The sequence below is a fragment of the Vibrio sp. 10N.286.51.C3 genome (assembly GCF_003050065.1).
Classification (GTDB): Bacteria; Pseudomonadota; Gammaproteobacteria; order Enterobacterales; family Vibrionaceae; genus Vibrio; species Vibrio crassostreae.
The window spans coordinates 1-51636 of record NZ_PIGC01000027.1; the positions used below are offsets into that span (position 1 = coordinate 1).

55 protein-coding genes, 1 tRNA gene and 1 rRNA gene are annotated in these 51636 nt (G+C 44.7%); 10 read left to right on the forward strand and 47 right to left on the reverse strand.

Annotated elements, in window-relative coordinates; genetic code table 11:
* From CWO27_RS21755 to dusA, 8 genes are all read right to left on the reverse strand, one after another.
* Window positions 1-527 (reverse strand): 16S ribosomal RNA (locus CWO27_RS21755); the annotation flags it as partial.
* 663 nt (window positions 528-1190) lie between these two features.
* Window positions 1191-1967, reverse strand: a complete 777-nt coding sequence (locus tag CWO27_RS21765; protein WP_102433533.1) for a phosphoadenylyl-sulfate reductase — start codon at window positions 1965-1967, stop codon at window positions 1191-1193.
* A complete protein-coding gene (gene cysI / locus CWO27_RS21770) occupies window positions 1960-3687 on the reverse strand; it encodes an assimilatory sulfite reductase (NADPH) hemoprotein subunit (RefSeq protein WP_050621048.1) in 1728 nt (575 codons plus the stop codon). The genes CWO27_RS21765 and cysI overlap by 8 nt, the downstream gene beginning before the upstream one ends.
* Entirely contained in the window at window positions 3687-5552 is a 1866-nt protein-coding gene (locus tag CWO27_RS21775) for an assimilatory sulfite reductase (NADPH) flavoprotein subunit (RefSeq protein ID WP_107899493.1), read from the reverse strand. The genes cysI and CWO27_RS21775 overlap by 1 nt, the downstream gene beginning before the upstream one ends.
* Before the next feature lie 123 nt (window positions 5553-5675).
* Window positions 5676-5906, reverse strand: coding sequence for a hypothetical protein (locus CWO27_RS21780; RefSeq protein ID WP_004735813.1), 231 nt, complete (start codon window positions 5904-5906; stop codon window positions 5676-5678).
* A 202-nt stretch (window positions 5907-6108) separates the two neighbouring features.
* Entirely contained in the window at window positions 6109-6774 is a 666-nt protein-coding gene (locus tag CWO27_RS21785) for a TIGR04219 family outer membrane beta-barrel protein (RefSeq protein ID WP_107899494.1), read from the reverse strand.
* A gap of 135 nt (window positions 6775-6909) precedes the next feature.
* Window positions 6910-7131, reverse strand: a complete 222-nt coding sequence (pspG, locus tag CWO27_RS21790) for an envelope stress response protein PspG (RefSeq protein WP_017059950.1) — start codon at window positions 7129-7131, stop codon at window positions 6910-6912.
* Window positions 7132-7337: 206 nt separating this feature from the next.
* Window positions 7338-8339: a tRNA dihydrouridine(20/20a) synthase DusA gene (gene dusA, locus CWO27_RS21795; protein ID WP_107899495.1), complete on the reverse strand. Its 1002-nt coding sequence runs from the start codon at window positions 8337-8339 to the stop codon at window positions 7338-7340.
* A gap of 110 nt (window positions 8340-8449) precedes the next feature.
* Here dusA and CWO27_RS21800 point away from each other — a divergent pair, with 110 nt between their 5' ends.
* Window positions 8450-9523 (forward strand): site-specific integrase, encoded by a 1074-nt coding sequence (locus CWO27_RS21800; protein ID WP_102279191.1) that lies wholly within the window; start codon window positions 8450-8452, stop codon window positions 9521-9523.
* Window positions 9524-10408: 885 nt separating this feature from the next.
* On the opposite strand, the gene CWO27_RS23655 is transcribed toward CWO27_RS21800, so the two are convergent.
* The 19 genes from CWO27_RS23655 to CWO27_RS21880 form a co-directional block, all read right to left on the reverse strand.
* Window positions 10409-10564: a hypothetical protein gene (locus CWO27_RS23655; protein WP_170960830.1), complete on the reverse strand. Its 156-nt coding sequence runs from the start codon at window positions 10562-10564 to the stop codon at window positions 10409-10411.
* On the reverse strand, window positions 10564-10782 hold the full coding sequence (locus CWO27_RS21805) for a hypothetical protein (RefSeq protein ID WP_102279189.1): 219 nt from the start codon (window positions 10780-10782) through the stop codon (window positions 10564-10566). The genes CWO27_RS23655 and CWO27_RS21805 overlap by 1 nt, the downstream gene beginning before the upstream one ends.
* Before the next feature lie 36 nt (window positions 10783-10818).
* Entirely contained in the window at window positions 10819-11247 is a 429-nt protein-coding gene (locus CWO27_RS21810; RefSeq protein ID WP_102279208.1) for a M15 family metallopeptidase, read from the reverse strand.
* A 73-nt stretch (window positions 11248-11320) separates the two neighbouring features.
* Window positions 11321-12004: a hypothetical protein gene (locus CWO27_RS21815; protein WP_102279188.1), complete on the reverse strand. Its 684-nt coding sequence runs from the start codon at window positions 12002-12004 to the stop codon at window positions 11321-11323.
* Window positions 12004-12654, reverse strand: coding sequence for a hypothetical protein (locus tag CWO27_RS21820; protein WP_102279186.1), 651 nt, complete (start codon window positions 12652-12654; stop codon window positions 12004-12006). The genes CWO27_RS21815 and CWO27_RS21820 overlap by 1 nt, the downstream gene beginning before the upstream one ends.
* On the reverse strand, window positions 12651-13574 hold the full coding sequence (locus CWO27_RS21825; protein ID WP_102279185.1) for a hypothetical protein: 924 nt from the start codon (window positions 13572-13574) through the stop codon (window positions 12651-12653). Before CWO27_RS21825 ends, CWO27_RS21820 begins: the two co-directional genes overlap by 4 nt.
* Window positions 13555-13761, reverse strand: a complete 207-nt coding sequence (locus tag CWO27_RS21830; RefSeq protein ID WP_004735824.1) for a hypothetical protein — start codon at window positions 13759-13761, stop codon at window positions 13555-13557. The genes CWO27_RS21825 and CWO27_RS21830 overlap by 20 nt, the downstream gene beginning before the upstream one ends.
* Complete coding sequence (locus CWO27_RS23660; RefSeq protein ID WP_170960258.1) at window positions 13761-13907, reverse strand: hypothetical protein; 147 nt, start codon at window positions 13905-13907, stop codon at window positions 13761-13763. The genes CWO27_RS21830 and CWO27_RS23660 overlap by 1 nt, the downstream gene beginning before the upstream one ends.
* A 2-nt stretch (window positions 13908-13909) precedes the next feature.
* On the reverse strand, window positions 13910-14182 hold the full coding sequence (locus CWO27_RS21835) for a hypothetical protein (protein WP_102279183.1): 273 nt from the start codon (window positions 14180-14182) through the stop codon (window positions 13910-13912).
* A 9-nt stretch (window positions 14183-14191) separates the two neighbouring features.
* Window positions 14192-15007 carry a major capsid protein P2 gene (locus CWO27_RS21840; protein ID WP_050621038.1) on the reverse strand — a complete coding sequence of 272 codons (816 nt, stop codon included), beginning with the start codon at window positions 15005-15007 and terminating at the stop codon, window positions 14192-14194.
* Between the two features lie 12 nt (window positions 15008-15019).
* A complete protein-coding gene (locus CWO27_RS23835; protein WP_258185233.1) occupies window positions 15020-15148 on the reverse strand; it encodes a hypothetical protein in 129 nt (42 codons plus the stop codon).
* A 131-nt stretch (window positions 15149-15279) separates the two neighbouring features.
* Window positions 15280-16044, reverse strand: a complete 765-nt coding sequence (locus CWO27_RS21845; RefSeq protein WP_102279182.1) for a hypothetical protein — start codon at window positions 16042-16044, stop codon at window positions 15280-15282.
* The gene (locus CWO27_RS21850; RefSeq protein ID WP_102279180.1) at window positions 16004-16471 is read right to left on the reverse strand and encodes a hypothetical protein; all 468 of its coding nucleotides are present in this window, start codon (window positions 16469-16471) and stop codon (window positions 16004-16006) included. Before CWO27_RS21850 ends, CWO27_RS21845 begins: the two co-directional genes overlap by 41 nt.
* The gene (locus tag CWO27_RS21855; protein ID WP_102279179.1) at window positions 16458-16997 is read right to left on the reverse strand and encodes a hypothetical protein; all 540 of its coding nucleotides are present in this window, start codon (window positions 16995-16997) and stop codon (window positions 16458-16460) included. The genes CWO27_RS21850 and CWO27_RS21855 overlap by 14 nt, the downstream gene beginning before the upstream one ends.
* The gene (locus CWO27_RS21860; RefSeq protein WP_086774729.1) at window positions 16990-17307 is read right to left on the reverse strand and encodes a hypothetical protein; all 318 of its coding nucleotides are present in this window, start codon (window positions 17305-17307) and stop codon (window positions 16990-16992) included. Before CWO27_RS21860 ends, CWO27_RS21855 begins: the two co-directional genes overlap by 8 nt.
* Window positions 17308-17371: 64 nt before the next feature.
* Window positions 17372-19201, reverse strand: a complete 1830-nt coding sequence (locus tag CWO27_RS21865; protein WP_102279177.1) for a replication endonuclease — start codon at window positions 19199-19201, stop codon at window positions 17372-17374.
* Entirely contained in the window at window positions 19201-19395 is a 195-nt protein-coding gene (locus CWO27_RS23840; protein WP_048662771.1) for a hypothetical protein, read from the reverse strand. Before CWO27_RS23840 ends, CWO27_RS21865 begins: the two co-directional genes overlap by 1 nt.
* A 2-nt stretch (window positions 19396-19397) precedes the next feature.
* Window positions 19398-19592: a hypothetical protein gene (locus tag CWO27_RS21875; RefSeq protein ID WP_102279176.1), complete on the reverse strand. Its 195-nt coding sequence runs from the start codon at window positions 19590-19592 to the stop codon at window positions 19398-19400.
* A gap of 11 nt (window positions 19593-19603) precedes the next feature.
* Complete coding sequence (locus CWO27_RS21880) at window positions 19604-19858, reverse strand: pyocin activator PrtN family protein (protein ID WP_017108645.1); 255 nt, start codon at window positions 19856-19858, stop codon at window positions 19604-19606.
* 134 nt (window positions 19859-19992) lie between these two features.
* Here CWO27_RS21880 and CWO27_RS21885 point away from each other — a divergent pair, with 134 nt between their 5' ends.
* The 4 genes from CWO27_RS21885 to CWO27_RS21900 all read left to right on the forward strand — a co-directional run bounded on the left by CWO27_RS21885 (window position 19993) and on the right by CWO27_RS21900 (window position 22556).
* Complete coding sequence (locus tag CWO27_RS21885) at window positions 19993-20598, forward strand: LexA family transcriptional regulator (RefSeq protein WP_102279174.1); 606 nt, start codon at window positions 19993-19995, stop codon at window positions 20596-20598.
* Window positions 20599-21204: a hypothetical protein gene (locus CWO27_RS21890; protein WP_102279173.1), complete on the forward strand. Its 606-nt coding sequence runs from the start codon at window positions 20599-20601 to the stop codon at window positions 21202-21204.
* A 414-nt stretch (window positions 21205-21618) separates the two neighbouring features.
* Window positions 21619-22077, forward strand: a complete 459-nt coding sequence (gene zur, locus CWO27_RS21895) for a zinc uptake transcriptional repressor Zur (RefSeq protein WP_017059941.1) — start codon at window positions 21619-21621, stop codon at window positions 22075-22077.
* 17 nt (window positions 22078-22094) lie between these two features.
* Window positions 22095-22556 (forward strand): chemotaxis protein CheX, encoded by a 462-nt coding sequence (locus tag CWO27_RS21900; RefSeq protein WP_017059940.1) that lies wholly within the window; start codon window positions 22095-22097, stop codon window positions 22554-22556.
* A 148-nt stretch (window positions 22557-22704) separates the two neighbouring features.
* On the opposite strand, the gene pgi is transcribed toward CWO27_RS21900, so the two are convergent.
* Complete coding sequence (pgi, locus tag CWO27_RS21905; RefSeq protein WP_102478972.1) at window positions 22705-24357, reverse strand: glucose-6-phosphate isomerase; 1653 nt, start codon at window positions 24355-24357, stop codon at window positions 22705-22707.
* 326 nt (window positions 24358-24683) lie between these two features.
* Between pgi and CWO27_RS21910 the strand changes: the two genes are divergently transcribed.
* Entirely contained in the window at window positions 24684-25103 is a 420-nt protein-coding gene (locus CWO27_RS21910) for a secondary thiamine-phosphate synthase enzyme YjbQ (RefSeq protein ID WP_048661605.1), read from the forward strand.
* A 117-nt stretch (window positions 25104-25220) separates the two neighbouring features.
* Here CWO27_RS21910 and CWO27_RS21915 read toward each other — a convergent pair whose 3' ends face one another.
* Genes CWO27_RS21915 through CWO27_RS21925 form a run of 3 tightly spaced genes read right to left on the reverse strand, consistent with a single transcriptional unit; the run spans window position 25221 to window position 28933 of the window.
* Window positions 25221-26426, reverse strand: coding sequence for a BamA/TamA family outer membrane protein (locus CWO27_RS21915; RefSeq protein WP_107899500.1), 1206 nt, complete (start codon window positions 26424-26426; stop codon window positions 25221-25223).
* Window positions 26427-26449: 23 nt separating this feature from the next.
* Entirely contained in the window at window positions 26450-27535 is a 1086-nt protein-coding gene (gene alr, locus CWO27_RS21920) for an alanine racemase (RefSeq protein ID WP_107899496.1), read from the reverse strand.
* Window positions 27536-27541: 6 nt separating this feature from the next.
* The gene (locus CWO27_RS21925; protein ID WP_016767560.1) at window positions 27542-28933 is read right to left on the reverse strand and encodes a replicative DNA helicase; all 1392 of its coding nucleotides are present in this window, start codon (window positions 28931-28933) and stop codon (window positions 27542-27544) included.
* A gap of 176 nt (window positions 28934-29109) precedes the next feature.
* Between CWO27_RS21925 and CWO27_RS21930 the strand changes: the two genes are divergently transcribed.
* Entirely contained in the window at window positions 29110-29994 is an 885-nt protein-coding gene (locus CWO27_RS21930) for a DUF481 domain-containing protein (RefSeq protein WP_102433514.1), read from the forward strand.
* A gap of 181 nt (window positions 29995-30175) precedes the next feature.
* On the opposite strand, the gene rplI is transcribed toward CWO27_RS21930, so the two are convergent.
* The 5 genes from rplI to rnr form a co-directional block, all read right to left on the reverse strand.
* Window positions 30176-30628, reverse strand: coding sequence for a 50S ribosomal protein L9 (rplI, locus tag CWO27_RS21935; protein WP_010434182.1), 453 nt, complete (start codon window positions 30626-30628; stop codon window positions 30176-30178).
* Between the two features lie 38 nt (window positions 30629-30666).
* Complete coding sequence (rpsR, locus tag CWO27_RS21940; RefSeq protein ID WP_000090472.1) at window positions 30667-30894, reverse strand: 30S ribosomal protein S18; 228 nt, start codon at window positions 30892-30894, stop codon at window positions 30667-30669.
* A 112-nt stretch (window positions 30895-31006) separates the two neighbouring features.
* Window positions 31007-31396: a 30S ribosomal protein S6 gene (rpsF, locus tag CWO27_RS21945; protein ID WP_004741278.1), complete on the reverse strand. Its 390-nt coding sequence runs from the start codon at window positions 31394-31396 to the stop codon at window positions 31007-31009.
* Window positions 31397-31954: 558 nt separating this feature from the next.
* Window positions 31955-32695 (reverse strand): 23S rRNA (guanosine(2251)-2'-O)-methyltransferase RlmB, encoded by a 741-nt coding sequence (gene rlmB, locus CWO27_RS21955; protein ID WP_017063180.1) that lies wholly within the window; start codon window positions 32693-32695, stop codon window positions 31955-31957.
* Window positions 32696-32867: 172 nt separating this feature from the next.
* Complete coding sequence (rnr, locus tag CWO27_RS21960; RefSeq protein WP_107899497.1) at window positions 32868-35369, reverse strand: ribonuclease R; 2502 nt, start codon at window positions 35367-35369, stop codon at window positions 32868-32870.
* A gap of 247 nt (window positions 35370-35616) precedes the next feature.
* Between rnr and CWO27_RS21965 the strand changes: the two genes are divergently transcribed.
* The gene (locus tag CWO27_RS21965) at window positions 35617-37026 is read left to right on the forward strand and encodes an amidohydrolase (RefSeq protein WP_107899498.1); all 1410 of its coding nucleotides are present in this window, start codon (window positions 35617-35619) and stop codon (window positions 37024-37026) included.
* Window positions 37027-37154: 128 nt separating this feature from the next.
* On the opposite strand, the gene motX is transcribed toward CWO27_RS21965, so the two are convergent.
* Together motX and CWO27_RS21975 are read right to left on the reverse strand one after the other, a co-directional pair.
* Complete coding sequence (gene motX / locus CWO27_RS21970) at window positions 37155-37790, reverse strand: flagellar protein MotX (RefSeq protein WP_048661600.1); 636 nt, start codon at window positions 37788-37790, stop codon at window positions 37155-37157.
* Between the two features lie 315 nt (window positions 37791-38105).
* A complete protein-coding gene (locus CWO27_RS21975) occupies window positions 38106-39422 on the reverse strand; it encodes an adenylosuccinate synthase (RefSeq protein ID WP_010434108.1) in 1317 nt (438 codons plus the stop codon).
* 172 nt (window positions 39423-39594) lie between these two features.
* On the opposite strand from CWO27_RS21975, the gene CWO27_RS21980 reads away from it, so the two are divergent.
* The gene (locus CWO27_RS21980) at window positions 39595-39783 is read left to right on the forward strand and encodes a DUF2065 domain-containing protein (RefSeq protein ID WP_010434105.1); all 189 of its coding nucleotides are present in this window, start codon (window positions 39595-39597) and stop codon (window positions 39781-39783) included.
* 158 nt (window positions 39784-39941) lie between these two features.
* On the opposite strand, the gene hflC is transcribed toward CWO27_RS21980, so the two are convergent.
* The 8 genes from hflC to tsaE form a co-directional block, all read right to left on the reverse strand.
* Complete coding sequence (gene hflC, locus CWO27_RS21985; RefSeq protein ID WP_102478974.1) at window positions 39942-40919, reverse strand: protease modulator HflC; 978 nt, start codon at window positions 40917-40919, stop codon at window positions 39942-39944.
* A 2-nt stretch (window positions 40920-40921) separates the two neighbouring features.
* A complete protein-coding gene (hflK, locus tag CWO27_RS21990) occupies window positions 40922-42124 on the reverse strand; it encodes an FtsH protease activity modulator HflK (protein WP_048661598.1) in 1203 nt (400 codons plus the stop codon).
* Between the two features lie 27 nt (window positions 42125-42151).
* Window positions 42152-43459: a ribosome rescue GTPase HflX gene (gene hflX / locus CWO27_RS21995; RefSeq protein WP_017059928.1), complete on the reverse strand. Its 1308-nt coding sequence runs from the start codon at window positions 43457-43459 to the stop codon at window positions 42152-42154.
* Between the two features lie 44 nt (window positions 43460-43503).
* Window positions 43504-43767 carry an RNA chaperone Hfq gene (gene hfq / locus CWO27_RS22000; protein ID WP_017059927.1) on the reverse strand — a complete coding sequence of 88 codons (264 nt, stop codon included), beginning with the start codon at window positions 43765-43767 and terminating at the stop codon, window positions 43504-43506.
* A 193-nt stretch (window positions 43768-43960) separates the two neighbouring features.
* The gene (miaA, locus tag CWO27_RS22005; RefSeq protein ID WP_048661597.1) at window positions 43961-44893 is read right to left on the reverse strand and encodes a tRNA (adenosine(37)-N6)-dimethylallyltransferase MiaA; all 933 of its coding nucleotides are present in this window, start codon (window positions 44891-44893) and stop codon (window positions 43961-43963) included.
* 97 nt (window positions 44894-44990) lie between these two features.
* Window positions 44991-47213 (reverse strand): DNA mismatch repair endonuclease MutL, encoded by a 2223-nt coding sequence (mutL, locus tag CWO27_RS22010; protein ID WP_107899499.1) that lies wholly within the window; start codon window positions 47211-47213, stop codon window positions 44991-44993.
* Window positions 47214-47264: 51 nt separating this feature from the next.
* Window positions 47265-48980: an N-acetylmuramoyl-L-alanine amidase gene (locus CWO27_RS22015; RefSeq protein ID WP_102478976.1), complete on the reverse strand. Its 1716-nt coding sequence runs from the start codon at window positions 48978-48980 to the stop codon at window positions 47265-47267.
* Complete coding sequence (tsaE, locus tag CWO27_RS22020; RefSeq protein WP_004735870.1) at window positions 48974-49438, reverse strand: tRNA (adenosine(37)-N6)-threonylcarbamoyltransferase complex ATPase subunit type 1 TsaE; 465 nt, start codon at window positions 49436-49438, stop codon at window positions 48974-48976. The genes CWO27_RS22015 and tsaE overlap by 7 nt, the downstream gene beginning before the upstream one ends.
* 240 nt (window positions 49439-49678) lie before the next feature.
* On the opposite strand from tsaE, the gene queG reads away from it, so the two are divergent.
* Window positions 49679-50839 carry a tRNA epoxyqueuosine(34) reductase QueG gene (gene queG / locus CWO27_RS22025; RefSeq protein ID WP_048661594.1) on the forward strand — a complete coding sequence of 387 codons (1161 nt, stop codon included), beginning with the start codon at window positions 49679-49681 and terminating at the stop codon, window positions 50837-50839.
* Between the two features lie 632 nt (window positions 50840-51471).
* On the opposite strand, the gene CWO27_RS22030 is transcribed toward queG, so the two are convergent.
* A tRNA-Gly gene (locus CWO27_RS22030) sits at window positions 51472-51547 on the reverse strand.
* Between the last annotated feature and the right edge of the window lie 89 nt (window positions 51548-51636).

The following is a 51636-nucleotide window of genomic DNA, read 5'->3' on the forward strand; positions in this document are numbered from 1 at the left end:
CACGGAGTTAGCCGGTGCTTCTTCTGTTGCTAACGTCAAAAGATAGCGCTATTAACGCTACCCCCTTCCTCACAACTGAAAGTACTTTACAACCCGAAGGCCTTCTTCATACACGCGGCATGGCTGCATCAGGCTTTCGCCCATTGTGCAATATTCCCCACTGCTGCCTCCCGTAGGAGTCTGGACCGTGTCTCAGTTCCAGTGTGGCTGATCATCCTCTCAGACCAGCTAGGGATCGTCGCCTTGGTGAGCCATTACCTCACCAACTAGCTAATCCCACCTAGGCATATCTTGACGCGAGAGGCCCGAAGGTCCCCCTCTTTGGCCCGTAGGCATTATGCGGTATTAGCCATCGTTTCCAATGGTTATCCCCCACATCAAGGCAATTTCCTAGGCATTACTCACCCGTCCGCCGCTCGACGCCCATTAACGCACCCGAAGGATTGTTAGTGTCGTTTCCGCTCGACTTGCATGTGTTAGGCCTGCCGCCAGCGTTCAATCTGAGCCATGATCAAACTCTTCAATTTAAGATTTTGTCGGCTCAATGAATACTGACTTCAAAACTACAAAAAGTAATTCTAAAGCTATTATCTTTCCAACAGAAAGATAATGAATTGACTGTGCCAAATACCTTCTTTCTACAAGAGAAAGTAGTTATTTGTATTGGTCACTCAGTTCATTGAAACCAAAGTTGATTCCGAAGAATCTGTTTTATCTAACGATAAAACGTTTTGATATTCATCAACGAGTGCCCACACAGATTGATAGGTTTAAATTGTTAAAGAGCTTCTCTTCGTTGTGACTTACATCACTTCGGAAGAGGCGGCCATTCTAGCGATTTAATTCTCAGTGTCAAACACTTTTGAAAATTAATTTCTACTTTCTAAAAGTAGGAGCGAATAATCGCTTAAAGCTAGTTGCCTAACTAACATTCTGCGCTGAAGCCTTGTGGCGTCTGCCGTGTCAGTGAGGCGGCATTATAGAGATGTTCATCACATTGGCAAGTGTTTATTAAAGAAAAATGCAAAAATAACGATTACATGACGAATAAACACTCAAAGCCTTATTTATGCAACTTTAACTACAAAGTAACTACACAATAACCACAGACTTATCCACAATCGCTTTAATTTTATCCCCTAGAAACTAAAAAAAGCTGCCTTATGGCAGCTTTTTAAATAGCAATGAGTCTAAATCCCAGAACCATATTGCTCTCCATCATCTTCATGGAGACCACATTCGCGTTTCAGCCCATTAAAACGAGTTTCTTCTTCAGTCATACCCGGTTCCCACTTCTTAGTTGTATGTGTATCTCCAACAGAAAGGTAACCCTGCTCTCGAAGCGGGTGATAACCGAGACCATGCTCTTCTAGGTAATAGTGAACATCTTTATTCGTCCAATCGATTACCGGCAAAAATTTAAACACACCATTTTGAATAGATAAGATTGGCAAGTTTGCACGCGATTGAGATTGCTCTCTTCTTAAACCGGAAAACCATGTCCCAGCCTCGAGCTCATCTAGCGCTCTTCTCATCGGTTCAACTTTATTAAGCTTGTTGTACTTCTCTATCCCTTCTATACCTTGCTCCCAAAGTTTTCCATATTGCGCTTCTTGCCAATTAGGGCTCTGTTGGGCACGAAAGACTTGAAGGTTTAGAGTCAACTTCTTACTTAACTCATCGATAAAGCGATATGTTTCAGGAAATAGATACCCTGTGTCCGTCAGAATAACCGGAATATCTGGTTTTGCTTGAGTCACTAAGTGCAGCATTAACGCGGCTTGAATGCCGAAACTTGAAGACACAACATGTGATCCTTCCAAGTTTTCTAATGCCCATTTAACTCTTTCTAATGCTGTTAGCTGTTCTAACTCAGCATTAATTTGCCCAAGACGAAGTATTTGCTCCGTCTTAGTCAATGCGAGTAGCTCTGCTAACTTCAATTTTGAAGCGACAGAATTATGCATGCAGATCCCTCTTGGAAATGATCACCTCTTCGATGATGCCAGCTCGGATTGTAAAATCACCGAACCCTTCATTGTCGTTGCGTTCTGTAGCCCAACGTCCCACCAGCGCATCAATCTCTTCTAAGATCTGAGCTGATGTGATGTTCTCTTTATACATCTTAGGGATACGAGTTCCGGCCTTGTTGCCACCTAAGTGCATGTTGTAACGCCCCGGAGCCTTACCCACTAAACCAAGTTCAGCCAACATTGCACGACCACAACCGTTTGGACAACCTGTGATTCGAAGGATGATGTTATCTTCTTCTGGTAATCCATGTTTTTTCAGAATGTCTTCAACATCCGTTACAAACTCAGGAAGAAAACGCTCAGCTTCTGCCATTGCTAAAGGACATGTTGGGAAAGCCACACACGCCATTGAGTTTTTACGTTGCTCTGAAACAGCATCGTCCATCAAGCCATATTGACGCGCCAGTTTTTCAATCTTGGCCTTTTGACTCGTCGACACACCCGCAACAATTAGGTTTTGGTTTGCAGTCATGCGGAAGTCACCTTTGTGGATCTTCGCTATTTCAGCAACACCTGTTTTCAGAGCTTTACCTGGAAAATCAAGTAAACGACCATTCTCGATGAATAACGCCAAGTGGTGCTTACCATCAATGCCTTCCGCCCAACCAATGCGATCACCACGGCCAGTAAACTCATAAGGTCGGCTTTCAGAAAACTCTACGCCTGCACGCTTTTCTACTTCTGCTTTGAATACATCAATACCAACACGGTCTAGCGTGTATTTGGTTTTTGCATTCTTACGGTTTGAACGGTTACCCCAGTCACGCTGAGTCGTTACCACCGCCGCTGCTACATCTAACGTTTTATCTAATGGCACAAAACCAAAGTCGTCAGCTTTACGTGCATAAGTAGAGGTATCACCATGTGTCATAGCAAGACCGCCACCGACTAACACGTTAAAGCCCACCAACTTTCCGTCTTCAGCAATAGCAACAAAGTTAAGATCGTTAGCATGGACGTCCACATCATTTTGCGGAGGAATGACAACCGTCGTCTTGAACTTACGCGGTAGGTAGTTGCTACCAAGGATAGGTTCTTCATCCGTTGTTTCTAGTTTTTCACCATCTAACCAGATTTCTGCATAAGCACGAGTCTTCGGTAATAGATGTTCACTGATCTTTTTCGCCCACTCATAAGCTTCTTGGTGAAGCTCAGACTCAACCGGGTTTGTCGTACACAGAACATTTCGGTTTACATCACCCGCTGTCGCAATTGAATCAATGCCAATGTTATTTAGCGTTTGGTGCATCAACTTAATGTTCGGCTTCAAGACACCGTGGAACTGAAACGTTTGACGAGTTGTTAGACGAATTGAACCGTAAGAGGTACTTTCGTCTGCGAACTTATCAATCGCCAACCACTGCTTAGGGGTAATGATGCCACCAGGCATACGAGCACGCAGCATTACGTTATGTAACGGTTCGAGCTTTTGCTTGGTACGTTCGTTGCGAATATCACGGTCGTCTTGTTGATACATACCGTGGAAACGAATCAACTGAAAGTTATCAGCAGTAAAGCCACCAGTTATTCGATCTTGGAGATCTTGTTCAATCGTACCGCGTAGGTTATTACTTTCACGCTTAAGACGTTCATTGTCAGCCAAAGGTCCAAGTACTTGACCTAGCACTTCTTGCTCTATTACTTGCTTGCTCATTAGTAGACATCCCTTTGGTAACGTTTCGCTTTACGTAAATCATTAATATATTGTTCAGCTTGTTCGCGGCTCTGATTGCCATGTTTTTCCGCAATAGTAACTAACGCTTCATGGACATCTTTCGCCATTCGAGTCGCATCGCCACAAACATAAAGGTACGCGCCCTCTTGGAGCCATTGCCAAACCTGCTCTGCTTGTTCGATTAAACGATCCTGAACATAAACCTTTTCTTTTTGGTCACGGCTAAAGGCAACATCTAGCTTAGTTAGCGCGCCAGACTTAAGGTACTTCTGCCATTCAACTTGGTATAAGAAATCTTGAGTAAAGGTACGGTCACCGAAGAACAACCAGCTTTTGCCTTCAGCATCATTGTTTTCACGCTCTTGAACGAAACTGCGGAAAGGAGCGATACCTGTACCCGGGCCGACCATGATGATTGGTGTATTGTCGTCTTGTGGTAGCTTGAAGTTATTGTTGTTCTCTACAAACACCTTCACTTCGCCACCTTCTTCAAGGCGCTGAGCCAAGAAGCTTGATGCTCCACCTAAACGAGACTCTTCACCTTTTTGGTATTCAACCAGACCAACCGTTAAGTGAACTTCTTCATCCACTTCCGCTTGGCTTGATGCAATAGAATAGAGGCGCGGAGTCAGCTTACGTAACAGGCCAATTAACTCATCAGCCGATAGCTTGGTTTTCTTCTCTGCTAGTACGTCAACGATCTGAGTATTGCCCGCGTATTCACGAAGCTTGTCTTTATCTTCCACCAACTTGATTAACTTCTTGCTGCCAGATAACTCAGCAAACTTGGTCACAAGCTGAGGGTTTGAAGTGGTAATCTCAAATTTACTCACTAGCGCACTATGGATAGATAGATTGTCACCATCGACATCGACACTTTCGATGCCAGATAACCCAACCTTAGAAAGGATCTGATTCGCGAGTTCTGAACTGTTTTCATACCACACACCCAGTGCATCACCCGGTTGGTAAGTAATACCCGACTCATCAAGATCAATCTCGATATGACGAACATCTTTACCCGAGTCACGACCCGTGATCTTTTGGCTGGTTAATAGTGTCGCTGTGTATGGGTTTTGTTTGGTGTATTGCGAATGACCAGCAGCCGCTTGACCTACAGGTAATTGAACCACATCGGCTTCAGTGCCTGTCGATAGCGTCTCTTTTACTTGCTCTAATGCTTTAGCGCGCCATTCCGTTGCTGACTCTTCGTAATCAACATCACAATCAAGGCGATCGACAAACGATTTAGCACCAAGCTTAGCGAGGAAGTTATCGAAGTCTTTAGCCGTTTTGCAGAAGAACTCATAGCTAGAGTCACCTAAACCAATCACACCGTATTGTAGGTTTGATAATTTTGGCGCTTTCTTCGATTGAAGGAATTCATGCAACTCAATAGCATTGTCAGGGGCTTCGCCCTCACCATTGGTTGAAGCGACGAAAATGACGTGCGTCTCTTTGGCTAAGTTCTTACCTTTATAATCACTCGCATCGAAAAGCTCGACCGCGATTCCTAAGGCCTTGGCTTCTGCCTCGAGCGATTCAGCGACGCCTTTAGCATTACCGGTTTGAGAAGCGAAGATAATGCTGAGCTTGCCCGCTGGCTTAGCCGCTACTGCAGCGGCCGCTTGAACGATTGGCGCAGCAGCACCGACAGGTTGAGCTTGGCTCACTCCCCAAAGGTAACCACTGACCCATGCCAGTTGCTGTGAAGACAGTTCAGAAACAGTTTGCTGAAGATGACCCAATTGTTGGTCATTAAGTGGTGCTGCTAGCCCAGGTAACTCATTAGCCCCAGACTGTGCATTATTGTTTTGTGAAGACTCTTTCTTATTTAAAGACATGGTCACGACATCCCTAATCATTGCGTGACGATAGATTAACCACTCCTTTTAATAACAAGAAAGAATAGAAAAGTATGTTTTATAACTTTTTGGAAGTAAAAACCGATTGAAACGTAAATGGCCTTACTGGTTTTCAATGCGTACTTGCTGAAAGCCAACCGCCATTGCCGACTTAGATGCTAGGTCTAAATCCGCGTAATGACACTCTTCGCCATGAACATCAGTAAGCAGAACAAAGCCACCACCCATATGACGAAACTCCACAACCCAAGACCCTTCTTGAATTGAGGGCTCTATGATGGCTTCAACTAACAGGTTTTCTCTATATAAATTTCGTAATTCATTGAGTGTCATATTCCATCCCTTGCTTTGACCTCACTACATAGACCTTATAAGAATAGACGCTAATTAGCTCTTTGTATTAAGGATGGTCGAAAGTGATGAATGTGCTAACTAATTCCAGAAAGATATATACTCAAGTAACCAATAGATATAAAAAAACGCCACTTAATAAAGTGGCGTTCTTAAAATTCGTTCTAAATTTGCTTTATATGGCCTAGAAGCACACTTCAGCACCAGCAAACCAACCATCGACCATGACAAAGCTCTTACCTAGTTCCGAGCTAAAGAACTCATCCGAATCTAGGTCGATAACACGGTAACCACCACGCAGGGCAATTTCAGATTCTGATACTGGAATTCGGTACTGAACACCCGCCATCAAGTCAGTGCTCTTAATGCCACTGCTATCACCGAACTCCATCGTACCGATGATATCGAAGTTGGTGTCAGGAACATTTATCTCTGCGTTACCGTAGAAGCTCCACGTAAATTCATCAAAGGTTGCTTGAGTACTCGTTTTAGGCTCAATGTAGTTAGAGTTTGAGTACTGAGTGAACGTCACACCTGCATCAAAGTTCATCAGCTTGTGATCTAACAATGTGTAATAGAAGGTGTAGTCGTACTTATCGAAGGCCAATGAATCCGCATCGACAGAAGTATAGCGAAAACTAGCGTTTGGTAGCATCGGGGCATTATGCTCAAATGCGAAATACAACGAAGGAGAGTTAGAATCGTCATCTTGTCTAACTTCGTTTAACTTTGTACTTCCCCACCACATATCAGCACCGACTTTAGCCGTGTAAGAAAACTCTTCAGCAGCAGACACTGCTGAACTTAAAGATAGCATTCCCACTAAAGCAATTAATGGCATTTTATTCATTTGAGATAGCTCCAATTCCATATCGTAGTGCTAATTGTATGCACATTCATAGATTATTGGGGAAAATTCTACCACACATCTTAAATTCTAAAACGATAAACCGCTGACGAGTAAAGATTTGACGGCACTATGACCTTAGTAACGTCTCTGGTTAGAACTGTGTACAAAGTTTTTGAAAAACCACACACCGATTGCAATCACGATCAACCAAGGCAGTAACTTAAACACAACGCCCATCATACCTAAGACCAACATGACTAATAACGCTACTCCGGTTGCGGCCAATACCGTCATAAACGTGATACCTGTGACAAGCAGAGTTGCAACGAAAATAAGAACAAAGATTAATTCAAACATAATGGTCTCCCTAATGAGTTAATGACCTATCTTTCCTACTTTCTAACATTGCAGCTTCCATACCAAGTATGCCAACCCAAGAAAATCCTTATTTATCAGATAAATAAAAAGCCACACATCTTCATGTGTGGCTTTTCGGAAACTTGTAGTGGTAAATTTAGCCTCTAATGGCGAATTTAACCTTAAGTTTTTAACTTAGAGGGAGGTTAAACATTTAGCTCTTTAGGGATCTTAGCCAATGCTGTTTGCATCACTTCGATACCTGCACCTTTCTTATGTGCGTTTTCACTGATGTAGCGACGCCATTGTCTTGCACCCGGCATGCTTTGGAACAAACCAAGCATATGACGAGAGATATGTCCTAAGCTTGCGCCATTTGAAAGTTCACGTTCGATGTACGGGTACATTTCTTCAACCACTTGTGAGCGCTTCTTGATTGGCGAGTCTAAACCAAAGATCTGCTGATCGACTTCAGCCAAGATAAATGGGCTATGGTAAGCCTCACGACCAATCATCACGCCATCAAGGTGCTGCAAGTGCTCTTTAGTTTGCTCAAGAGTAGTAATGCCACCATTCACAGCAATCACAAGATCAGAGAAATCTTTCTTGATTTGGTATGCACGATCGTAATCTAGAGGTGGGATTTCACGGTTTTCTTTCGGGCTAAGGCCACTCAGCCATGCTTTACGCGCATGGATAGTAAATTGCTCACAACCGCCTTTTTCAGAAACCGTCGAAATAAACTTAGTTAGAAACTCATAAGAGTCTTGGTCATCGATACCGATACGCGTTTTCACGGTAATTGGAATATCAGTCACTTCTTTCATTGCTGACACACAATCTGCCACCAGCTCTGGCTCAGCCATTAAACACGCACCAAAGCGACCGTTTTGAACTCGGTCTGAAGGGCAACCTACGTTAAGGTTCACTTCATCATAACCGCGCTCACCAGCCAGTTTTGCACAAGCAGCCAGATCAACCGGATTAGAACCGCCGAGTTGAAGAGCAAGAGGATGCTCTTGCTCGTTATATTCTAGAAAGTCGCCCTTACCATGTAAGATCGCGCCCGTTGTTACCATTTCCGTGTACAGAAGAGTCTGCTGAGAAAGCAAACGGTGAAAGTAACGACAGTGGCGGTCAGTCCAATCGAGCATGGGTGCAACGGATAAGCGGTTAGCCGCGTATTTACTAGTATTGTCAGGTTTCATAAGGTGTTACTCGAAATCTATATACTGTATATATATACAGCAATTTGCTAGAGTTGCCCCAAACTCACCCTTTCAGTACGCATATAGTACGTATCGATGGAGTAGGACGAATGGCATCATTTAGCATTAAAAAAAGAACACTAAAAAGCGGTGAATCACGCTTCACAGTGGACATTGTAGTCAAAAAGAATTCGGCGATTATACACAGGGAATCGAAAACATTCAGGAAAAAAGAACTCGCTAGAACCTATGCAAACAAGCGGGTTCTTGAGCTAGAAAACCCTGACGAATCCGGACAGAAATCCGTACCGTTGTACGTACTTCTGGACAAGTTTATGGAAGAGCCTGATTTATGGGATAAAACAGGACGAACGAAGCAATACGTAATTAAGCTTCTTCGTGACTGCGACATATCCAAGATTGAAAGCGACAAGCTAAGAACTAGCGACTTAATCCAACACTGTAAAAACAGAAAAGGTGGAGGAGCTGGCGGTGCAACGGTCTATCACGATGTTGCTTACCTCCGTTCTGTGATGAAAAAAGCAAAGCCTGTGTTCAATATCGCGGCCAACTTTCAGATATTTGATGAAGCAATTCCGGTTCTCATTGATATGGCACTAATAGGTAAAAGCCAGAAACGAACACGCCGCCCAACTTCCGAAGAACTAAAACGCTTAAAGCTTGGATTAGAACAACGTGAGTCTTTCCGGCCAAACGGCAAAACTCGAATCCCGTTCACCGACATTCTTGAGTTTAGCATTCTCACTTGCATGCGAATTGGCGAAGTCTGCAAACTTCGTTGGGAAGACCTCAACCAAGAACATAAAACAATTCTTGTCAGAGACAGAAAAGACCCAAGGAAGAAAGAAGGTAATCACATGATTGTACCGTTACTGGGCGAGTCATTTGAGATCGCGCTAAATCAACCAAACAAAGGTGAACTTATTTTTCCATACAACTCACGAAGTGTTAGCGCAGGATTTCAAAGAGTTCGAAATGAGTTATGCATAGAAGACTTAAGGTATCATGACTTACGTAGAGAGGGAGCGAGTCGGTTATTTGAAAAGGGTTACTCAATTGAAGAAGTAGCCCAAGTCACAGGCCACAGAAATTTGAATATTTTATGGCAGGTTTACACGCAGTTGTTTCCGAAGAATTTACATAAAAAGCAGAACCTTAAATAGATTTTGTCTACTAAGTTTAGGCCATTATGGACACTAAATTTTTTATTGTAGATCTTCTGGTCAACTCTGGGGAGAGCACTTAAAAGCTAACTACTTCATGGCAGTTTGTGGCGCGCTCTCTAAATTATCTTCAATACTTGCGGACAGTAAGTCTTCACCCCTTTTAGCACAGTGACTCATTAAGGTTGGTTTATCATAAAACCTCCAAAAATTTAGCTACTTATGTGTAATTCCGACCAAAAAATAGGGTTATGTGTTTTAGTCAAAGATCAAGGGAATTTTTTTTATGAATGCGTAAAAATAAAGCATCCTTAAAATGCAATATTTATACAATCAAGTGGTATCTATTACCATCAGTTAGTGGTCACTTACAGTTTTTTTTCAATTCACCACTTATCCACAAGCAACCCAATTTCTTTACCTTGAAAAAGTTCAATTGTAGCACTATCTTGTAAGCCTTCAGGGAAGCACACACATGATGTAGTGTTTATTTTATTCACAACATAAGAAAGGAGTTATACAGAAAACGTTGATTATTTAACCAGAAACGAAGAACCCCACCAAAAGGCAGGGTTCGAATTCGAAGCCAAGTCTAGAGTAACGCCAATCACTCAAAAAGTGGCCACTAGATATCTAAATCTCAATATCTGACACCGAGACTATAGATCGTGGGTACAGGCTTGGCAACCAAATTAACACAACCATATAGGTGTGATTATGTTGCCAAAAAGCGTCAAAGCTATACTGCGTAAGGTGTTCGACACAGGTTTTACTATTTTCAGATTACGACCTGATTTCTTTGTCAAAGGGCTAATTTACTGTATCAATACAGTCGCAGATTTGATTAAAGAGTAACTTAAATAGACAGTCGAAAGGCTGTCTATTTTACCCATTACCACTTTCAAGCCTTGTAATACGCTCATCCATTTTCTCCATCATCAAGCGCAACCACTTAACATCCGTTTTGAGTGTGATACCTACCCCCACTCCGCTAGACAAAGCACTGACAACAGCGACAATTATTGTTTGATACTCTGCCATTACTTGAACTCATTGCGTAGGGTTTCCCATAGGCCAAATACTATTGGAGCACTTACGCCAATAATGCCACCGAATTGAACACCGTCTGCCGATACGCTAGCGGTGATAAGTTCAGGGTGACCAGCTACCAAAGCAGCTCCCGCGCCAAGTAACGCTAAACCCTTTTTCGTGGATGGTTGGTCAAGGTCGATTCCGATTTTTTCTAATAAGCTTTTCATAGTAATTTGCTCTTCCTTAAATACTTGATGGTGTAACTATGAGTAATAGGCTCTATCGAGCTCGATATGAGGACCATCTTTAAAGCTGACCCAATCACCGCCCCATACAATCGGAATACCTAACTCATCCGCTGCCTGTTTGAATGCCCAACTCACTTGTTCGTAATAACTAAAGCCCCACGTCACTTTGCCGTTTTCGTCGTACACCACAAAATCAACCGCGCAGCCTGATTGGTGACGGCTTGTTTTGTTGTATCCGTCTAACTGGCTTGCTCCTTGTTTGAATAGAGCGTTCTGTTCCTCTGCGGTACGCTTACCTGACGTAATGCCAAAATCAAACGGGGTTAGCTCAATAGCACGGCGAACGACTCGCTTTAAATCACCGCGTACGCCCACCATGCGCATCTCACTTCTAGCTGATAAAGCAAAGCCACTCACTATTTTGATTATCTTGTCTTTTTTCATTAGGTACCCCACAAACAGGATCAGGAAAAGCAGTACTAGCAAATACTTAATATTCATTACCACCAACCCCTTGTTAATCAGGCACCGGATAAACAGCTTCCTCAGCAATCCACGTCTTTTTGACATGAATAAGCCCAAACAAGTTTTCTAACGTTGCAGGTGCCTCTTCCAAGTAAACCATCACATCATTAGTTATATCTTCCACATCGAATGAAATTTGAAGTTCTGATTCAGCAATACTGGCTACATCGCCCGCTTGAACATTAAGAACAACATCAGACGAGCCACCGAAGACCAATGACGAATCACTCGAAGAGTACGCAGCTGTCACACTGCAATACGCGCCTCTATATGATGGGGCGGCTTGAGTCTTAATTCCGATTACGCAAGAAATAGGAGTATCTAACGCGCTCACCTTCGCAGCCGTTGACGCATCAAGATTTATCTTCCCTTTGAGCGTGACCGACATCATTAACGATACAGAATCATAAGGCTCCGCTTTCGTTATCAAATCGACTGCTGACTTTAATTGCATTCTTCGACCCCACTCACCATTAATGCTTTCATTTCGATGATACAGAGCCGCGTTATGACTACGCTCAGGATCGTCATAAAGGTTATTTAAGATGGTCACGAAACCGGACGCACTCCCGCCATCTTGAGCACTTAGAGGAATACAGGCCAAGACATTAGCCCCGACTTCCCCAACTGAGCCCGAACTCGAAGAAGCTTGGGGTGGGTTTGAAAGTTGGAACATTAGATAAACTCCCCTACTTTCACGCTATCGCCTATGGCACCTTGCAGTGTCACGATGGCATCCGTTTGAATTAATGTATGACCGCCAGCTGTAAGATCAATTAAGCCTTGCACCAACACGGGACTGGCATTGTCGGTAGAAGCCTGAATAAAGAGCCCTTTACGCCCAGCTTTCCCATCAATAATTTGCTCATCGCTTGTTAAGTCCAATAACCCACTGCCGACCTTTTGCAAGGTGTACAAATCAGCAAGCTTTTCCACCTTGAGGACGTCATTTTGAATGCGTGTTTTTACCTCGGTTTGGACTTCGCCCACCTTTATCGGGGATAGAACTTTATCAACGGTAATTGGCGTTAAAATCTCGCTAATCGCTACCGAATTACTAATATCAATTTTTTGCGCTTTGGTGATGATTGGAACATCTGCGATTTGATATTCAATCGTCACGGCATCCGCTTTGTGATTAAAAAGTTCAAGCTCGTCAAAACGAGTGATATCAACCGTGTCACCGCGTTCAATCTCTACAGGTCGCAGAGCATCACCGCGCAGCATGACGGTATTACTGGCCTCACGCATGATGAGGTACTTACCAGCCTGACCTGCGTTAAATTTAATGGCTTCGCCAGTATTTAAGGTATGCAGTTGCTTCATTGCTTACGCCCCGCGAACATATAAGCCATCGTTAATACCGAGACGAGAATCCCGACCATAAGAGACACATTTTTCAGTAACTCGTTATTGCTTTCGTTCTCACCCGTTTGCTCTCGCGCTTTTGCTGCTCCTGCTATGGCAAGTGCTGCTTTGGTCGTTTCCGTTTGTTGGCCTGCCATGGATTTAATGGAATCTATCGCGTGCTCGCTAAGATTTGCATTTGCATCCAATGCGCCCTCACCAAAACTGAACGCTCCGTCTAACGCTTTCTCACCAAAGCCCAAAGAGGCATCAACGGTGTCCGCTGAAAAATCTAATGCGTCAGTTCCGAATTTAAACGCTTCTTCTGCCGTTCGACCTGCAACCGCCATTGCGCCATGGTCAGTCATGCTTAAATTAATGTCAGAGTTTTCTATCCCTGACAGCGCAAAGCCATTGTTATCGCCACCGATACCTTGGCTATTGCTTTTGTTTGTGGTTGTAGTGACGGTTTTCGCATCACTCTTTGAGCTACTTTTCCCGCCCATATCATCAAACCTTATCTGTAATACATGCTCATTCTTGTGAGTTTCAATCTCTAGAACAGGCAATCGTAATTTACGCTGAATATAGCGATGGGCTCCGCGTTTGCTAAAGTGGGCGCGAATGGAGTCAAACCCATTCGCTTTACCGTGATTAATGGCACTGAGCGTACCCGCGGCCATATCACCCGCTAACGCAACAACCACCAACTCCTTAGAGCCTGATTGTGATTGCTCACCGCGCAGTAACATGTAGGTATCTTCCACTCGATAAAGGGACTCTCGCCCCTCTTGAACTTCAATTTCTGCTTGTTTGAGGTAATCACCAAGGGCTTTACATAGCCTCGGCTTGGCGTTGCCCCAAGTTTCAGGAATTAAGTTACTTTCGAGTGAGAACATACAGCGCAATCAGAGCAACAAGCGCAATTCCCCACCACGGTATGCCGTTGTTGCTGCCAAAATTCATTGCGCCAGCAGTAAAGCCACTGTTATTTGTGGTGTTAGACGTGTTACCTGATTTTGCTGGACCCGAAGACCCGCCCGTCAAGCCACCGCCACCCGTTAAAGACGTTAATGAACCTAGCATTAGCGAAACACTCCCGATTTGTAGGCAAGGTATAACAAGGCAATCAACGCGGTAGCAGTCAGAGCCTTATTGATGCCCTGACTCACACCAAACCCAAGCGCAGAACCAAGACCAAGACCACCTAAACCAATGAAAAGTAATGGCATAACTATTTACCTTTCAGCATGACAACAAGCAGAACCAGCACTAACAGCACAGCAATACCACCACCGATATAAAGCAGGGTGTTATCTTTCGCTACAAGTGAGCCTTGAGGGGTTGTAACAGCGTTGCCGTTATTATCAACAACGGGTGCGTTAGGTTGCTGGGTAGTGTTTGGGTTAGATGAATTGTCATCATCACCAAACAGCCAATCGGCATTTTCACCCACGCTATCAAGCGCACCGCCCCCAAACTCTAAGAGGTCATCAAAAAAGCTCATATCGGCTCCTTAGCTTCGACCCGCGAGCATTTCAGGGCGAACCACTTTCACCGATTCAACCAAAATAGGGATTGAGCCTGCTACGTCACTCGTTGTTACTGAGAACTTCAAGTTAGAGCTGTGCTGTGTTGGAAATAGCTCATCGATAGAAAAACCACGCACAATAGGATCGAAGTGAAAGTAACCCGCTTGAGGTGTACGTTCGTTACGCTTGGCGTTCGCTTCATTGATAAACTTATTGGCTTCGTACTCTTTAACAAAGTCGCGCTCAACTTCGAGTTTAGTGATACCCGTGTGCATGAAGTGCGCACGACGTAAACTAATCAACGGGCTTGATACTAGGCTTGTGAATTCGTTCACCCCTGCCGCGTTCGCTGGCATGGTTTCACGCTTAACCATTGGCACGATGATTCGTGCAGGTTGTGCATTAGTCACCCACGCATGAACTTGAATCGATAGCGGGTCGCCACTGGCTTTCGCTTTGAACTGGATATCTAAGTGAATGTTGTCACCCGCTTCCGTCACCAACCCCGTGTAACGAACACCATTTTTAGTACGTGCGGAAATATCACTAAATGGGATCACGTAGTGGCCTGTTGTATGAGCACGTTGTTTGTAACGCTCAAGCATCAAAATCTCACTGCCCGTTAAGACATAGATTTCTTCTGCATTAAGCGTGATAGACAAACGCTCAATATCGGCTGCTTCGGCATTGGTCTCTAATACCAACTCTTGATAAGTAGGACCAACAGGGATAGGTAACGTACCTTTTTGTCCCCAAGCAGCACCGACCATGGAATTAAGTTTGATTGGTTTTACTGACATGTTTATATCTCCTTAAAACCAGCCACGCTTGCCGTTAATGAGTTCTTTGATTGCTTCTAGCGTTGATACGTTATTGATGATGGCAATCACCAGTAAGGTCAGTGCTACAGCAATCAACATGTTTTTATGTTGAGCTTTCATGAGTTCCCCTGTCTCTCGACGTTGGATTGTGAATAATCAAATTGAGCGTTTATCAAATAGGAGTGAGGAAAAAAAAGGAAGGGAAAGTAACCTATAGGTTGAACGGGTAACCTATAGGTTAAAAAGGTCGATTAACGGTAGTTTAAATTGAGCTTAGAGCCTGACTGACAGTTAAACGCTTTGTGCTCGATGTTGCCGATACCATCACCAATCAATAAGTATTCGGCTATCGGTTTACCAATGCGTTCTTTATTGACCTTGGCAGACTTTAGCCCCGCCACGATATTCACATCCAACCCGCGTTTATCCGCTATCCAGTGAGCATCACTCATTGAGTTAACCGCGCCTACCCACCAAACACTTGATTGTTCAGTCACGGTTTTTGGTACTTCTTGCCCTCGTTGAAACACCGTATGCACCACCAGACCGTATTGACGACCTCCGCGCAAAAGCTCACCCGCACGACCTCGAAGCTTGCCCGAGGTTTCTACACATGACGCCAATTCTTCGATAACGGTATAGAGCTGGCTAGCCCGACCGTTACCCACCGACCACACCACCGACGCAAAGAACTCTAATTCGTCGGCCGTTGCCCCATTTGCTGGAATGTAGGCCAGCTTAAACGAGCCACCGCGACGACGCGCCATAATGAGCGTTTTGACAAAGGTTAAGCGTGATGAAGTGCCGTGGCACATTTGGCCTTGAAATTTACTCCCTGCGTAGTTGGTGTAGGGGTCAAAAAAGACCGCTTGAGCCGTTTTAGGGACTAGCCCCAAATGCTTGACGGCTGAGGTTTTACCTCCTCCTGTTCCTGCCACATAAATGGTGTGCTCGGCATCATGTGACGGGGTCGAGTTAACGGGGTTCGGTAGGGCTAGGGGCTTCGGTTTTTTCACCGTCCACCTCCTTTGATTGTTGCAACATGAGCAATTGCTTTTTAGAGGCATAAATCAAACCAAGAACCGCAAGCAATAAGGTGGCCTCTTCGATGTAATCCCCAAACACGCCCATAAGCGCACTACCGTGTTTTGCAAAGACAGGCTCAGCCGCATCCATCACCGCTTGCTTACCTTTACCGTCAAACTCAAATTCAACTCCCGAAATGATGGAGGTCGCTTGCTCGCTTAAGGCAAACAAAATATTCAGCAAGCCCGCCATAGCTTCCGTTTTATCTTCGGTTACCGTCTCGGTTGGCTCGGTTAAGCCAACTACATCGCTCTCGGTTTTTTCTTGTTCTTCAAGCTGATGAATAACGGAGCCAAAATCCCCCCAATCATCCAGTTCAACTTGTTCACCTGGTAAGGTTTCGTTAACTTGCTCCATGCTCCCCCCCTTGCGGTTGTTCGGCTGAGGCCTTCGGTAGCAGTTGAGACACCGCCCAAACAATAAAGATAACCGATGCTAACCCCGTGATTACTCGTTTAAAGGGGAATTTGCTTGGGGTCTTTTCTGTTTTTTCATCATCGACCGTATCGGTTATCTCTCGGTTGGAAACCTCGTCTTTACTGGCTTCATCCACTTGCACCGATTCGGTTAACTCAATTGCATCGATAAGGTTAGGCTCGGTTATCAAATCCGACTCAATAACCGAACCTTTCTCGGTTAGGTTCGGTTTAAGTTCGGTTAACTCAGCAACGGAATTAGCTTTGATGAACTCCGTAACCTTTTTGCTATTCGAACTATTGCCGCACTCAGGGCAACGGTAATACATCAATCCAATGTTACGGCTGTTTTTTGGTGGCTCACCAGACGCGATCAATTGCCCCTCACCCACTTGGTGAGTGGTGGCGGCAGACTGGCAAACAGGACAAGCAATATACCCACGAACAGGGTTTTCATATTTAGCCATGTTTCACCTCGACGCTTTCCACATCTCCAAGTTGCTCTTGGTTGGCCACGACGACAGCGCGGTATTTATTGCGCGCCACCCCATTAAGTTTTTCGAGTTGCTCTAATTGCTCAAATAGATTGACGGGAAGCCCTAGAGCCTCCAGTGATAAGTTGCCACCCATCAACATTCCCATGGCTTTTTTCATGAGCTTGCTGGTATCCATTTCTTTGAAGCGGTCGATTTCTACTTTCATGTTGCTGGTTAGTTTGTCAGCCGCGTCCAAAGCGGCTAAATCTCGCTGGCATTCTTCAAGCGATAGTATTTTCATTTCAATCCTCTGTCTCACGACGTTGTTTAGTGTTTAGCCCCTGATTCACATCGTTGGCAATGGTTTAATACACAATCAGACGGTTGTTTCTAAAACTGATACTCGTGTATTTATCAATTTGAACTTTGGCTCCCCGCATCAGCGGTGAGATTAAGCATTGGACTCCCTCTACGCTCCATCCGGTCACGCGTTGAAGATGTTCAACTAAGGGAGAGTTACAGTTATTTTCAGTGCTCCAAGGTGAGACGCTCCGCGCCTCTTGAAGACGCTTCACGTCTTTTTTCTTAACGAGCGAATAGCACTCGCTAGACGTTTCGATAAGACGACCGAGCCAAAAAAAGCCGATCACCTTTTTGGTTGTTTCACCGTATTGGTTTTGTTTTGATTGGTAGGCAACTTTTGCACTATCAGCCAATTGGCAGAACAGCGACCACTTCGAAGAATCTGCCGCTTGGCGCAGCTCTTCGAGCTTTGGGTCTATCATGGTCTGTTCCGGTTTTACCCTGCGTAGATTTCGCCAAAGGGAAACAGGCTTACCACCAAATTGCTGAAACTGACGGATTCGGTGAGTGGAAGCCCAAGCACGTGCACGATAGGCTGATTCTTCACCCTCGTTTTCTGGCATGTGTTTACCGTTAATGTTCTTCGAGACGTATTTAGCAATGTAGGCAGTCGCCCCGCCTTTTTTAGGGTCAGCTTCTTTCACATCAAAACGAGGTGAAATATCAGAACCTAGTTCGTGCTTATCCTCAGAGATAGCGCACAATTTTAAGGTTTCGATAATGAAGTCTTTGTCGTCAGGCGAACAAAACAGAAAGTAGTGAGCATGGCTGGTCGCGTCTTTGTGTGGTTCAGCCACTCGAAAACCAAAATAATGAATCTCTTCTTTCGCTAGCAGTGCTCGACCTAACGCCCATTGCTGCATGAGAACTTGGTGGCCGTCTTTGATACTCGCACCATTCCACTTTTTAGAGACTCGGTGGTATTTACTCGGCAACGTCCAAGTAATAAAGAGCGCGGTATAACCTAAGTCTTGAGCCAACTCTTCAAAGCCACGAGATCGCACCATCATTTCAATACGACGGTTTTCTGGATTCGCAGTCGTTCGCTTGACCACATCCTCAAGATTGAAAGAATCGCCCGTCTCGTTATTCATCACTGCCATAGTTTCAAGGAACGCTTTAGCGTCTCGCTGTTTCTGTTTCCAGTTGGCAAATGACAACGCACTGATCACCGGTGACTGATATTTTCCCTCACCAACTCGCTCAAGCGTGATTTGTGAATACTCAATGTATTGTGCTCGGAGGTGTAACAAGCGTCCCTCAATCCAAGATTCAGATTGCATCTTGAGTACGGCTACCTGTAGGTCTTGTTCTAACTCTTCCGGTTTCTTATCGCGTTTTTTAAGGTTCACTTGTGGCGCGTTAACATGAATCGTTTTTAGTTCAGCTTCCTGCAATTGGTAAACATGCTCTATCGCATCTAAAAAGCTTTTGAATACTTCGGGTTGGCTTTCTTCGGTAAGCAGTAACGCGCACTTATCAGCGAACGTTTTTGCTAGTTCACTAACGGCATCATCACGCATCAAAATATCGTGGCTTAAAGGTTGAGTTCGGCTCTTAGCGCGACTATCAACAAACGGGAATTTGTTTTCAATGAAGTGCGCTCTTTTCAGCCCAAATTTAACGGCATCTTCTGCCGCTAGTATCAGATTTTCTTTGGTAGGGTTTTGGCGTTGTTTACGCTTGGCTATTTTGCGCTTCACATCGTTACGCACGATTTTAGGCAAGCGAGGAAAGAAGCGTTTAGTGAACGCAGAGTAACGAGTGAGTTCTCCTGCGTCACTTTTAGCTTCCATGTTAGCAAGTGCGGCTATCATCGCTTGTTCGTTCATTACAGCCCCGTACACGAATGATTTGTGCAAACGTAATTCATCGGTCTAGCTTTGCGCTTTGAACGCTTCGACAAACCATGCTTTTCACGTAACTGCTCTATCAAATGAATAGAGCGTTCGCGTAGTTCCGGTTTAGGGTCAACCATGCCGAGCATATCGGGACAAGGTAAGTGGATAGGGTCAGATACCTGCATGTCTATTCCTCCAAGCTTTCCAACAAAATGGTGGCTTCGAGGAACTGCTGATAAATCGGATATAAAAATTCAAACTCAGGCGAAGACTCGCTTAAACAAGACAAGCGACCTTTCACGATCATGAAAAGCTCTCTGGCTTCACTCGAATGAGAAAGGTCTACGCTAACGCTGTGAATCGGAGTCGCTACATTATTCATGCTCAATCCTCCTACCCGTTTACCGATAGCCAATCACACTTGGCCACTGAATGACGTTCATCAATGTAAGCAGCGAGGTCTTCTATCTTGATTAACGACGGGCTGCGCTCTGAATCACGCAACTTGAAGGTAGGAACGGGAAAGTCACAAGCTTTCGCTCTTTGCTCTGCCGTCTTAGGGGTAATACCAAAAAACTCTTGGCTGACTTGTTTAAGTTCTACAGTAGGGCTTTCAAATCTAGCGAGTAATGCGAAGTTTGTGTTCATAAATCACCTATGCAATTATGGTGAGTTAACTAAGAGCAACTATAATTAACTCAAGAATGTCTCAATGTCGCCATGAGACATTATTGGATCATAATTTATACATTGCAACACCTTTGAGCACACTGGAGCATTCAATGAGCATCGTGGACGGACAAATATCTGAACTTAAGAAATTAACCAAAACCTCAAAAAACACTGATTTATCAAAAGCTTTAGGGGTTTCAGCATCAACCATTCAAACGTGGAGAATGCGTGGAAAAATTCCTGAAGATATTTTTCTAAAAGCGAACGAGATCGCAAAAAGTGGCTCATTGACTCCAAAAGGCTATTTGGAATTGAAGTTTTTCGATATTGAGGTGAGTGCTGGGCATGGTGCGCTTGTTGAAAAAGAAGAAGAATCTAGCGCAATGGTTTTTAGTGAGCGATTCATTAGGCAAGAGCTTGGCTTTAACCCTAACAACGTTTTCTTAATGCCTGTCCGTGGTGACAGCATGATCCCAACTCTCAAAAATCAGAGCATCGTAATGGTGAACCGCGTTGATGGTTTTTCTACTGATGGGATTTACGTATTCAGATATGACAATCGACTGATGGTGAAGAGACTTCAATTCCTACCACATGGAATCAAGGTTGTGAGTGACAATAGTGCTTATGAAGCATGGGAACTTGGAAAAGAAGAAATTAAAGGCAACGACTTCGAGATCATCGGTGAAGTGGTTTGGTCTGGGCAGAGAATGTAAATGAGAAGAATAAGACGTTTTGTTAGAAATTGGTGGTTTAGGCCTGCAACTATAACTTCGATTACCGGAGCGATAATTTCATTCGTTATTGTCACTGCTGTGATCTTAATAATGATCATGAATTCATGGTTACCAACAGGAGAAAGCTCCAGTTCAGAAGGTAGGCAAGAGCTTAGTTATATGATCACTATGGTCTCATTATTAGTCGCTACTTTTGTTATGATTTATAGCTCTATGCAGCACCGACAAAAACTCACACCTGTATTAAGTTACCTTATTTCGGAGTCAGGTAAGAAGAATGACAATAAAGCTTACTCATTAATCCTATGCAATGAGGGAGAGCCGAGTGTGATTATTCGAGATGTATTCTTTTATGACTCTAACGACAAAATTTCTAAAATCCAGCCGAAACAACCGATTACTAAAACCTTATCGAGTATGGAGACTCTAACGGTTCCTTTGACTTCGAAGCAGTGTAAAGACTTTACAAATAACTCGTCGGCAATAGATATCATTGTGTGTTCAAATTCAGGGAAGATTTATGCTATCAAAGCAAAACCAAAGCTGCTCTTAGAAGGACATAAACTGGTAAAGAAAAGTAGTTAGTACGGATTTAGTACGGATGACTCACTGGCAAGCCAAGTAATTGCTTAAAGGTGAGTCCAATCGAGCATTGGAGCGACAGACAACCTACATGAATGTGTCATGGCAAAGTACCCTAGTAGCGAGTCAAAAAAATATGCTGGAATACCCAGCAAAAGCAAGGTCGGCTATTGTAAATGCTATGCCCTGTTTGTGCTATATGAACTTTGCCTCACACTTTTTTATAAACCTATTCACCAGATCTCTAATTCAGCCTCATTAATCAGTTATGCCTTGAGTCACACTGTCATTTTGAGTTACCTTGTCTTATTCAAAGTCGTGGGTCACAATACGCTCTGTACCTGACTTTAATAGAAATCATTGGCCCCCAAAACGTAGTAACCTAGAAATAGGGTTTAATTAGGGATGGCCGATTGAATGGTGAAAAATTTGGACCACACATTAATAGAGCAAGTTGAAGGGATATGCGCATCGCGAGGCGTTAGATTGACGCCTCAGAGAAAGCGAGTGTTTGAGCTCATTCTCTCTAATAAAAAAGCCTCTAGTGCTTATGAATTGTTAGAGCAGTTGAAAGTCAGTGAACCACAAGCCAAGCCTCCTACGGTTTATCGCGCTTTAGATTTCTTGTTAGAGCAAGGTTTCATTCACCGAGTTGAGTCAACCAATAGCTTCATATGCTGCTGTTCTTGCAATGCCAACAAACATTTCTCCCAACTACTGATCTGCGATAAATGTGGCACTGTGATCGAACTGCAAGACGATGCGCTTGTCACCCTACTCGCCAGTAACGCTGAGAAGCATGGCTTTCAATTGACTAATCATGTCATTGAATCGCATGGCATTTGCCAATCTTGCTCCTCCGAGATGAAAGAATAAGATTATAGAAGAACATTATGCGCGCTGAATTTGTAAACCCGTTTTTAGCTTCTTTGATGAACGTACTAAAAACGATGGCTTCTCTAGAATTGAAGCCACAAAAACCAAGAGTTAAGAAAGATGAAATCGCTCGTGGCGATGTATCCGGCCTAATTGGTATGGTGGGTACACAATCTCGTGGCTCTATGTCGATCACCTTTGATGAAGGTCTCGCTCTCGAAATCATGGAAAACATGCTCGGTGAACGACCAAACGGCCTCAACGAAGAAGTGACCGATATGGTGGGTGAAATCACTAACATGGTGACTGGCGGTGCAAAACGTATTCTTGCGGAAAGCGGTTTTGACTTCGATATGGCAACGCCAATCGTGGTTTCCGGTAAAGGTCATACGATTCGTCACAAGTGTGATGGGGCAATCATCATCATGCCTTTTTCATCTCAATGGGGTAATGCTTTCATCGAGATCTGTTTCGAATAACAGCTGTTTATTTCTAGCAGTACTGAGTATCAAAGAAGGTTGGCATAATGCCAGCCTTTTTTATTACCTGCGATTTAACCATTGCTTGCTCTACAGATACAAAAACGCCAACCCGAAGGTTGGCGTTTTTTGGATGCTATCGACTCAATTAAGCTTTAAGCGCTTTAAATGCGTTGATTAGACCGTTCGTTGAGCTGTCGTGAGATGTTACTTGAGCATCATCAGCAAGCTCTGGAAGAATTTGGTTTGCTAGTTGCTTACCAAGTTCTACACCCCATTGGTCGAAGCTGAAGATGTTCCAGATAACACCTTGAACAAAGATCTTGTGCTCGTACATCGCGATTAGGTTACCTAAAGAGCGAGGGTTGATTTGCTTAACAAGAATTGAGTTCGTTGGGCGGTTACCTTCAAACACTTTGAAAGGTACTAGCTCAGCAACTTCTTCAGCTGTTTTGCCCGCAGCTAGGAATTCAGCTTCTACAGCCTCTTTTGTCTTACCGAAAGCTAGAGCTTCAGTTTGAGCAAAGAAGTTAGACATTAGCTTCTGGTGGTGATCAGATGCTGGGTTGTGGCTGATAGCAGGCGCGATGAAGTCTGATGGGATCAGCTTAGTGCCTTGGTGAATCAGTTGGTAGAAAGCGTGCTGGCCGTTTGTACCAGGTTCACCCCAGATGATAGGACCAGTTTGGTACTCTACCGGGTTACCTTCACGGTCTACAAACTTACCGTTTGATTCCATGTTACCTTGCTGGAAGTAAGCAGCAAAACGGTGCATGTATTGATCGTAAGGTAGAATTGCTTCTGACTCAGCGCCGTGGAAGTTGTTGTACCAAATACCGATAAGCGCAAGGATGACTGGAATGTTGCTTTCAAACTCAGTTGAAGCAAAGTGGTTATCCATCTCGTGAGCACCTTCTAGTAGCTCAACGAAGTTATCGAAGCCAACAGAAAGAGAAATAGAAAGACCGATCGCAGACCATAGTGAGTAACGGCCACCAACCCAGTCCCAGAATTCGAACATGTTGTCAGTATCGATACCAAACTCAGCAACTGCAGTTGCATTAGTTGATAGTGCTGCGAAGTGTTTAGCTACGTGTGCGTTGTCACCCGCTTCAGCCAAGAACCAATCACGTGCAGAGTGCGCGTTAGTCATTGTTTCTTGAGTAGTGAATGTTTTAGATGCCACTAAGAATAGCGTTGTTTCTGGGTTCAGAGGCTTAAGTGTCTCAACGATGTGAGTGCCATCTACGTTAGAAACGAAGTGCATGTTTAGACGAGTTTTATATGGCGTTAGAGCTTCAGTCACCATGTATGGACCAAGGTCCGAACCGCCGATACCGATGTTAACTACATCAGTGATCTCTTTACCTGTGTAACCTTTCCACTCACCAGAAACGATGCGGTGCGTGAACAGTTCCATTTTTGCTAGTACTGCGTTCACTGCTGGCATTACGTCTTTGCCATCAACCATTACTGGGTTGTCGCTACGGTTACGTAGAGCTGTGTGAAGTACTGAACGACCTTCAGTCTTGTTGATTGCATCACCACCGAACATTGCTTCAATTGCAGACTTAACTTCAGTCTCGTTCGCAAGAGCAAATAGGTGCTGCATAGTTTCAGCATCGATAAGGTTCTTAGAGTAATCGACTAAGATGTCAGAACCGAAACGAGTAGAAAAGCTCTCGAAACGCTTTGCATCTTGAGCAAACAGCTCTTTCATATCCATATCTTGAGCAGACTCAAAATGTGCCGTTAGAGCTTTCCACGCTTGTGTATGCGTTGGGTTGATATTTTTCAACATGGTATCTATCCCGATGTTACTGTAGGTTTTATTCTAAACGTCACCTAGGTGATGAATAGAACCCCCGATTAGGCGAAAGTTTATATTTTTCTGTGATGACCAAACCGCGCCACCACTGAAAGATTCTTTGTAATTTTTTTTCACGACGTATTATGCCGCATATGAAGAGCTGTACCTTGAGATAAATCAGGATTAGATTTCCTGACAGAAGAATCGGTACAGACTCTAGCTCTAACATAATTAAATGTGAGCGATACCTGATAAATTCAAGTTCAAAAGATAGCGTTAAACCACTTTTTTTCCAAATACATTATAAAGGATGGCGTATGTGGATTCAGAAGACTATACACCTAAATGCACGAAAGCGTGGATTTCATCTCATTACTGATGAAATTGAACAACAGATACACGATATCAATTCTCTATCTGTTGGTTTATTACATCTTTTTATCCAACATACCTCTGCCAGCATCACATTAAATGAAAACGCAGATCCTACCGTCCGTACCGATATGGAGTCGCACTTCAATAAGTTTATCCCAGAGCGAGCGCCCTACTACAGACACACCTATGAAGGTGATGATGACATGCCTGCCCACATTAAAGCATCGACACTTGGCACCAGTGTGACAATACCAATTAGCAATGGTCGTTTAGCTTTAGGAACATGGCAGGGCATTTACTTAGGAGAGCACCGGGATTGTGGTGGAAGCCGAACTGTGATTGCTACGATGCAAGGTGAGTAGACTGCTTGAAAACAAGATCTCCTTAATAAAAACAATATCTTGTTAATAAAAAAGAGTGGTGCGTTTCCACAACCACTCTTATAAAAATAGTATTTGGCCTACTGTAGGCAGAAAGCTTTAGAAGGGCTGATTTATCATGACCCTAAAGGTCCCTTCATCACCACCTCGCGCTAATTCAGCACGAACAACAATGCCTTCCACTTGGAAACGAACTGCGCCACCTAAGCTCCACTTCATGTCTGTATGCAGTGTTTTAATGTCGTACTCATCGGCAACACGCCCTACTTCAGCAAACGCTACCCATTGCCACCAAGGCAAGTCGTAGTAGTTAATCAGTGGGATATCGCCCAAAGGTTGCCAGTCAGGAAGCACTCGATACTCTGCAGAGTAATGCACTGCAGAGCGACCGTGATAACGGCCTCCGGTATAACCTCGTAATCGATACAAGCCACCTAATCGAGCTTGCTCGGTCTCCGGTGGACGAGCACAATCTTGCCCAGAGCAGTTATCCCATGTAGGCGTGTCAGCCGTATAGAAATCGAATGCTAAAACTTGTTGATCGAATAAGTCCCCTAAAGGACCTAAAGCAAAGTACTGACTATTTTGGAAGGTCCACTTGAGCCACAAGTCATCGTTAGACCAGCTTTCTGCTCCGGTGGTGAATTCTAAGTTAGTATGAGAGCCCTTGGTTGGGTTACGTGTGCTATCACGGTTATCCCAATCAAACGCCAAACTAAAGCCCGTCGCCTCTTCAGAATTGTTTAAGCCTTCTAACTCTCGGGAAGTATAAAAAGGTGTAAAGACAATCGAGCTGACACCCGACTCAACCGGTGAAGCAAAGCTTACATCTTTGATAGGTTGAAACGCACCCAACAAACCATGTTCAGCAACATTGCCCCACGGCAACAGGTACTTAAACTCAAACTGATAGTTTTCTTCTAAGCCATCAGCAATGGTTTTGTCATCAATCGATGAATCGTTATCGCCTTGAGAGCCAATGTAATACGGGTTTTTGTTAAAACGAGCTTGGTACATCTGAGTGCTGAACAATATGTTCTCAGACAGTGCAAAATTAAAGGCAGATAGGAAACCGACATAGCTGTCTTTATCTGAATACAACGCCATACCAAACAGAGCTGCTTGAGGTTGCCAAACACCCTTTGCGACACCAGCAACCCCAAAGGTATTACCCATGGTTTCAGTGCTGAAGTAGAAAGGGACAAAGGCTGAGTCTTTTTCTTCACTCAGAGCTGAAGAAGAAAAGCTAACACCGAGTAATGCCATTGCTGACATCACTAGGTGTCGAGTGGTTCGCTTGAACATCATTTACTGTACTGAATCCATAGCTACTTCACATATTCCATCGCTACACGCGAGGTAAGCTTAGTAACCAGCTCGTAAGCGATCGTGCCGATATGTTCTGCGACTTCTTCAGAAGGTAACTCTTTCCCCCAAAGTGTCGCTTCATCACCGACTTTATCTTGAGCATCCGGCCCAAGGTCGACCGTTAACATATCCATAGAAACTCGGCCTGCAATAGGCACTTTTCTGCCATTTACAAACACAGGTGTGCCGTTAGGCGCAGTTCGAGGGTAGCCGTCACCGTAACCAATCGCGATAACCCCCACTTTGGTGTCACGTTCACTGGTCCAGTTCGCGCCATAACCCACACTTTCACCAGCCTTCAAATCACGCACAGCAATCAGGTGCGAGGTAAGGGTCATCACAGGCATAAAGCCAAGCTCTTGTGCTGTTTTATCAATAAACGGTGATACACCGTAAGAGATGATTCCCGGACGCACCCAATCCAGGTGGCTATTAGGCCAAGCAAGTAAACCCGCTGAGTTCGCAAGCGAACGCTCACCCTCACAGCCTTCTGTTAGAGATAAAAATAATTCTGTTTGCTGCTCGGTCGTTGTTTTATCTAACTCATCAGCACAGCCAAAGTGGCTCATATAGCGTAAAGGTTTAGCCACATTTGGGCATTGATGCAGGCGCTCAACGAAATCGTGATATTGCTCAGAACGAACACCTAAACGGTGCATACCACTATCGACTTTTAGCCATACCACAACCGGTGATTCTAGAACTGAATTTTCCAGAGCACTAAGCTGTTCTTCACAATGCACCACCGTTTGAATGTTATTGGTGACCAGAATCGGTAAGTCGCCGGAAGAATAAAAACCCTCAAGCAATAGAATAGGCTGAACAATGCCACCAGCTCGCAGCTGCAATGCTTCCTCAATACGCGCCACACCAAACGCATCTGAGCTTTTAGAGTGCTTAGCAATGTGCAGTAAGCCGTGACCATAGCCATTGGCTTTGACAACAGACATCACTTTACACTGTGGGGCTTTCGATTTTATTTGGCTTAGATTGTGCTCAAGCGCATTTAAATCAATGCTCGCTGTCGCCGCTTTCATGTAAGTCATTAGCGATTACTCATCATCAAATGCAGGACCTGCATAGTTATCAAATCGGGAGTGTTGACCTTGGAACGTAAGACGAACCGAACCGATCGGACCGTTACGCTGCTTACCAAGGATAATCTCAGCGATGCCTTTCAATGAGCTATCTGGGTTATAAACCTCATCACGATAGATGAACATGATCAAATCGGCATCTTGCTCAATCGAACCTGATTCACGCAAGTCCGAGTTTACTGGGCGCTTATCAGCACGTTGCTCTAGGGAACGGTTAAGCTGAGAAAGTGCTACAACCGGAACGTTGAGCTCTTTTGCCAGCGCTTTCAATGAGCGAGAAATCTCGGCGATTTCAAGAGTACGGTTATCAGATAACGAAGGTACACGCATTAATTGAAGGTAATCTATCATGATCATAGAGATACCATCGTGTTCACGAGCAATACGTCGAGCACGAGAACGTACTTCTGTTGGCGTTAGACCCGAGCTGTCATCGATATACATATTCTTCTTATCCATAAGAATACCCATGCTCGACGAGATACGAGCCCAATCTTCATCGTCTAACTGACCAGTACGAATCTTGGTTTGGTCTACGCGAGAAAGTGACGCAAGCATACGCATCATCAGCTGTTCGGCTGGCATCTCTAGCGAGAAGATTAGCACTGGCTTGTCTTGCTTCATCGCCGCATTTTCACACAAGTTCATCGCGAAGGTCGTTTTACCCATCGATGGACGAGCGGCGACAATGATTAAATCAGAACCTTGTAGGCCAGCAGTCTTTTTATTGAGGTCGTTGAAACCGGTATCGACACCTGTCACACCATCTTGTGGCGTTTTGTATAGGATCTCGATACGCTCTAGCGTCTTTTCTAGAATACTATCAACGTTTTGCGGACCTTCGTTTTCACTTGCACGGCCTTCGGCTATCGCGAAGACTTTACTTTCAGCAAGATCAACCAGCTCTTCCGATGTACGACCTTGTGGGTCATAACCAGAATCCGCAATCTCATTCGCCACCCCGATCAGGCTACGAACGAGTGCACGTTGCGCCACGATATCCGCATACGCATTGATGTTTGCCGCACTTGGGGTGTTTTTCGCTAAGTCAGCTAGGTAAGCAAAGCCACCCACTTCTTCAAGTTGCTCACGCAGCTCTAAATGTTCAGAGAGTGTAATAAGATCCAGAGGAGAGCTCTCTTCAAGGATATCTTTTACCGCTTCAAAGATCAGACGGTGAGGACGGCTATAAAAGTCTTTGGCCACAACCTTTTCGGCAACCGTATCCCAGCGCTCGTTATCCAATAACAAACCGCCAATAACAGATTGCTCAGCTTCTAATGAATGTGGCGGGACCTTGATGGCGTCCACCTGATCGTTGGCTGATTTCTGACTTTTGGTATCCACTATGACTACACTCAATAACTAATAATGATCGTTCATTATACCCAAGAACATCCGTTTGTAATCCGATCCTATGAGTTTGTTTTATTCTTCAGGAAGAATTTACCTATTGCTGACGGAATTAACCAAGGGTAGCATTACGATCCTGCCATTCACTCACTGTATAACTAGAGGTATGCGTGTCCAAATTATTGGCTCTGAGCACTGGTCTTCTAAGCACTGGTCTCCTGAGCGCTCCGTTGGCCTTAGCTGATGATGCTAAAGCCTCTGTTGATGCAATCCTCGACTCTATAGTAGTTCCAGAACCTACTGCTGAGCCGATCGTCGTTGCACCAGCACCTGAAGAAAAAGATATGGATATCGCACCGAGTGATACAAGTGATACAGAGCTGCCGAGCCCGCTAAAAACGGAAGTCGAATTTGGATATCAGTCGCATACTGGTAATTCTGATTCACGATCGCTTAACGCACGCCTTAACGGTGAGTACACGGCTGGCCGTCATAGAACCAGTGGTGAATGGAAATACTACAACCTCTACAAAGATGGCGAAGAAGATAAAAGGCAATCGACTTACTCGGCTCAAAGTGACTACAAGTTAAGCCCTAAAACCTACCTTTACGGCAGTTTCAAAGGTGTCGATTCACGATACAGCGCCTACTTTAAGGACTACACTGTTTCGAGCGGTCTGGGTTACCAGTTTTCAAATACAGAAGAGTTTGTATTGGAAGTCGAAGTCGGTCCGGGTTTTCGTTACCAAGAGCCGAATCTCGATGAGCTAGACGATGATGACATCATCTTCCCAGAGATTGTTGAAGAAGCGATTTTTCGTGGCAACGTGAATACGTCTTGGCAGGTATTGAAGAATTTACAGCTCAAGGCCGACGTGACGCTTGTCTCTGGTCACAGTAACCTAAAATTTGATACTGAGTTAGAAGCTATCAACGATATTACTGACAATATCGCGCTGAAGATCGCTCACTCTCGCCAGTACCACGATAAAGTGCCTGAAGGGTTAAGCAAAGAAGACTCTGTTCTATCTATAAACCTGCTATTCCAATTCTAATCTTAAGATCACTTCTAACCTTGAGAACGACCAGTTCAGCAATAACAGCTTATGGACCACTGTAAGCTTTTTACTTACCACAACCCTTCCTTGTACTTTCCTATATTCCAGACATAAAAAAACACCAGCCGAAGCTGGTGTTTAAAACTTTCAAAAGAAAGAATTCGTCTTGGTACTGAAATTACTCAGCTGCAACGATAGCGATTTTCGCAGTAGCAAAAACTTCAGAGTGAAGTTGGATGCTTACTTCGAATTCGCCGATGTTACGTAGAGCGCCTTCAGGTAGGCGTACTTCGCTCTTAGCTACTGCAACACCTGCCGCTGTAATAGCGTCAGCGATGTCACGAGTACCGATAGAACCGAATAGTTTACCTTCGTCACCAGCTTTAGAAGCGATTGTAACGCCTTCTAGAGTGTTAACGCTCTCTGCACGAGCTTCAGCAGCAGCTAGTTGCTCAGCAACTTTAGCTTCTAGTTCAGCACGACGAGTTTCGAACATAGCAACGTTGTCTTTAGTTGCCATAACTGCTTTACCCTGTGGGATAAGGAAGTTACGAGCGTAACCAGATTTAACGTTTACTTGGTCGCCAAGGCCACCTAGGTTACCGATCTTATCAAGTAGAATAACTTGCATTATCTTAGTCCTCTTAAACTATTATTAACTATTACCGATTACTGATGCTTGTCAGTGTACGGTAGTAGAGCTAGGTAACGAGAACGCTTGATAGCGCGAGCTAGTTGACGCTGGTACTTAGCGCTTGTACCAGTGATACGGCTAGGTACGATTTTACCAGCTTCAGTGATGTAGTTTTTAAGAGTTGCTACGTCTTTGTAGTCAATCTCTTGTACGCCTTCTGCAGTGAAACGGCAGAATTTACGACGACGGAAGAAACGAGCCATGGGCTATCTCCTGATCTTAAATTTAGTAAAGCGGTCTTTCACAATTATCGAAATAACTATCAATGACCTAAAACAAGTTGAGAATTTTTTAAGGCGTTAAGCCAAAAAAGAATTACTCAGCAGCTGCTTCTGGTTTAGCTTCTGTACGCTCTTCGCGACGAGGAGCACGCTCTGCACGCTCTTCTTTTTGCTTAAGCATAATAGATTGCTCAGTCACAGCGCCTTTAGTGCGCATGATCATGTTACGTAGAACTGCATCGTTGAAACGGAAAGCAGTTTCTAGCTCGTCAATCACTTCTTGACCAGCTTCAACGTTCATAAGAACGTAGTGAGCTTTGTGAAGCTTGTTGATTGGGTAAGCCATTTGACGACGACCCCAGTCTTCTAGACGGTGGATAGTACCGCCAGCTTCAGTGATAGAACCAGTGTAACGCTCGATCATGCCAGCAACTTGCTCGCTTTGATCAGGGTGAACCATGAATACGATTTCGTAATGACGCATTTGGTTGCTCCTTACGGATTATTAGCTTCCACGAGTGGCCCGGTCGTCCAGAGGAAGCAAGGAACTAAAGATAAATGACCGAGTTTTAAGGACGGCAAATATTATAGAAAGAACCCTGTATTGGCAAGTGATATTTGGCGAATAATGAAACAGTTTTTCTTTCGCCATTTAGGGGCTGTTAATCTTTCGAGCTGGCTTTTGCAGCTCTTTGTGGGAAATTTATACAAGACAGAGGCTTTGACGTGTAGCTAGCCTACATAAAAAGCCGATAACGCAGTAGAAATGAACCACAAAGGCTGCCCGAAGGGTTCGGCTAAAATCGTTTTATGCTTTGTTGAAGAATATTTGCTTAGAATGACTAGGCTACATACTCTTCGCCGCGCCTAAAACGATTTTATCTCGAACAAAATTCAACCACGAAAGAGCAACAACCCCTTGCCATCTGACAAACCAACCCGTTCTTTCGTAGCAGCCTAAAAACAAACGCCCACCAGCAAGTGGTAGGCGTTAATAAATTCATAGACTTAAAGTCGTTTTTCCTTTTGACTCAGCTTAACGCTATTGAGCTAAGCGCTGACGTACCGCTTCAAACAAACAAATACCAGAAGCTACCGAAACGTTCAGACTTGATACGCTACCTGCCATTGGGATCTTAATCAGATCATCACAGGTTTCACGAGTTAGACGACGCATACCGTCACCTTCTGCACCCATCACAACCGCAAGTGGGCCTGTTAGTTTCGCTTGGTAGATATCATGCGTTGCTTCACCTGCCGTGCCCACAAACCATACGCCCTGCTCTTGCAGTGCACGCATTGTGCGAGCTAGGTTGGTTACACGCACGAGAGGAACTGTTTCAGCCGCACCACACGCTACCTTGCTTACCGTTGCTGTTAACGGTGAAGAGCGATCTTTCGGTACGATAACCGCAGCGACACCTGCGGCATCCGCGTTACGTAGACAAGCGCCTAGGTTGTGAGGATCTGTTACGCCGTCTAGAACCAACAGCAAAGGCTGTTCATGCTGCGCTAGAATATCGTCTAGGTGAGTTTCATTAAGCTGCTTAGCAGGCTTCACCTTAGCAATAAGGCCTTGGTGATTCGCACCTTGTGCTTTTTCATCCAGCGGCTTACGACCCATCTGTTGAATCGACACACCAAACTGTTGCAGTTGGTTCAGTAATGGAAGAAGACGCTCGTCTTGGCGACCTTTCAGTACATACGCTTCGATAAAACGTGCAGGATCTTTTTCTAGTACGGCTTTCACCGCGTGAATACCGTAAATAAATTCGTTACTCATTGTCTCAACTTACTCTTATTGCTCAGAGAAGAATGACATCAAACCCGACGCATTCATCTCTGTATTGTTTATTTCGAGAGTATGCGTCTTGCGCCTGATACTCTCGCATTAAAGTCATTTCGTATTAAATCAGTTAGGCGCTAAACCTGATTAGCCTAGTGCCTTATTGACATTAAGATTTATCAGCCTTTGGCTTACGGCTTGCTGCGCGCTTTTTCTTAGCACGAGCTTTAGCAGCACCGGTTTTATTCGCTGGCTTTTTCTTCTTAGCAGGGCCTTCGCTGCTTCCGTCAGGTCGCTTAGTTGGCTCAACCATAGGCTTCGCTGATACACCCGGCTTATTGCTCTTCACTGCTGAACGCTTCTTGCTTTTCGCCTTTTTCATCGCTTCAGCAGCACGCTTCTTGGCTGTTTTGCCTTTACCACGCGGCTGACGATCGGTGTCTTCTAAGTCAAAGTCGATTTGGCGAGTTTCTAAGTTAACCGCAGAAACTTTCACTTTAACCGAATCACCCAAGCGGTAGATATTACCAGAGCTTTCACCCACGAGACGCTGACCAACAGCATCAAATTGGTAGTAATCGTTCGCTAGCGCTGAGATATGTACCAAGCCATCGATGTGCAGTTCAGTTAGACGAACAAAGAAGCCGAAGCCAGTCACGTTGGCAATTACACCATCCATCACTTCACCGACATGGTCTTGCATGTATTCACACTTCAACCAGTCGTTTACTTCACGCGTTGCGTCATCAGCACGACGCTCAGTCATTGAACACTGCTCGCCGTAGAAGTCCATATCATCGAAAGTGTAGTGGTAACCACCGGTTGGCGTCCAACGTTCGCTGTTACGACCGCCTTCTTTCGCAATAAGGTACTTAATCGCACGGTGCAATAGCAAGTCAGGGTAACGACGAATCGGCGAGGTAAAGTGAGCATAGCGTTTAAGGGCTAAGCCAAAGTGACCCGCGTTATCCGCGTTGTAGACCGCTTGCTTCATTGAACGAAGTAGCATGGTTTGGATTAATTCACGGTCTTCACGTTCGTTAATCTGTTGCATCAATTGTGCATAGTCTACAGGTGATGGCGACAGACCACCTTCCAGTGTTAAACCTAATTCACTTAAGAAGCTCTTGAAGCCCATTAGGCGCTCTTCGCCCGGAGTTTCGTGAACACGGTACAGAGCAGGCTCTTTCGCTTTCTCTACGTAAGATGCCGATGCGATGTTCGCCAGAATCATACACTCTTCGATGATCTTGTGTGCATCGTTACGGATTACCGGTTCAATGCGGTCGATCTTACGATCCGCATTGAAGATAAATTTGGTTTCTACCGTTTCAAACTCAATCGCACCACGCTCATCACGCGTTTTCTTCAGAACTTTGTACATCTTGTGCAGTTCTTCTAGATGCGGTACTTCTGGCTCGTAACGCTCACGAAGTTCTTCATTGCCATCTAAGATCGCGCCTACTTTATTGTAAGTAAGACGAGCATGAGAGTTCATGACTGCTTCATAGTGCTTGTAACCCGACAGCTTACCTTTGTCTGAGATAGTCATCTCACACACCATACATAAACGGTCTACTTGTGGGTTCAATGAACATAAGCCATTTGAAAGTACTTCTGGCAGCATTGGTACAACTTGTGACGGGAAGTATACCGAGTTACCACGGTTAATCGCTTCTTTGTCTAGCGCGGTATCTGGGCGAACGTAGTAACTTACGTCAGCAATCGCTACCCATAGACGCCAGCCGCCGCCTTTCTTCGCTTCACAGTAAACCGCATCATCGAAGTCACGCGCATCTTCACCATCAATGGTAACCAATGGCAGTTTACGCAGGTCTACACGTCCTTCATTTGCTTCTTCAGGAACATGCTCACCGAGGTTTTCGATTTGCTTATCTACCGCTTCAGGCCACTCTTGTGGGATCTGATGAGTACGGATCGCAATCTGCGTTTCCATACCCGGCGCCATATTTTCACCAAGAACTTCGGTTACTTTACCCATCATGTTACGAGAACGACCACCGCGATCCGTAATCTCAATCACAACCACATTACCCATTCGAGCACCGCCTTTATGCTCAGTTGGGATCTGGATGTCGTGACTAATACGCGAATCATCAGCAACAACGTAAGAATGGCCGTATTCTAGGAAGAAGCGACCAACAAGTGGCGTTTTACGCTCTTCAAGCACACGAACCAAGCGACCTTCACGACGGCCACGCTTACTGTTATCAGTAGGCTGAACCAATACGTAATCACCATGCATGATGGTTTTCATCTGGTGATGTGGCAGCACGATATCATTGTCTTTACCCACACTGCCATCTGGGCGAACCCAACCATGACCGTCTTTATGACCAATCACATAGCCTTTGATCAGTTCCATCTTCTCAGGCAATGCGTAGCACTGACGACGAGTAAAGATAAGCTGTCCATCACGCTCCATTGCACGTAAACGACGACGCAGCCCTTCATATTGTTCCTCTCCAGCAAGACCCAAAGCTTCGAATAGATCGTTGCGGTTCATCGGAATATTCGCGTCTGTTAGAAACGAAATAATGAACTCTCGGCTTGGTACTGGGTTATCGTAATTTTTCGACTCTCGGTCGGCAAAAGGATCAACAGTGGTTGTCGCTGTCGTGTTTTCTGACGTTGGTGTGTTTTTTGACATAGGCGGGCCTGCTTAAGCAAGGAAGGTATATACCCCTAGTATATCTGATGCTAGGGGTAAGCTACAGATATGCTTTGGAAAACACTCAAATAACCTCAGATTGATACGTATTTTCACTTTGTGAAACATCGCTTCATAGACGTGGACTATCATCAAAATTTCAAGCAAACGATAAAACAAACGTTTGCGCCATGAATGAAATACACTATTATCCACGCACTTTACCAACTCCTGTTCTGAGTATGATATGAAACTAAAACGCACTTTATTGGCTTCAGCAATGGCAAGCCTCGCTCTATTTCCATTTGCGAGTTCGGCAATGGAAAAAGCTGACCTGATGATTACCGATGCCATGGTTCTGACCATGAACCAAGACAAAACGGTTTATGAAAGCGGTACTGTTGTCGTCAAAGACAACAAAATCATTGCGGTGGGTGATGCTTCACTAGAGAAGCAGTACCAAGCTAAGCAAGTGTTAGACGTTGATGGCGATATCGTTATGCCGGGTCTTATCAATACTCATACTCATGTATCAATGACGGTTTTCCGTTCGTTGGCCGATGATGTGCCAGATCGCCTGCACCGCTACATCTTCCCACTAGAGAAAAAGCTAGTATCGCGAGACATGGTACGTATTGGGGCGAACCTAGGTAACGTTGAAATGGTAAAAGGCGGTGTGACCACTTACGCCGACATGTACTACTTCGAAGATGAAGTCGCAAAAACCGTCGATAAGATTGGTATGCGTGCCATCCTAGGTGAAACGGTGATTAAGTTCCCTGTAGCCGATGCGGCTAACGCCGCAGAAGGTATTAAGTACGCGTTGAACTTCATTGAAGAATATAAAGATCACCCACGCATCACACCAGCGTTTGCACCGCATGCTCCTTACACCAACACCACAGAGATCCTGCAGAAAATATCTAAGCTCTCTCTAGAGTTAGATGTTCCAGTAATGATTCACCTTGCAGAGTCACACCGTGAAGAAGAGAAAATTGCAGAACGCTCAGGTGGCTTATCTCCAGTTCAATACATGGACAGCATTGGCGCACTCAACAAAAACTTGGTGGGTGCACACATGATCCTAGTAGACGATCATGATATCGAACTGGTGAAGAAATCGGATATGGGCGTAGCTCACAACATGAGTGCTAACATCAAGTCAGCAAAAGGCGTATCACCTGCGCTTAAGATGTATGACGAGAACGTGCGTATCGGTTTAGGTACCGATGGCCCAATGTCTGGTAACACACTGAGCACGATTGATGAGTTCAACCAAGTCGCTAAGGTTCACAAGCTAGTTAATAAAGATCGTGCTGCGATGCCGCCGATCAAAGTGATCGACATGGCGACCATGGGCGCAGCAAAAGCGCTACACATGGAAGATAAGATTGGCTCTCTTGAAGCAGGCAAACTCGCCGACATCATAGTGATCGATACCAAGGCACCAAACATGGTTCCAGTGTACAACCCATACTCAGCATTAGTTTACTCTGCTAACTCGGGTAACGTTCGCCACACCATCGTTGATGGCAAGATCATCATGCAAGACCGCGACATGCTAACGGTAGACGAAGACAAGATTCGTCAAGAAGCACTCGATTTCACCAAGGTTGTTCGTGAAACGGTCATTGAGTCTGGTGAGGTTGTTCAATAAGCTCGCTATCGAATAGCATGACCATCTAAACGTAAAAAGCCCCGCACTAATTCAATTAGGCGGGGCTTTTTAAATCTTATTTCCTGTAACAATGAGTGCAGGGATCATTACAGTTTTTTTGCTCGGTATTACCAGAACACGTCTCGACGTTTTGCTCGAGCAATAATATTGTCTGGCATTCTCTGTTCCAGACCACTACGAAGCACAGTGATACGTCTGTGTTGTCTTTGGTCTGCCGTTACCGAGTTATACAACCAACGGTAAGCATCTTCATAATCCAATGGACTACCGTAGTCACGTAACAAGAGTTCAGCTAAGTGAATACTCGCACTTAGATTCCCCATCGAAGCCGCTTCACGTAGATACGGAATCGCACGCTCTTTGTCTTGTTGTACCAAAGTACCACGAGAGTAATAACGACCTAACTGCTCTAATGCAGCGGGTAAACCTTGATGTGCCGCGTTTTCCATATAGTAAAGGCCAAGCTCTACATCTTGTGGAACACACACACCCCAAGCCAACATATCGCCGTATAAAAACTCATAAGAAGGCAAGCTAATACGCGTTGCACGAGCAACGATATCTTCAACTAACTGGCACTTATCAGCTTTCACTCGCTCTAGATGTTGATTATTTTCGATTAAATTAATCAGTTCAGCTTCTGTATATATTGGAACGGGCTCTCCCACATCAGCCAAATTAGCATGACTCAAGGATGAGCTCAGCGCCATTATCAATGAAGCTGCTACAATTCGTAGCTTCATACCTGCACTCTATTATCTGTCGCTAAAGTTATCTATTGAGGGGTGCAGAGGATTTCTACACGCACAAAACAGGGTGAACTTCACTTTCCATGATATCTGTATCGGCAATAACCCTGATGGCTTTAGACAAAACTTGCCGCTAATGGGCAATATTTTGCCAGATGGCGTTCAAAAGATCACCAAAGACGGCTTCGTTTTCAAATTACAGGTACAAAAAAGCCGACTTAATAAAGTCGGCTTTTAGAAACGATTTAATTATCAAAGCACTTTAATTGTCAAAGCAATATTGATGCTGTGGTAATCACTCAGCGGGCATTACGCGCCGTATGGGTGAACCTTGATGATAGTTTCGTTACGATCTGGGCCAGTTGATACGATATCAATTGGAACGCCAGTTAGGTCTTCGATACGCTTAATGTAATCTAGAGCAGCTTGTGGAAGCGCGTCGATAGATTTAGCACCAAATGTGTTTTCAGACCAACCAGGCATGGTTTCGTAGATTGGCGTCGCTTCTTCAAATGACTCAGCAGCCATTGGAGAAACCTCTAGGATAGAACCATCTTTCATCTTGTAACCAGTACAGATTTTTAGTTCTTCTAGGCCATCTAAAACGTCTAGTTTAGTTAGACACATACCAGATAGAGAGTTGATTTGGATTGCACGACGCATAGCAACAGCATCGAACCAACCAGTACGACGTAGACGACCAGTTGTTGCGCCAAACTCGTGACCAACATCGCCTAGGTGCTTACCAACTGGGTCTTGCTTCTCAAGGCCATCGTATAGCTCAGTTGGGAATGGACCTGAACCAACACGAGTACAGTAAGCCTTAGTAATACCAAGGATGTAACCGATGTGACGAGGACCGAAACCAGAACCTGCAGCAACACCACCAGCAGTCGTGTTAGAAGACGTTACGTATGGGTAAGTACCGTGGTCGATATCTAGTAGCGTACCTTGAGCACCTTCGAACATGATCTTGTCGCCGCGCTTACGTGCTGCGTCTAGTTCGTCAGTTACGTCGATAACCATCGCAGTTAACATGTCTGCGTAGCTCATCGCTTGCTCAAGAACTTCTTCGTAGCTTACTGTTTCAGCTTTGTAGAAGTGCTCTAGTTGGAAGTTGTGGAATTCCATAACTTCTTTTAGCTTCTCAGCAAATGCTTCTTTATCGAAAAGGTCGCCAACGCGTAGACCGCGACGAGCAACTTTATCTTCGTAAGCTGGACCGATACCACGACCCGTTGTACCGATAGCTTTAGCGCCACGAGCGATTTCACGCGCGTTGTCGATTGCAATGTGGTACGGAAGAATTAGAGGACAAGCTTCAGAGATGAAAAGACGCTCACGTACTGGGATACCGCGATCTTCAAGAGGCTTCATTTCTTTTAGAAGTGCGTCAGGCGATAATACTACACCGTTACCAATAACACATTTAACGTTATTGCGTAGGATACCTGATGGAATTAAGTGAAGAACGGTTTTTTCACCGTCAATTACAAGTGTGTGACCTGCATTGTGACCGCCTTGGTAGCGAACCACGTATTTTGCATCTTCAGTTAAAAGGTCAACGATTTTACCTTTACCTTCATCACCCCATTGGGTGCCTAGAACGACTACGTTATTTCCCATCTTTCCAATTTCTGTTGCTAATTAAAAATGGATTCTAGCACTGAATCACACTTCTTGCAGTCACTTTTTGTCCATAAACGTTAACGCTGTACAAAAATAAACCAGTGATAACTGAGGGCGAATGTATGAAGATACTGATATCATTGCTTTTTTACAGACAAAAGGCAGAACCATGTCTCAATCAATTTGGCTCGCTATTGGGCTCGTACTTATTGTTGAAGGGCTCGGCCCCTTAATTGCACCCAATGGCTGGAGAAACATGGTCGCGCAACTGAGCGAACAACCAGACACACAACTGCGTCGCATTGGCGGCTGTCTTGTGGTGGCAGGAGCGGTTATCGCTTTCATGACCTACCGCTAGGTTTAGGTTTCTATAAGTAGAACGCTATTGAGCGCCTTCCCTCGCGCCCCCAATCGTAGACCTGAAAACAATAGAAAACAAAAAGGCTCCCATAATGGGAGCCTTTTAAGTTTTAACGCATTTTGCTTATTGAGCTAAGCATTCGCTAACGCATCAGCTTATTTCGCTGGAGCGCCGCTTGCTTGATTCATGTATTGGAAGAAGTCAGTCTTCGGATCCAGTACTAGAATGTCGCTCTTATCGCTAAATGATGTCTCATAAGCTTGCAATGAACGCATGAAGCCGTAGAACTCAGGATCTTTGCTGAACGCATCAGAGTAGATCTTCGCAGCTTCTGCATCAGCATCACCACGAGTGATTCGAGCTGTACGGTCAGCTTCAGCAAGAACTGTTGCCACTTCTAGCTCAGCTTGAGCACGGATAACTTCCGCTTTCTCACGACCTTGTGAACGGTGTCTACGAGCAACCGACTCACGTTCTGCACGCATACGGCGGTAGATAGATTCACTGATTTCATCAGGAAGGTTAATCTTCTTCATTCGGAAATCAACAACTTCAACACCTAAATCAGCCATCGCACTTTCTGCCGTTCCAGACAAAACGTTTTCCATGATCTTATCGCGTTCGCCATCAACTTCTAGAGCTTCTGCAGCCGCTACCGTTGTGACGACTTCGCTATCAGCAGAGTCTGGCAGGATGTCCTTATTACGAGGACCTGACACGATCTGCTTAATTTCACGAGAACCAATTTCAGAACGAAGAACATCTGTCACTTTACGCTCAAGAAGTGCTTCTGCCGTCATGATATTGCCGCCGCCAGTACTCAGATAAAAACGTCCAAAATCAGCAATACGCCATTTTGCGTAGGTATCAATTAGAACGTCTTTTTTCTCTGACGTTACGAAACGGTCAGAACGACCATCCATCGTTTGAATACGAGCATCAAGTACTTTTACGCGATCAAACAGTGGCAGCTTAAAGTGCAGGCCTGGTTCATAGATTCGTGATACGCCGTTGTCATCGAGAACTCGACCAAAACGAATTACCATGCCACGCTCGCCTTCTTGAATCACAAACAGTGACATCAATAGAAGGGCAATCGTCACAACTAATACAGGGATCATTAATTTACGCATTATTAGTATCTCCCTTGACGTGAACTGTCTGAACGAGTTTGAGTGCTAGACTTTGGATCCGCTTGTTTTTCTAATTCAATTTGATCGTAAGTTGATGGTGCTTTTGCAGGGCGAGTGCCCGACTGAGAACCACCTTGTGCGCCTAGCTTATCAATTGGTAGGTATAGCAAGTTACCGCTTGATTCAGAATCAATCAGGACTTTCGATGTGCTTGAGTACACTTTTTCCATTGTATCTAGATACATACGGTTACGTGTTACTTCAGGAGCTGCTTGGTATTCAGGTAGCAGTTTCTCGAACTGAGCTACTTGACCTAGAGCACCATTAACTGTGCGCTCTGAGTAACCCACCGCTTCTTTCTTCAAACGCTCAGCACGACCTGTTGCTTTTGGAAGAATATCATTTCGGTAAGCTTCAGCTTCACGTTCAAAACGCTCTTCATCCTCACGAGCCGCGATAGCATCATCAAATGCATCTTTCACTTGCTCAGGTGGACGTGCTGACTGGAAGTTCACGTCAACAATCAGAATACCCATGTCGTAGCTATCAATAATACGGTTCAACGTTTCTTGAGTGCTTTGACGAATCTGCTGACGACCACTTGTTAGGATACTATCCATTAGTGAGTCACCAATTACCGCACGAAGCGCAGAATCGGTTGCTTGGCGTAAACTGTCATCCGCATTAGTTACACGATACAAGTACTTGTATGGGTCAGAAACACGGTATTGAACACCCATTTCAACGGTCACAACGTTTTCGTCTTTAGTCAGCATGGTGCCTGACGCGCGTAGAGAACGAATCGCTTGAACGTTTACTAGCTGCTCATCTTTGATTTCATCGATGAAGCGTGGGTGCCAGTTAAGACCAGGTTCTTCGATACGGTCGAATTGACCCAGTCGAAGTACTACTGCTCTTTCTGCTTCGCCAACGGTGTAGAAACCAGCGAAGAACCAGATAGCAATCGCGATAACGGCAATGACACCAAAGCCAATTGCACCGCCACCACCGATAGATGGCCCGTTACCGTTGCCACCCTTTTTACCAAACTTGCCACCTAACTTTTGACTTAGTTTACTAAACACTTCGTCTAGATCTGGCGGTCCTTGATCTCGGCCGCCGCGATTATTTTTATTACCCCAAGGGTCATTATCGCGGCCGTTATTATCGCCGTTGTTATTATTTCCAGGCTCATTCCACGCCATTAGAAAGCTCCATCATTTGATATGACGTTATACTGTAGCAGTCTCTTTGGTAACGATAAAGTCACCTAAGAGCGCCCCTTCTCTTTTTTCAAGTTTAGACCAATCTATTTGTTGCATTCGGATATCTATCAACAAGTTACCATTTTCATCATACTCTTCTTGTTGAATACATTTCATCTCAAAGAATAAGCTGCGAATACGGCCCTGATGTTGATGTGGAATACACAACCGGAATTGAACCATCTGGCTAGCTAAACGCTCAGTTAAAGCTTCAAACAGCAGTTCAATACCTTCTCCTTCCATTGCAGAAACCCAAACAGCGCGAGGTGCGCCCTCTTCGTCTCTTTCAATTCGAGGTTTTTGGTCTTCCATGCAGTCAATTTTGTTCATGACTACAAGGGTTGGCACTTCATGAGCATCGATTTCTTCTAATACTTCATGAACAGCCTGAATGTTCTCACGAAAACGGTCATCACTGGCATCAACAACATGTAACAAAATGTCAGCTTCCTGCGTCTCTTGTAATGTTGCCTTGAACGCAGCGACCAAGTCGTGTGGTAGATGACGGATAAAACCTACGGTATCTGCGAGAATTGCAGGACCGACATCTGCCAAATCAATCTTACGTAGTGTTGGGTCTAAGGTTGCAAACAGTTGGTCTGCCGCATAAACACCCGCACTTGTGATGCGATTGAAAAGTGTTGATTTCCCTGCGTTGGTATAACCAACCAAAGAAATTGTTGGGATTTCAGCTCGATTACGAGCACGTCGTCCTTGTTCACGCTGCTTAGCGACTTTCGCTAAACGACGCAGTATTGCCTTTATACGGTCACGCAACAAACGTCGATCGGTTTCCAGTTGAGTTTCACCTGGACCACGAAGACCAATACCACCTTTCTGCCTTTCAAGGTGAGTCCAACCACGAATCAATCGGGTAGAGATATGACGAAGCTGAGCGAGCTCAACTTGTAGCTTACCTTCATGAGTTCGCGCACGTTGTGCAAAGATATCTAAGATCAAACCCGTGCGATCAATCACACGACATTTACACAATTGCTCGAGGTTTCGCTCTTGGGCAGGAGATAGGGAGTGGTTAAAAATCACAATTTCAGCACCGGTTAGCTGAACAGCTTGTGCGATTTCTAGGGCTTTACCTTCTCCAACGTAGTATTTAGGGAGTGGGGATTGTCGGCTACCAGTAATCACTTGTAACGTTTCTACCCCCGCTGAGGAGACCAGCATTTCACATTCACTTAGGTCTTCCCACTCTCCCTCTTGCGTGAAGTTGATATGAACAAGTACGGCTCGCTCGCCGGATTCATAACGGTCAAACAAGCAACCAACTCCTTATTACAGCGTAAGCTGTATCAATTGAACGATTAATCTTCAGTCTTCTCTGGACGATCAGATGGCGTGCGTTGCTCGCCGCTGTGGTGACTAACTGCACGTGCAGGTACCACAGTAGAAATCGCATGCTTGTAAACCATTTGGTTTACTGTGTTCTTCAATAAGATCACGAATTGATCGAAAGACTCGATCTGACCTTGCAGCTTAATGCCGTTGACAAGATAGATAGAGACTGGAATGCGCTCACGACGGAGTGCATTTAGGAATGGGTCTTGTAGCGATTGCCCCTTAGCCATTTTATTTTCCTTATTTGTATTTTGTTGTAATTATTTAGCTAGTGGTGCACAAAAAGGTGCGGCCTTTGCATCTGAGCTAAATGAATAAAAAAACTCCGTTGTTATTGAAAGGCTGTGATTTTTTAAAAGCCTCAATAACGGATCCTTTCCAGAGTATATTCACGCAAAAGCGATCACATTATACACAGCAATACTAATCAGATGCTATTGCATCTGAAAGAGTTTCTAACGCTTGATCAATGTTTTCGCTATCTAACCAAGTTAAATCATCCCAACTGCGCAACCAGGTGATTTGTCGCTTGGCCAACTGACGGGTTGCACAAACACCACGGAAAACCGCTTCGTCTAAATCACAATTACCGTCTAAATAATCCCACATCTGCCTATAACCAACGCATCGGATCGATGGCAGTTCAGGATGAAGATCTTCTCTGGCGTGCAACGCCTTCATTTCCTCTTCAAATCCTGCTTCTATCATCTTCTCGAAACGCAGCTCAATACGGCGATGGAGTTCTTTCCTTTCCTTGGGAGCTATTGCAAATTGTTTTACACGAAATGGCAGGCTATCGCCTTTCGTTTGAGTTAGCTCTGTTAATGTTTTACCCGAAATTCGGTAAACTTCCAATGCCCTTGAAAGCCTTTGTGGATCATTTGGGTGTATTCTTTCAGCGGATACGGGATCTATCTCTCTTAATTGATCGTGCAATGCCTGCCAACCTTGTTCGATAGATTCCGCTTCAATCTGCTTACGAATCTCTTGATCCGCTGCGGGTAATGGCGATAAACCTTCCAACAATGCTTTGTAGTAAAGCATTGTGCCACCAACAAGTAGCGGAATTTTGCCTTCCGCTACAATCTTATTCATTTCATTGATCGCATCACGACGAAAATCTGCCGCAGAATATGCTTCGCTTGGATCCAAAATATCAATCAAGCGATGAGGTGCAAGTGCAAGCTCTTGCGCATCCGGTTTAGCGGTGCCGATATCCATGTCTTTGTAGATAAGTGCCGAATCGACGCTGATGATCTCTACTGGGTATTTCTGACGTAAGCGGATAGCTAAATCTGTTTTTCCTGACGCCGTTGGGCCCATTAAAAACAACGCTAAAGGTAATTTTTCAGTCATGATATTTTGTATTTGCTTCTCTGTTTTAGCGCTTTTTAGCAAAGGGCTTTGTGTCGCGACGTATTCAGCTAAAAAGACAAATGTCGTCGCGAAAAAATTAAACCGTAAACGCGGCTATAGTCGCTGAAAAGTCGATAGGATTAACAAACTCAGGATCATCTAATGGAAGTAGACCATGCCAAAGTTGTTCAAGTTCCCCAACTAGTTGAACCGCTTCAGATAAAGTGTAGTCGCTTTTTACTTGTGCGGTTTGAATCCCGATCCAGTTAACCAATGATGGCAACAGGTCACTGGAAACATTAGCCGAGTGATTATCGACAATCTGAGCATTTAATGAAGCCGCGTAAGATAACAGATCTGGGATCAGAATTTGTAAGTTTTGCTGCCTTAAAGGAGAAGGTACGCCCATTACCATTACCGCCTCACTGTTTCGCGCCTTAAGCTCAATCCCCAGTAATGCCAGTGTTTGGCTCAACGCCTTCGCAACTTCGACAAGCTCACTGCCAAGCTTAATCGATAAGGGCACCAATAGTGGTTGGCTTTTTAACGCCCCCCCTCGAGTATCAAGCTGACCAACAACACGCAACAATTCAGCCTTAGCCAAAGAAACCAACACACTGCCGTTCTTATTACCCATCACCAGATACTGACGTTCCACAATCGAGACGGCTTTGCCCAAGTCCGTTACAGGTGCTCTTGGCTTCGAGTTAACGGGATTCTGTTGGGCAGGCTTAGCTTCTGTTGGCGCTGTTTGTGCCACCTGTTCTTGAGGAGGGGTGAGATCCACGGTGTGCTCATCAAAGTCTGGCGTTTTTAAAAGCTCTTTATAGGCCTTAACTTCGCGCTTTGAGGGTGCTGGCTCAGCATGATGTTGATGTGACTCTTTCTCTTTTTTAGGTTCAGGTCGAGACTCTATCCATTCTTGGCGAGGAGAACCGGTAAAACTGGTTTCGCGAGCCGACGAGCCTGTGCTAGCTGAACTCATCTTAGTTGACGAATCTAAGTTGGTTGAAGAGCTTCTGCTAGACGATGAACCTCGGTTTTCTGGTGAGCTATAGTGCTGACCGCCATCATTAACGCTGTGCTGAGAGTTATCATAAACCTGCTCAGATTCGGCTTTTCTTGGGTAGGCTGGCGTCTGCTCAATCGCATGTCGCACTCTTTCAGAAACCTGCGATTGTTCCGAATGAGCTGGGGCATCGCTTACTGAAGCGCTAAAACTCGTCGTCTCTTCCACTTCAGGCACCGAACTATTCTGTTGATAATTAGGGGCTTCTGATTGGTGGAAAGCGGATTGATTAATAGGCGCCGCATCGATCTGCTTGCTCTGTGCTAAACCGTCACTCAATGCTTGGTAAATAAAGTCATGCACAAGGCGCGCTTGATGGAAACGTACTTCATGCTTTGCAGGGTGAACATTCACATCGACTTGATGCGGGTCTAGCTCAATGAACAACACATAAGTTGCAAATTGGTCTGGGCGTAGGCTGGTCTCATAGCTTTGACGAATCGCATGATTGATCAGTTTGTCGCGCATCATACGACCGTTCACATAGCAGTATTGTAGATCGCTTTGTTGTCTTGCTCCTTCTGGCGTGGTGATCCAGCCATGAAGTTTTAGACCTTGATGTTCTAGCTCAATCTTAAGCATATGACGAACAAAAGGATTGCCACATACCGCTGCGATTCGCTTTTCTGCTTGAACTTGTGTTTTGGCAGCGCGGTACTGACGAATCATTTTACCGTTATGACGGAGGTTGATCGTCACATCAAAGCGACTCAATGCGATGCGTTTAAGCAGTTCATCAATATGCGTGAATTCGGTTTTCTCAGTACGCAAAAACTTGCGGCGTGCTGGCGTATTAAAGAACAGGTCCAACACCTCAACCGAAGTACCAATGGGATGCGCCGCAGGCTGCAGTTTCACCTGCATATCACGGCCTTCACTGTGTGCTGCCCAAGCTTGATCTTGAGTAGCAGGGCGTGAAGTCATGGTTAAGCGCGCAACTGAACTAATACTCGCCAGCGCTTCACCACGGAAACCGAGGCTGACGATCGCCTCAAGGTCATCAAGGGTATGGATCTTAGAGGTAGCATGACGGCTCAGCGCCAAGGCGAGCTCATCTTTAACGATGCCCTTGCCGTTGTCACGAACGCGAATCATCTTAGCGCCACCTTTCTCGATATCGATATCGATACGTGTGGCACCTGAATCCAAACTGTTCTCAACCAGCTCTTTTACAACAGAAGCTGGTCTTTCTACCACTTCACCCGCTGCGATTTGGTTAGCTAATCGAGCTGGCAGTATTTTGATCGTCATATTTATAGCTACCTTACTGCCATTGATGGAAACATGTCTGCGTTAAAAAGCTTACTTGTGCGGAATAATCAACACCTGCCCCACCGCTAGGCTGTCAGATCGTAGCTTATTCGCTTGGCGAATACTGTTAACACTCACGCCGTACTTAGAAGCAATCTTGCCGAGATAATCACCTCTTGCGACTTTATGTTTACGCAGAGGGACATCTTTCACTTCAACCGTAATACGTAGCTTCTGACCCACTCTAACGGTTTCAGACTTCAAGCGGTTCTCACGTTTGATATCTGCCACCCGTACTTTGTAACGGCTGGCTATCTTGCCTAGGTACTCTCCAGACTTAACCGTGTGAGTGATGGTCTTAGTTTTCACTGCGCTGCTTGATGATGAGCCTGAAGCACTGCTTGGGATCTTAAGCACTTGGCCGATCGCTAGGCTGCTCGATTTCAGATTGTTGAGTTTCATCAAGGTCTGCGTCGAGGTGCCATATTTACTCGCAATCACCGATAAAGACTCACCACGAGACACTTTATGTTGGCTCACGCTACCGGTTGATGACGTTGCGTTAGACAAGATAATCCCTTCTGGCGGGTTAGCCTTCAAATACTTAACGACCGCTTTGGTCACTGCTCGTGCCAATTTATCTTGGTGCGAACGTTGGAAGAGCAGTTTCTCTTCGGTCGGATTCGAAATAAAGCCCGTCTCGACCAAGACCGATGGTATCTGTGGTGAACGTAATACCGCCAAACTGGTATTGATTGGTTTACTGTTATGAAGCTTAGCAACCTTACCCATCTCAGACAGAATGGTTGTTGCAAGCTTATAGCCCTCTTTCTGTGAGTGGCTGAACTGCAAATCAAGCAGAGTTTGGTTTACGTTCTTATCATCAATATTGCCAGTGAAAGCCGCACCGCTACCACCGAGTAATTCAGACTGTTTCTCTTTGTTCTCGATCCAGCGCGAGATCTCCGTATTGGCGCGTCGAGTATTCAACACAAACACCGAACCACCTCTTGGTTGAGGGGTCGTAAAAGCATCCGCGTGAATAGAGATAAACAGATGAGCTTCGTTTTCACGAGCAATCGCGACACGTCGGTTAAGGTTTACAAAGTAGTCGGCGTTACGGGTCATACGAGTTTTAATCCCAGGAACCGCATTCAACTGTGCAGCAAGCTTACGAGAAATACTCAGAGTCGCATTCTTTTCATACTTACGACTTGGACCAATAGAGCCTGGATCCTCACCACCGTGACCAGGGTCAATCACGATCAGAATGTCTTTCTGACGTTTAACCTGATTAATATTTTTGCTCACCGTTGGTTTACTCGGCTTCGACGTCGCTTTACTTGCCGCACCATGAGGTAAGTCGATCACCAAACGGTGCCCATACTGACCACCCGGAGTCGGGCTCAGTTTGAACAACTCTGCTTTAGACGACTTCTTTAATTCAAAAACCAAGCGATAGGTGTTTTTGTCTGGCGGTGAACTCTTACGAATCTTAGATAGAACAGGGCTATCTTTCACCACGACCGGTAACTTAGTCGCAAGATTAGTGTTCTTTAAATCGACCACTAAACGACTCGGGCTACTCAGGGTGAAATAGCTAAAGTCCGCTTCTGATTTTAAGTCGATCACCACACGAGTTTCTTCTGGAGAAGGCCAAACCCTTAAACTTTTCAGTGAGTTTGCAGAAACAAGTGAAGAAAACAGTATAGAAAAAACAGCAGCCATTATGGCCACTGCTGAAATAAGGCGTTTAGAAATCAACATAACTCCAACTGACTAAGTAAGCGCTGTCCGTATTCACTATTAGCGGTTAAAGAAACAATACGGTGATCGTCTTGGTAACGAATATCAATATCCAAATCGGCTTCTGGTAGCATCCCATAACCTTTCTCAGGCCATTCAACCAAACAGATAGCATCCGGAGTAAAGTAGTCACGAATTCCCATGAACTCTAACTCTTCAGGATCGGCTAGGCGATAAAGGTCAAAGTGGTACACCTGCCAATCGGCAAGTTGATAAGGTTCGACTAGAGTATACGTTGGGCTCTTTACATTTCCTTGATGGCCAAGTGCTTTTACAAAGCCACGACTGAAGGTCGTTTTACCTGCGCCAAGATCACCATGCAGATAAATCGTCGTCTGCTGTGAGCAAAGATTAGAAAGCTCCGTTCCTAATTGAATCGTTGCTTGTTCATCTTTCAAAGTAAATTGTTTCGTGCTCATGAATACGTTCTCTAAAAATCGATCGTTGACTATATAAAAATCAAAAGAACAAGAATAGTAAACCGTGATGCTTTTGGGAGACAAGCACTCAAGTGTAAGTTCTATGAAAAATACTGCGCAAAACGCGTCTGTTCTGGTCAACACCACTAAGATCCGTTAAGATCCGCCCCCATTTTTGCCGAACCTAATTTTAATTAGCCTTATCTCTAATTGTAAAACAGAGAAAATAAGAATTAAGCCATGAATCTAGACCATCTTGCTGAAAAAATTAAAATCTGGGGAAAAGAGCTAGGCTTTCAAAAAGTTGGCATCTGCGATATTGATTTAAGTGAACACGAAGCCCCCCTTCAAGCATGGCTAGATGCGGGTCACCACGGCGAAATGGATTGGATGGCTCGGCATGGGATGATGCGTGCACGCCCTGATGAACTTCACCCTGGTACAATTCGAGTGATCAGCGCTCGAATGAACTACCTACCACCGGAAGCTCAGTTTGCCTCTAACCTAAGCGATACTACTCAAGGCTACATCAGCCGCTATTCTTTAGGCCGCGACTATCACAAATTGTTCCGTAACCAGTTGAAAAAGCTGGGACAAAGAATTGAAAAAGAGGTCGAAGGTTTAGACTCACGACCTTTCGTTGATTCAGCGCCTATTTTGGAAAGACCGCTCGCTCAAAAAGCAGGGTTGGGTTGGACAGGTAAACACTCATTAATTCTTGATAAAGACGCTGGCTCTTGGTTCTTTCTCGGGGAGCTGTTAGTTAACATCCCTCTTCCAACGGATGAACCCAGTGTCGATGAGTGCGGCAAATGCACCGCATGTATCACTTCTTGCCCAACGGGTGCCATTATTGATGATGGCGTGGTGGATGCGCGCAAATGTATATCGTACTTAACCATTGAATATGATGGTGTGATCCCGGAAGAGTTTAGAGACGCCATTGGTAACCGTATCTACGGTTGTGATGATTGTCAGTTAGTTTGCCCATGGAACCGTCATGCCGAACTCACAGAACAAACCGACTTTCACCGAAGAGAAGACTTCCAAGAGGCTGACCTGGTTGCACTTTCAAGTTGGGACGAAGCGACCTTCCTAAAGAAAATGGAAGGCTCCGCAATAAGACGTATCGGCCACACCCAGTGGTTGCGCAATATCTTTGTTGCGATGGGCAATGCGCCATTTCAACAACGCATTGTTGAAACCCTGGAGTCCCATCAAGGCAAAAACGAAATGCTAGATGTCCATATTGAGTGGGCTTTGAATAAACAACTACAACAGTTACCTAACGCTAGCGGCGTGCAACAAGATAACTGTGTGCAAAAAAGTAACAGCAAAATCTCCACCAAAAAGCACAGACTGATACGTATTGTTGAGAAAGGACTACCAAGAGACGCTTAACGCTTTATATACCAATGTATGGCAGGCGAGCCCCCACTAACAGTCCAACATTTAAGACAACTCGTTGCACATAATTTTAGAACAATGTTTGACCTTGTTCTCAATTCTAGCAATGTGGAAAAAATTCAGAACTCTCGTAAACTTCCGACACCCGCGCAAAGTTAAACACAGTACCGATAAATGATTAAGATCAAAAAACAACAAGTTAACGATCTTTTATCAAATCCAAGATAATCATCCAACTTGATAAAAAACAATAAGTTACGATCGCCACAGTTCATCTAATATATTGAAAACAAGAAAGATCTTTTAGGGATAGGTAGAGAATTAAGCCTGAAATAACTTTATCAACCAAGTTATCCACACCTAACATTTTGTGGATAAGTCTGTTTATAGATGTGAAAAACCTCAAGTGTCTGCTTCAGAGACCTGATGTTTACTAGCATTCCAGTTGCTAAGAAAAATTTAAGACAAAAAAATATCCACCATGATGGAGGATTATTTGCTTTTTGGGGGGATTATGCTTCGCAGCATTAAAGAAAGAGCGTGACCTTTAAGGTCGCCTTTAAACTCTGTGATCTAAAGAAAAACACGGTGGTTTAAAGAGTCTTAGTAGCTTTTTAGAAGAAAGCTGGAGCGATACATCGGGTTCGAACCGATGACCTCAACCTTGGCAAGGTTGCGCTCTACCAACTGAGCTAGTATCGCATTAGTTATTCGCTGCTCATACTGCCTTGGGCAACAGATAGCGCTTAACTGTAATGTGGTTGCGGGAGCCGGATTTGAACCGACGACCT

What these genes read in the sequence shown, in the direction of transcription:
- CWO27_RS21765 (WP_102433533.1), bottom strand. Translation starts at nt 1,967, where the DNA reads ATGCATAATTCTGTCGCTTCAAAATTGAAGTTAGCAGAGCTACTCGCA.
- cysI (WP_050621048.1), bottom strand. Translation starts at nt 3,687, where the DNA reads ATGAGCAAGCAAGTAATAGAGCAAGAAGTGCTAGGTCAAGTACTTGGA.
- CWO27_RS21775 (WP_107899493.1), bottom strand. Translation starts at nt 5,552, where the DNA reads ATGTCTTTAAATAAGAAAGAGTCTTCACAAAACAATAATGCACAGTCT.
- CWO27_RS21780 (WP_004735813.1), bottom strand. Translation starts at nt 5,906, where the DNA reads ATGACACTCAATGAATTACGAAATTTATATAGAGAAAACCTGTTAGTT.
- CWO27_RS21785 (WP_107899494.1), bottom strand. Translation starts at nt 6,774, where the DNA reads ATGAATAAAATGCCATTAATTGCTTTAGTGGGAATGCTATCTTTAAGT.
- pspG (WP_017059950.1), bottom strand. Translation starts at nt 7,131, where the DNA reads ATGTTTGAATTAATCTTTGTTCTTATTTTCGTTGCAACTCTGCTTGTC.
- dusA (WP_107899495.1), bottom strand. Translation starts at nt 8,339, where the DNA reads ATGAAACCTGACAATACTAGTAAATACGCGGCTAACCGCTTATCCGTT.
- CWO27_RS21800 (WP_102279191.1), top strand. Translation starts at nt 8,450, where the DNA reads ATGGCATCATTTAGCATTAAAAAAAGAACACTAAAAAGCGGTGAATCA.
- CWO27_RS23655 (WP_170960830.1), bottom strand. Translation starts at nt 10,564, where the DNA reads ATGGCAGAGTATCAAACAATAATTGTCGCTGTTGTCAGTGCTTTGTCT.
- CWO27_RS21805 (WP_102279189.1), bottom strand. Translation starts at nt 10,782, where the DNA reads ATGAAAAGCTTATTAGAAAAAATCGGAATCGACCTTGACCAACCATCC.
- CWO27_RS21810 (WP_102279208.1), bottom strand. Translation starts at nt 11,247, where the DNA reads ATGAAAAAAGACAAGATAATCAAAATAGTGAGTGGCTTTGCTTTATCA.
- CWO27_RS21815 (WP_102279188.1), bottom strand. Translation starts at nt 12,004, where the DNA reads ATGTTCCAACTTTCAAACCCACCCCAAGCTTCTTCGAGTTCGGGCTCA.
- CWO27_RS21820 (WP_102279186.1), bottom strand. Translation starts at nt 12,654, where the DNA reads ATGAAGCAACTGCATACCTTAAATACTGGCGAAGCCATTAAATTTAAC.
- CWO27_RS21825 (WP_102279185.1), bottom strand. Translation starts at nt 13,574, where the DNA reads ATGTTCTCACTCGAAAGTAACTTAATTCCTGAAACTTGGGGCAACGCC.
- CWO27_RS21830 (WP_004735824.1), bottom strand. Translation starts at nt 13,761, where the DNA reads ATGCTAGGTTCATTAACGTCTTTAACGGGTGGCGGTGGCTTGACGGGC.
- CWO27_RS23660 (WP_170960258.1), bottom strand. Translation starts at nt 13,907, where the DNA reads ATGCCATTACTTTTCATTGGTTTAGGTGGTCTTGGTCTTGGTTCTGCG.
- CWO27_RS21835 (WP_102279183.1), bottom strand. Translation starts at nt 14,182, where the DNA reads ATGAGCTTTTTTGATGACCTCTTAGAGTTTGGGGGCGGTGCGCTTGAT.
- CWO27_RS21840 (WP_050621038.1), bottom strand. Translation starts at nt 15,007, where the DNA reads ATGTCAGTAAAACCAATCAAACTTAATTCCATGGTCGGTGCTGCTTGG.
- CWO27_RS23835 (WP_258185233.1), bottom strand. Translation starts at nt 15,148, where the DNA reads ATGAAAGCTCAACATAAAAACATGTTGATTGCTGTAGCACTGACCTTA.
- CWO27_RS21850 (WP_102279180.1), bottom strand. Translation starts at nt 16,471, where the DNA reads ATGGAGCAAGTTAACGAAACCTTACCAGGTGAACAAGTTGAACTGGAT.
- CWO27_RS21855 (WP_102279179.1), bottom strand. Translation starts at nt 16,997, where the DNA reads ATGGCTAAATATGAAAACCCTGTTCGTGGGTATATTGCTTGTCCTGTT.
- CWO27_RS21860 (WP_086774729.1), bottom strand. Translation starts at nt 17,307, where the DNA reads ATGAAAATACTATCGCTTGAAGAATGCCAGCGAGATTTAGCCGCTTTG.
- CWO27_RS21865 (WP_102279177.1), bottom strand. Translation starts at nt 19,201, where the DNA reads ATGAACGAACAAGCGATGATAGCCGCACTTGCTAACATGGAAGCTAAA.
- CWO27_RS23840 (WP_048662771.1), bottom strand. Translation starts at nt 19,395, where the DNA reads ATGCAGGTATCTGACCCTATCCACTTACCTTGTCCCGATATGCTCGGC.
- CWO27_RS21875 (WP_102279176.1), bottom strand. Translation starts at nt 19,592, where the DNA reads ATGAATAATGTAGCGACTCCGATTCACAGCGTTAGCGTAGACCTTTCT.
- CWO27_RS21880 (WP_017108645.1), bottom strand. Translation starts at nt 19,858, where the DNA reads ATGAACACAAACTTCGCATTACTCGCTAGATTTGAAAGCCCTACTGTA.
- CWO27_RS21885 (WP_102279174.1), top strand. Translation starts at nt 19,993, where the DNA reads ATGAGCATCGTGGACGGACAAATATCTGAACTTAAGAAATTAACCAAA.
- CWO27_RS21890 (WP_102279173.1), top strand. Translation starts at nt 20,599, where the DNA reads ATGAGAAGAATAAGACGTTTTGTTAGAAATTGGTGGTTTAGGCCTGCA.
- zur (WP_017059941.1), top strand. Translation starts at nt 21,619, where the DNA reads ATGGTGAAAAATTTGGACCACACATTAATAGAGCAAGTTGAAGGGATA.
- CWO27_RS21900 (WP_017059940.1), top strand. Translation starts at nt 22,095, where the DNA reads ATGCGCGCTGAATTTGTAAACCCGTTTTTAGCTTCTTTGATGAACGTA.
- pgi (WP_102478972.1), bottom strand. Translation starts at nt 24,357, where the DNA reads ATGTTGAAAAATATCAACCCAACGCATACACAAGCGTGGAAAGCTCTA.
- CWO27_RS21910 (WP_048661605.1), top strand. Translation starts at nt 24,684, where the DNA reads ATGTGGATTCAGAAGACTATACACCTAAATGCACGAAAGCGTGGATTT.
- CWO27_RS21915 (WP_107899500.1), bottom strand. Translation starts at nt 26,426, where the DNA reads ATGTTCAAGCGAACCACTCGACACCTAGTGATGTCAGCAATGGCATTA.
- alr (WP_107899496.1), bottom strand. Translation starts at nt 27,535, where the DNA reads ATGACTTACATGAAAGCGGCGACAGCGAGCATTGATTTAAATGCGCTT.
- rplI (WP_010434182.1), bottom strand. Translation starts at nt 30,628, where the DNA reads ATGCAAGTTATTCTACTTGATAAGATCGGTAACCTAGGTGGCCTTGGC.
- rpsR (WP_000090472.1), bottom strand. Translation starts at nt 30,894, where the DNA reads ATGGCTCGTTTCTTCCGTCGTCGTAAATTCTGCCGTTTCACTGCAGAA.
- rpsF (WP_004741278.1), bottom strand. Translation starts at nt 31,396, where the DNA reads ATGCGTCATTACGAAATCGTATTCATGGTTCACCCTGATCAAAGCGAG.
- rlmB (WP_017063180.1), bottom strand. Translation starts at nt 32,695, where the DNA reads ATGAGTAACGAATTTATTTACGGTATTCACGCGGTGAAAGCCGTACTA.
- rnr (WP_107899497.1), bottom strand. Translation starts at nt 35,369, where the DNA reads ATGTCAAAAAACACACCAACGTCAGAAAACACGACAGCGACAACCACT.
- CWO27_RS21965 (WP_107899498.1), top strand. Translation starts at nt 35,617, where the DNA reads ATGAAACTAAAACGCACTTTATTGGCTTCAGCAATGGCAAGCCTCGCT.
- motX (WP_048661600.1), bottom strand. Translation starts at nt 37,790, where the DNA reads ATGAAGCTACGAATTGTAGCAGCTTCATTGATAATGGCGCTGAGCTCA.
- CWO27_RS21975 (WP_010434108.1), bottom strand. Translation starts at nt 39,422, where the DNA reads ATGGGAAATAACGTAGTCGTTCTAGGCACCCAATGGGGTGATGAAGGT.
- CWO27_RS21980 (WP_010434105.1), top strand. Translation starts at nt 39,595, where the DNA reads ATGTCTCAATCAATTTGGCTCGCTATTGGGCTCGTACTTATTGTTGAA.
- hflC (WP_102478974.1), bottom strand. Translation starts at nt 40,919, where the DNA reads ATGCGTAAATTAATGATCCCTGTATTAGTTGTGACGATTGCCCTTCTA.
- hflK (WP_048661598.1), bottom strand. Translation starts at nt 42,124, where the DNA reads ATGGCGTGGAATGAGCCTGGAAATAATAACAACGGCGATAATAACGGC.
- hfq (WP_017059927.1), bottom strand. Translation starts at nt 43,767, where the DNA reads ATGGCTAAGGGGCAATCGCTACAAGACCCATTCCTAAATGCACTCCGT.
- miaA (WP_048661597.1), bottom strand. Translation starts at nt 44,893, where the DNA reads ATGACTGAAAAATTACCTTTAGCGTTGTTTTTAATGGGCCCAACGGCG.
- mutL (WP_107899499.1), bottom strand. Translation starts at nt 47,213, where the DNA reads ATGACGATCAAAATACTGCCAGCTCGATTAGCTAACCAAATCGCAGCG.
- CWO27_RS22015 (WP_102478976.1), bottom strand. Translation starts at nt 48,980, where the DNA reads ATGTTGATTTCTAAACGCCTTATTTCAGCAGTGGCCATAATGGCTGCT.
- tsaE (WP_004735870.1), bottom strand. Translation starts at nt 49,438, where the DNA reads ATGAGCACGAAACAATTTACTTTGAAAGATGAACAAGCAACGATTCAA.
- queG (WP_048661594.1), top strand. Translation starts at nt 49,679, where the DNA reads ATGAATCTAGACCATCTTGCTGAAAAAATTAAAATCTGGGGAAAAGAG.